Source organism: Acidovorax benzenivorans, from assembly GCF_028680575.1.
GTDB lineage: Bacteria > Pseudomonadota > Gammaproteobacteria > Burkholderiales > Burkholderiaceae_C > Acidovorax > Acidovorax benzenivorans.
Map to the genome: position 1 here is coordinate 57,672 of NZ_JAPCKI010000011.1, position 55,350 is coordinate 113,021.

Annotated in this window: 58 protein-coding genes and 4 pseudogenes (2 of these 62 running past the window's edge); 24 read left to right on the forward strand and 38 right to left on the reverse strand. The window is 62.3% G+C overall.

What is annotated here, in order from left to right:
• The 7 genes from OIN59_RS17485 to OIN59_RS17515 form a co-directional block, all read left to right on the forward strand.
• Positions 1 to 320, forward strand: the final stretch of a protein-coding gene (locus OIN59_RS17485) for an NAD(P)/FAD-dependent oxidoreductase (RefSeq protein ID WP_274112344.1). Its footprint begins 790 nt before the window's first position; only the last 320 of its 1,110 coding nucleotides appear in the window; its start codon lies beyond the left edge, outside the window; it ends in the stop codon at positions 318 to 320.
• Positions 313 to 624: a (2Fe-2S)-binding protein gene (locus OIN59_RS17490; RefSeq protein WP_274112345.1), complete on the forward strand. Its 312-nt coding sequence runs from the start codon at positions 313 to 315 to the stop codon at positions 622 to 624. The genes OIN59_RS17485 and OIN59_RS17490 overlap by 8 nt, the downstream gene beginning before the upstream one ends.
• Positions 621 to 2,051, forward strand: coding sequence for an FAD-dependent oxidoreductase (locus tag OIN59_RS17495; RefSeq protein WP_274112413.1), 1,431 nt, complete (start codon positions 621 to 623; stop codon positions 2,049 to 2,051). Before OIN59_RS17490 ends, OIN59_RS17495 begins: the two co-directional genes overlap by 4 nt.
• Positions 2,048 to 2,413 (forward strand): RidA family protein, encoded by a 366-nt coding sequence (locus OIN59_RS17500; RefSeq protein ID WP_274112346.1) that lies wholly within the window; start codon positions 2,048 to 2,050, stop codon positions 2,411 to 2,413. The genes OIN59_RS17495 and OIN59_RS17500 overlap by 4 nt, the downstream gene beginning before the upstream one ends.
• Positions 2,414 to 2,453: 40 nt before the next feature.
• Entirely contained in the window at positions 2,454 to 3,608 is a 1,155-nt protein-coding gene (locus tag OIN59_RS17505; protein ID WP_274112347.1) for an ABC transporter substrate-binding protein, read from the forward strand.
• 96 nt (positions 3,609 to 3,704) lie between these two features.
• Positions 3,705 to 4,730 (forward strand): ABC transporter substrate-binding protein, encoded by a 1,026-nt coding sequence (locus OIN59_RS17510; protein ID WP_274112348.1) that lies wholly within the window; start codon positions 3,705 to 3,707, stop codon positions 4,728 to 4,730.
• Positions 4,731 to 4,780: 50 nt separating this feature from the next.
• Complete coding sequence (locus OIN59_RS17515) at positions 4,781 to 5,929, forward strand: enolase C-terminal domain-like protein (protein WP_274112349.1); 1,149 nt, start codon at positions 4,781 to 4,783, stop codon at positions 5,927 to 5,929.
• 172 nt (positions 5,930 to 6,101) lie between these two features.
• Here OIN59_RS17515 and OIN59_RS17520 read toward each other — a convergent pair whose 3' ends face one another.
• From OIN59_RS17520 to OIN59_RS17535, 4 genes are all read right to left on the reverse strand, one after another.
• The gene (locus OIN59_RS17520; RefSeq protein ID WP_274112350.1) at positions 6,102 to 7,499 is read right to left on the reverse strand and encodes an L-serine ammonia-lyase; all 1,398 of its coding nucleotides are present in this window, start codon (positions 7,497 to 7,499) and stop codon (positions 6,102 to 6,104) included.
• Positions 7,500 to 7,566: 67 nt separating this feature from the next.
• Positions 7,567 to 9,141, reverse strand: a complete 1,575-nt coding sequence (locus OIN59_RS17525) for a methyl-accepting chemotaxis protein (RefSeq protein WP_274112351.1) — start codon at positions 9,139 to 9,141, stop codon at positions 7,567 to 7,569.
• 198 nt (positions 9,142 to 9,339) lie between these two features.
• Complete coding sequence (locus tag OIN59_RS17530) at positions 9,340 to 10,371, reverse strand: ABC transporter substrate-binding protein (protein ID WP_274112352.1); 1,032 nt, start codon at positions 10,369 to 10,371, stop codon at positions 9,340 to 9,342.
• A gap of 389 nt (positions 10,372 to 10,760) precedes the next feature.
• Positions 10,761 to 11,666: a LysR family transcriptional regulator gene (locus tag OIN59_RS17535; protein ID WP_274112353.1), complete on the reverse strand. Its 906-nt coding sequence runs from the start codon at positions 11,664 to 11,666 to the stop codon at positions 10,761 to 10,763.
• Between the two features lie 109 nt (positions 11,667 to 11,775).
• On the opposite strand from OIN59_RS17535, the gene OIN59_RS17540 reads away from it, so the two are divergent.
• From OIN59_RS17540 to OIN59_RS17560, 5 genes are all read left to right on the forward strand, one after another.
• The gene (locus OIN59_RS17540; protein WP_274112354.1) at positions 11,776 to 12,822 is read left to right on the forward strand and encodes a Bug family tripartite tricarboxylate transporter substrate binding protein; all 1,047 of its coding nucleotides are present in this window, start codon (positions 11,776 to 11,778) and stop codon (positions 12,820 to 12,822) included.
• Positions 12,823 to 13,048: 226 nt separating this feature from the next.
• Positions 13,049 to 14,143 carry an NAD(P)/FAD-dependent oxidoreductase gene (locus OIN59_RS17545; protein WP_274112414.1) on the forward strand — a complete coding sequence of 365 codons (1,095 nt, stop codon included), beginning with the start codon at positions 13,049 to 13,051 and terminating at the stop codon, positions 14,141 to 14,143.
• The gene (locus OIN59_RS17550; protein WP_274112355.1) at positions 14,127 to 14,465 is read left to right on the forward strand and encodes a (2Fe-2S)-binding protein; all 339 of its coding nucleotides are present in this window, start codon (positions 14,127 to 14,129) and stop codon (positions 14,463 to 14,465) included. Before OIN59_RS17545 ends, OIN59_RS17550 begins: the two co-directional genes overlap by 17 nt.
• The gene (locus tag OIN59_RS17555; RefSeq protein ID WP_274112356.1) at positions 14,462 to 15,886 is read left to right on the forward strand and encodes an FAD/NAD(P)-dependent oxidoreductase; all 1,425 of its coding nucleotides are present in this window, start codon (positions 14,462 to 14,464) and stop codon (positions 15,884 to 15,886) included. Before OIN59_RS17550 ends, OIN59_RS17555 begins: the two co-directional genes overlap by 4 nt.
• Before the next feature lie 26 nt (positions 15,887 to 15,912).
• Entirely contained in the window at positions 15,913 to 16,329 is a 417-nt protein-coding gene (locus OIN59_RS17560) for a RidA family protein (RefSeq protein WP_110958430.1), read from the forward strand.
• An 88-nt stretch (positions 16,330 to 16,417) separates the two neighbouring features.
• On the opposite strand, the gene OIN59_RS17565 is transcribed toward OIN59_RS17560, so the two are convergent.
• Positions 16,418 to 16,543 (reverse strand): hypothetical protein, encoded by a 126-nt coding sequence (locus tag OIN59_RS17565; RefSeq protein ID WP_274112357.1) that lies wholly within the window; start codon positions 16,541 to 16,543, stop codon positions 16,418 to 16,420.
• 19 nt (positions 16,544 to 16,562) lie between these two features.
• Between OIN59_RS17565 and OIN59_RS17570 the strand changes: the two genes are divergently transcribed.
• Entirely contained in the window at positions 16,563 to 16,847 is a 285-nt protein-coding gene (locus OIN59_RS17570; protein ID WP_274112358.1) for a hypothetical protein, read from the forward strand.
• Here OIN59_RS17570 and OIN59_RS17575 read toward each other — a convergent pair.
• The 20 genes from OIN59_RS17575 to OIN59_RS17670 form a co-directional block, all read right to left on the reverse strand.
• Complete coding sequence (locus tag OIN59_RS17575) at positions 16,844 to 17,080, reverse strand: DUF2274 domain-containing protein (protein ID WP_274112359.1); 237 nt, start codon at positions 17,078 to 17,080, stop codon at positions 16,844 to 16,846. The genes OIN59_RS17570 and OIN59_RS17575 overlap by 4 nt on opposite strands.
• A complete protein-coding gene (locus OIN59_RS17580) occupies positions 17,077 to 18,339 on the reverse strand; it encodes a TrbI/VirB10 family protein (protein ID WP_274112360.1) in 1,263 nt (420 codons plus the stop codon). The genes OIN59_RS17575 and OIN59_RS17580 overlap by 4 nt, the downstream gene beginning before the upstream one ends.
• Before the next feature lies 1 nt (position 18,340).
• Positions 18,341 to 19,351 carry a P-type conjugative transfer protein TrbG gene (gene trbG, locus OIN59_RS17585; RefSeq protein WP_274112361.1) on the reverse strand — a complete coding sequence of 337 codons (1,011 nt, stop codon included), beginning with the start codon at positions 19,349 to 19,351 and terminating at the stop codon, positions 18,341 to 18,343.
• Entirely contained in the window at positions 19,348 to 20,055 is a 708-nt protein-coding gene (trbF, locus tag OIN59_RS17590; protein ID WP_274112362.1) for a conjugal transfer protein TrbF, read from the reverse strand. The genes trbG and trbF overlap by 4 nt, the downstream gene beginning before the upstream one ends.
• Positions 20,056 to 20,066: 11 nt before the next feature.
• On the reverse strand, positions 20,067 to 21,437 hold the full coding sequence (gene trbL / locus OIN59_RS17595) for a P-type conjugative transfer protein TrbL (RefSeq protein WP_274112363.1): 1,371 nt from the start codon (positions 21,435 to 21,437) through the stop codon (positions 20,067 to 20,069).
• Positions 21,438 to 21,442: 5 nt separating this feature from the next.
• The gene (locus tag OIN59_RS17600; RefSeq protein WP_407655118.1) at positions 21,443 to 21,733 is read right to left on the reverse strand and encodes an EexN family lipoprotein; all 291 of its coding nucleotides are present in this window, start codon (positions 21,731 to 21,733) and stop codon (positions 21,443 to 21,445) included.
• Positions 21,734 to 21,746: 13 nt separating this feature from the next.
• The gene (trbJ, locus tag OIN59_RS17605; protein ID WP_456057493.1) at positions 21,747 to 22,478 is read right to left on the reverse strand and encodes a P-type conjugative transfer protein TrbJ; all 732 of its coding nucleotides are present in this window, start codon (positions 22,476 to 22,478) and stop codon (positions 21,747 to 21,749) included.
• 23 nt (positions 22,479 to 22,501) lie between these two features.
• Positions 22,502 to 24,928 carry a conjugal transfer protein TrbE gene (gene trbE, locus OIN59_RS17610; protein ID WP_274112365.1) on the reverse strand — a complete coding sequence of 809 codons (2,427 nt, stop codon included), beginning with the start codon at positions 24,926 to 24,928 and terminating at the stop codon, positions 22,502 to 22,504.
• A gap of 22 nt (positions 24,929 to 24,950) precedes the next feature.
• Positions 24,951 to 25,226 carry a VirB3 family type IV secretion system protein gene (locus OIN59_RS17615; RefSeq protein ID WP_274112366.1) on the reverse strand — a complete coding sequence of 92 codons (276 nt, stop codon included), beginning with the start codon at positions 25,224 to 25,226 and terminating at the stop codon, positions 24,951 to 24,953.
• Positions 25,223 to 25,555, reverse strand: a complete 333-nt coding sequence (locus OIN59_RS17620) for a TrbC/VirB2 family protein (protein WP_274112367.1) — start codon at positions 25,553 to 25,555, stop codon at positions 25,223 to 25,225. The genes OIN59_RS17615 and OIN59_RS17620 overlap by 4 nt, the downstream gene beginning before the upstream one ends.
• Entirely contained in the window at positions 25,552 to 26,616 is a 1,065-nt protein-coding gene (trbB, locus tag OIN59_RS17625) for a P-type conjugative transfer ATPase TrbB (RefSeq protein ID WP_274112368.1), read from the reverse strand. The genes OIN59_RS17620 and trbB overlap by 4 nt, the downstream gene beginning before the upstream one ends.
• The gene (locus tag OIN59_RS17630; RefSeq protein WP_274112369.1) at positions 26,600 to 27,070 is read right to left on the reverse strand and encodes a CopG family transcriptional regulator; all 471 of its coding nucleotides are present in this window, start codon (positions 27,068 to 27,070) and stop codon (positions 26,600 to 26,602) included. The genes trbB and OIN59_RS17630 overlap by 17 nt, the downstream gene beginning before the upstream one ends.
• Positions 27,067 to 29,067, reverse strand: a complete 2,001-nt coding sequence (locus OIN59_RS17635) for a conjugal transfer protein TraG (protein ID WP_274112370.1) — start codon at positions 29,065 to 29,067, stop codon at positions 27,067 to 27,069. Before OIN59_RS17635 ends, OIN59_RS17630 begins: the two co-directional genes overlap by 4 nt.
• 247 nt (positions 29,068 to 29,314) lie before the next feature.
• The gene (locus OIN59_RS17640; RefSeq protein WP_274112371.1) at positions 29,315 to 30,202 is read right to left on the reverse strand and encodes a LysR family transcriptional regulator; all 888 of its coding nucleotides are present in this window, start codon (positions 30,200 to 30,202) and stop codon (positions 29,315 to 29,317) included.
• Between the two features lie 214 nt (positions 30,203 to 30,416).
• Positions 30,417 to 30,761, reverse strand: a complete 345-nt coding sequence (locus OIN59_RS17645; RefSeq protein ID WP_274112372.1) for an EthD family reductase — start codon at positions 30,759 to 30,761, stop codon at positions 30,417 to 30,419.
• Between the two features lie 48 nt (positions 30,762 to 30,809).
• Positions 30,810 to 32,006, reverse strand: a complete 1,197-nt coding sequence (locus OIN59_RS17650) for an acetyl-CoA C-acetyltransferase (RefSeq protein ID WP_274112416.1) — start codon at positions 32,004 to 32,006, stop codon at positions 30,810 to 30,812.
• A 15-nt stretch (positions 32,007 to 32,021) separates the two neighbouring features.
• Positions 32,022 to 33,311 (reverse strand): acetyl-CoA hydrolase/transferase family protein, encoded by a 1,290-nt coding sequence (locus OIN59_RS17655; protein ID WP_274112417.1) that lies wholly within the window; start codon positions 33,309 to 33,311, stop codon positions 32,022 to 32,024.
• Between the two features lie 2 nt (positions 33,312 to 33,313).
• On the reverse strand, positions 33,314 to 34,192 hold the full coding sequence (locus OIN59_RS17660) for an HpcH/HpaI aldolase/citrate lyase family protein (RefSeq protein WP_274112373.1): 879 nt from the start codon (positions 34,190 to 34,192) through the stop codon (positions 33,314 to 33,316).
• Between the two features lie 10 nt (positions 34,193 to 34,202).
• Entirely contained in the window at positions 34,203 to 35,366 is a 1,164-nt protein-coding gene (locus OIN59_RS17665; protein WP_274112374.1) for an acyl-CoA dehydrogenase family protein, read from the reverse strand.
• A 50-nt stretch (positions 35,367 to 35,416) separates the two neighbouring features.
• Positions 35,417 to 36,511, reverse strand: a complete 1,095-nt coding sequence (locus tag OIN59_RS17670; RefSeq protein WP_274112375.1) for an FAS1-like dehydratase domain-containing protein — start codon at positions 36,509 to 36,511, stop codon at positions 35,417 to 35,419.
• Between the two features lie 9 nt (positions 36,512 to 36,520).
• Between OIN59_RS17670 and OIN59_RS17675 the strand changes: the two genes are divergently transcribed.
• The 8 genes from OIN59_RS17675 (at position 36,521) to OIN59_RS17710 (ending at position 43,261) form a co-directional block, all read left to right on the forward strand.
• The gene (locus OIN59_RS17675; RefSeq protein WP_274112376.1) at positions 36,521 to 37,210 is read left to right on the forward strand and encodes a 3-oxoacid CoA-transferase subunit A; all 690 of its coding nucleotides are present in this window, start codon (positions 36,521 to 36,523) and stop codon (positions 37,208 to 37,210) included.
• Entirely contained in the window at positions 37,207 to 37,899 is a 693-nt protein-coding gene (locus OIN59_RS17680; RefSeq protein WP_274112377.1) for a 3-oxoacid CoA-transferase subunit B, read from the forward strand. Before OIN59_RS17675 ends, OIN59_RS17680 begins: the two co-directional genes overlap by 4 nt.
• A gap of 54 nt (positions 37,900 to 37,953) precedes the next feature.
• On the forward strand, positions 37,954 to 38,931 hold the full coding sequence (locus OIN59_RS17685; protein ID WP_274112378.1) for a Bug family tripartite tricarboxylate transporter substrate binding protein: 978 nt from the start codon (positions 37,954 to 37,956) through the stop codon (positions 38,929 to 38,931).
• 66 nt (positions 38,932 to 38,997) lie between these two features.
• A complete protein-coding gene (locus OIN59_RS17690; RefSeq protein WP_274112379.1) occupies positions 38,998 to 39,861 on the forward strand; it encodes an alpha/beta fold hydrolase in 864 nt (287 codons plus the stop codon).
• 44 nt (positions 39,862 to 39,905) lie between these two features.
• Positions 39,906 to 40,184 carry a muconolactone Delta-isomerase gene (gene catC, locus OIN59_RS17695; protein WP_274112380.1) on the forward strand — a complete coding sequence of 93 codons (279 nt, stop codon included), beginning with the start codon at positions 39,906 to 39,908 and terminating at the stop codon, positions 40,182 to 40,184.
• A 42-nt stretch (positions 40,185 to 40,226) separates the two neighbouring features.
• Positions 40,227 to 41,114: an MBL fold metallo-hydrolase gene (locus OIN59_RS17700; RefSeq protein WP_274112381.1), complete on the forward strand. Its 888-nt coding sequence runs from the start codon at positions 40,227 to 40,229 to the stop codon at positions 41,112 to 41,114.
• An 11-nt stretch (positions 41,115 to 41,125) separates the two neighbouring features.
• Entirely contained in the window at positions 41,126 to 42,106 is a 981-nt protein-coding gene (locus OIN59_RS17705) for a Bug family tripartite tricarboxylate transporter substrate binding protein (RefSeq protein ID WP_274112382.1), read from the forward strand.
• Between the two features lie 45 nt (positions 42,107 to 42,151).
• Positions 42,152 to 43,261, forward strand: a complete 1,110-nt coding sequence (locus OIN59_RS17710; protein WP_274112383.1) for a muconate/chloromuconate family cycloisomerase — start codon at positions 42,152 to 42,154, stop codon at positions 43,259 to 43,261.
• Positions 43,262 to 43,294: 33 nt separating this feature from the next.
• Here OIN59_RS17710 and OIN59_RS17715 read toward each other — a convergent pair whose 3' ends face one another.
• From OIN59_RS17715 to OIN59_RS17725, 3 genes are all read right to left on the reverse strand, one after another.
• Positions 43,295 to 44,194, reverse strand: coding sequence for a LysR family transcriptional regulator (locus OIN59_RS17715; RefSeq protein ID WP_274112384.1), 900 nt, complete (start codon positions 44,192 to 44,194; stop codon positions 43,295 to 43,297).
• A 274-nt stretch (positions 44,195 to 44,468) separates the two neighbouring features.
• Positions 44,469 to 44,936, reverse strand: coding sequence for a nuclear transport factor 2 family protein (locus OIN59_RS17720; RefSeq protein WP_274112385.1), 468 nt, complete (start codon positions 44,934 to 44,936; stop codon positions 44,469 to 44,471).
• A gap of 3 nt (positions 44,937 to 44,939) precedes the next feature.
• Positions 44,940 to 45,914 carry a Bug family tripartite tricarboxylate transporter substrate binding protein gene (locus OIN59_RS17725; RefSeq protein WP_274112386.1) on the reverse strand — a complete coding sequence of 325 codons (975 nt, stop codon included), beginning with the start codon at positions 45,912 to 45,914 and terminating at the stop codon, positions 44,940 to 44,942.
• A gap of 295 nt (positions 45,915 to 46,209) precedes the next feature.
• Between OIN59_RS17725 and OIN59_RS17730 the strand changes: the two are divergent.
• Both OIN59_RS17730 and OIN59_RS17735 read left to right on the forward strand, forming a co-directional pair.
• Positions 46,210 to 46,544: pseudogene (locus OIN59_RS17730) on the forward strand (transposase); the annotation flags it as partial.
• Positions 46,545 to 46,886: 342 nt separating this feature from the next.
• Positions 46,887 to 47,603, forward strand: a pseudogene (locus OIN59_RS17735) (IS3 family transposase); the annotation flags it as partial.
• 67 nt (positions 47,604 to 47,670) lie between these two features.
• Here OIN59_RS17735 and OIN59_RS17740 read toward each other — a convergent pair.
• Positions 47,671 to 47,787, reverse strand: a pseudogene (locus OIN59_RS17740) (transposase); the annotation flags it as partial.
• A gap of 246 nt (positions 47,788 to 48,033) precedes the next feature.
• Here OIN59_RS17740 and OIN59_RS17745 point away from each other — a divergent pair.
• Positions 48,034 to 49,008: a Bug family tripartite tricarboxylate transporter substrate binding protein gene (locus OIN59_RS17745; RefSeq protein WP_274112387.1), complete on the forward strand. Its 975-nt coding sequence runs from the start codon at positions 48,034 to 48,036 to the stop codon at positions 49,006 to 49,008.
• Between the two features lie 265 nt (positions 49,009 to 49,273).
• Here the strand turns inward: OIN59_RS17745 and OIN59_RS25385 are convergent.
• The 9 genes and pseudogenes from OIN59_RS25385 to dmpE form a co-directional block, all read right to left on the reverse strand.
• A pseudogene (locus OIN59_RS25385) lies at positions 49,274 to 49,432 on the reverse strand (DUF3363 domain-containing protein); the annotation flags it as partial.
• A gap of 131 nt (positions 49,433 to 49,563) precedes the next feature.
• A complete protein-coding gene (locus OIN59_RS17750) occupies positions 49,564 to 50,073 on the reverse strand; it encodes a DUF3363 domain-containing protein (protein ID WP_274112388.1) in 510 nt (169 codons plus the stop codon).
• A 395-nt stretch (positions 50,074 to 50,468) separates the two neighbouring features.
• Complete coding sequence (locus OIN59_RS17755) at positions 50,469 to 50,660, reverse strand: 2-hydroxymuconate tautomerase (protein WP_013517254.1); 192 nt, start codon at positions 50,658 to 50,660, stop codon at positions 50,469 to 50,471.
• A gap of 24 nt (positions 50,661 to 50,684) precedes the next feature.
• Positions 50,685 to 51,668: a Bug family tripartite tricarboxylate transporter substrate binding protein gene (locus OIN59_RS17760; protein ID WP_274112389.1), complete on the reverse strand. Its 984-nt coding sequence runs from the start codon at positions 51,666 to 51,668 to the stop codon at positions 50,685 to 50,687.
• A gap of 42 nt (positions 51,669 to 51,710) precedes the next feature.
• Positions 51,711 to 52,499: a 2-oxo-3-hexenedioate decarboxylase gene (gene dmpH / locus OIN59_RS17765; protein WP_274112390.1), complete on the reverse strand. Its 789-nt coding sequence runs from the start codon at positions 52,497 to 52,499 to the stop codon at positions 51,711 to 51,713.
• A gap of 14 nt (positions 52,500 to 52,513) precedes the next feature.
• Positions 52,514 to 53,551: a 4-hydroxy-2-oxovalerate aldolase gene (gene dmpG, locus OIN59_RS17770; protein ID WP_274112391.1), complete on the reverse strand. Its 1,038-nt coding sequence runs from the start codon at positions 53,549 to 53,551 to the stop codon at positions 52,514 to 52,516.
• Positions 53,552 to 53,565: 14 nt separating this feature from the next.
• Positions 53,566 to 54,480: an acetaldehyde dehydrogenase (acetylating) gene (locus OIN59_RS17775; RefSeq protein WP_274112392.1), complete on the reverse strand. Its 915-nt coding sequence runs from the start codon at positions 54,478 to 54,480 to the stop codon at positions 53,566 to 53,568.
• 25 nt (positions 54,481 to 54,505) lie between these two features.
• Entirely contained in the window at positions 54,506 to 55,300 is a 795-nt protein-coding gene (locus OIN59_RS17780) for an SDR family NAD(P)-dependent oxidoreductase (RefSeq protein ID WP_274112393.1), read from the reverse strand.
• Positions 55,301 to 55,310: 10 nt separating this feature from the next.
• On the reverse strand, positions 55,311 to 55,350 hold the end of the coding sequence (gene dmpE, locus OIN59_RS17785; protein WP_274112418.1) for a 2-oxopent-4-enoate hydratase. 743 nt of this gene lie beyond the right edge of the window; only the last 40 of its 783 coding nucleotides appear in the window; the start codon falls outside the window, past its right edge; it ends in the stop codon at positions 55,311 to 55,313.

Consider the following 55,350-nt stretch of genomic DNA (forward strand, 5'->3'; position numbering starts at 1 on the left):
GCGACTCCAAGGAGGACGTGGGCCTGGACGACGGCACCACCCTTGAGCAGCTGGCGCGCATCGCCCAGCGCGCGCGCCGCATGTTCCCCCTGCTGGCCGACGCCAACATCGTGCGCGCCTGGGGTGCCCTGCGCGTGATGACGCCTGACGGCTACCCCATCTACCAGGCCTCGCGCACCTGCCCGGGCGCCTTCGTCGCCACCTGCCACAGCGGCGTGACCCTGGCGGCCATGCACGCGGGGCCGCTGGCGCAATGGATGCGCGGCGGCCAGCAGCCGCGCGAGATACACACCTTCAAATCGGAGCGCTTCGATGTTTAGAACCATGCTGCCCCATGGGCAGGACACTCGGCCCGAGGTCGAGATCTGGGTGCATGGCCAGCGCATGCTGGCCCGTGAGGGCGAGACGCTGGCCGCCGCGCTGCTCAAGGCCGGTGTCGTGCCGTTTCGCAGCACCCCCGTGTCGGGCGAACCGCGCGCACCGCTGTGCCTGATGGGCGTGTGCTTCGACTGTCTGGTCGAGGTCGACGGTGCACAGAACGTGCAGTCGTGCATGGTGGCCGTGCGCAGCGGCATGCAGGTGCAACTGCCCCAGGGCGCTCGGCGCGCAGGGGGTGCTGCATGAACCGCCCGACGCACGACCTCATCGTCATCGGCGCCGGCCCGGCCGGGATGTCGGCCGCGCTCACCGCCGCATCGTTGGGCATGAAGACCGTCCTGCTGGACGAGCAGCCGCACCCGGGTGGCCAGATCTACCGCAACATCACCCAGGTAGCCCCCCATGTGGCCGCACTGCTCGGCCCCGACTATCGTCATGGGCAACCGCTGGCGCAGCGGCTGGCCCGTTCTGGAGTGGAGATTCGCTCAGGCGCCATGGTATGGGACGTGGCGCGCGACCTCACCGTCACCGCACAAAAGGACGGACAGTCCTTCCAGGTGCAGGCACCGCAGGTGATCGCCGCCACGGGCGCGATGGAACGCGCAACCCCCATTCCGGGGTGGACACTGCCCGGCGTGCTCAATGCCGGCGCCGCACAGATCGCTCTCAAAAGCGCTGGCGCCGTGCCCGCGGGCCGCGTAGTGCTTGCAGGGGCCGGGCCGCTGCTGCTGCTAGTGGGCTGCCAACTGCTCGATGCTGGCGTCGCCATCGCCGGAATCGTCGAGACCGCGCCGACCGCCAACCGCTGGCGTGCGCTGCGCCACCTGCCGGCCGCGCTCGGTGCTGCCGCCTACCTGGCCAAGGGCGCGCGCATGCTCTGGAGGCTGCGCCAGGCCGGCGTGCCCATGTTCTCGGGCGCCACGGACCTGCGGGTCGAAGGGAACGGGCGTGCCCAGGCCCTGGCGTTCACCGCGGGCGGTGCCGTGCACACGCTGGATGCCGGCGTGGTGCTGCTGCACCACGGCGTGGTGCCCAACACGCAGATGGGTCGGCTGCTGCGCGTGCAACACGACTGGGACGCCGTGCAGCTGGCTTGGCGCCCACGGCTCGACGCCTTCGGCGAGACGACGCTGGCCGGCTTCCGCATCGCTGGGGACGGGGCCGGCATCGCCGGCGCCCTCGCGGCGGAGCCCGCCGGCGCTTTGGCCGCCCTGGGCGCAGCGCGGGCGCTCAACCGGTTGAACGACACGGAATTGCGGCAACGCGCCGCACCGATGCGCCGTGCGGTCGCCCGGCAGGAGCGCATACGCCCCTTCCTGGACAACCTGTACCGCCCGCCTGAATGGCTCGCCGCCCCTGGCGACGAGACCGTGATTTGCCGCTGCGAAGAGGTGACCGCCGGTCGCATCCGCGAGATGGCGCACCTGGGCTGCCAGGGCCCCAACCAGACCAAGTTCTTCAGCCGCTGCGGCATGGGGCCCTGCCAGGGCCGAACCTGCGGCCTGGCTGTGACGCAGATCCTTGCGCAGGAGCTGGGCCGGCCGCCCGGCGATGTCGGCGCGTACCACATCCGCGCGCCGCTCAAGCCTGTGTCGCTGGCATCGCTGGCCGCGCTGGCCGACGCCCCTGCAGCAACCACATCCACAGCAATCACCACCGAGGAATCCGCATGAGCACCACCATCGAACGTCACCACACTAACGCCCGCATGAGCAAGATCGTGCGCCACGGGGGGCTGGTCTACCTATGCGGCCAGACGGCCAACGCAGGCGCCAGCGCCCATGGCGAGATCGCCGCCCAGACCCACGAGACCCTGGCGCGCGTGGATGCTCTGCTCACCGAGGCCGGCAGCGACCGCGAGCACCTTCTGTCGGCCACTATCTACCTGCGCGACATCGGCGACTTCGCTGCCATGAACGCGGTATGGGAATCCTGGATCGCACCCGGCACGGCACCCGCACGCACCACGGTAGAGGCCAGGCTAGCGTCACCCAACCTGCTGTTCGAAATCACGATAGTCGCTGCGGCGAGCTGACTAGAACATCCGGTCCTACCAAATCCCGAGGCCAAAATTGATGAAATTCTTCTTTTGGAGCCTGGCGAAAGCGATCCTCTTCTTAGGCACTGCACTGGCAGTGACATCGTCCTTGAGCGCGGCGCAGATCGTGGTCGGACAGGTCGCACCCATGTCGGGCCCTGATGCCGAGCAAGGGCGAGCGTATACAGCCGGCATGCAACTTCTGTTTGACACCGTCAACCAAGCCGGCGGAGTGAACGGAAATTCCTTCAATTTGGTCACCCTTGATGATGCAGGCAGTCCTCAAAACACTGTACGGATGACTCGACAACTGATCGCAGAAAGTCCTCCGCTAGTGCTTGCTGGATACTTCGGCCGCCGCAATATCGCGGCACTAATGGAGGCCGGCTTACTCGAGAAGGAAAAACTAGTTCTGCTCGGTTACCGCGCAACAGAGATTAATGAGCCGTTCCCATCTTTTTACAGCGTACGTGCCAATTTGCGCGATGAGTTGGAGAAAATAGCTGTGCACCTTGACACGCTTGGTGTCACCCGAGTTGGCTTGCTCTACGAATACGAGCCTAGCGTGACACCGCCCGCAACACCGTTGAGGGAATGGCTGGGCCGAGGCAGAGTGACCATCGTTGCAAGGGCTTCGTATGAAGCTGGTACTACACGCGTTACGGAAGCAGTTGATGCGCTTCTCAGTGCTGCACCCCAAGCCATTATCTTAGTGACTAGTGGGAGTGCCGGCGCCCGCTTTATTGAGCAATTCCGCGCGGGCGGTGGCTCCTCGCTACTTTTCGTGCACTCGGGGGCGGACATGGAACGAACCTCACGACAGATCGCCCAGGACCGATTGTCCTTCGTCTCTACTGTGATGCGCGGCGTCGCCATCGCGCAAGTGGTACCCAACCCTCGCGAAATGGCGCTGCTATCAACTGAGTTCCGCGCGGCTATCAGCAAGACCGGAAAACCGGACATACAAGCCGATTACGTGACGATGGAGGGATTCATTGCAGCGAAAGTCATTGTTGAGGCTGTCCGACGTCAAGGAGCACGTCCGACCCGTGCGGGCATGGGGAGCGCGCTTGATAACCTAAACAACCTGAATTTGGGTGGGTATGTCATAGGGTTCAACAAAGGCAACAGGTCTGGATCCCATTTTGTGCACCTTTCAATAATTAGCGACACAGGAAAAATTCGTCAGTAAAATTGATAAATTTCACATTTTATTAATTTTCTGGAGGAGAATTTATAGAATTGACCCTACCCATTGGCATTACAACCCCGATTCTGGAGATTTAAAATGATTAAGCACGTAGGTATTTTAGGAATATTTTTGATTGCAGCATCCTCAGGCGCGAATGCAGCTGAAACGATGTACATCGCATCATGGGGTGGAGACGTTGAAAAAGTTTTTCGCGAGAAAATAATTCCTCCTTTTGAAGCGAAAAACAACATCAAGATTAATTATATCGCTGGCAACTCGAGCGATACACTTGCCAAGTTGATGGCTCAAAAAAGCAAGCAAGAAATCTCAGTTGCGTTCATGGACGAATTTGCAATGGTTTCCGCTGTGGGGGCAGGAGTCTGTGCAAAAGTCGATGAAGGAGAATATTCTAAAAATGTTTATCAGAATGCCCGTACTACTGGCGATAAATCGATTGGTCTAGGATTTTATGCTGCAGGATTGGTTTACAACACCGAAATCTTCAAAAAGAACGGATGGGATGCCCCCACTTCCTGGAAAGACCTTGAAGATAAAAAGTATCTAGGCAAGATTGTAATTCCTTCTATCGCAAGCTATGGACAATGGGTCCTGGTCATGGAAGCTAGAGCGAATGGAGGCAGCGAGAAATCAATTCAACCTGGCTTCGAAGCCATGAAGAGAATATCGCCAAACGTCATAGCGTGGGAATCAGGCCCCGCGAAAATTGCTCAAATGCTTCAAACCGGTGAGGCCGCACTTGCAGTTTGGGGAAATCAACGAGCAGCACCTCTGATCGATCAGGGAGTTCCTCTCAAATTTGTTTATCCGAAAGAGGGTGCCGTCTCGGCTGTAGCTGCAGTTTGCCCAGTGCAAGGAGGACCGCAACCAAAGGTTGCGCAAGCATTTATTCAGTATCTACTGAGTCCTGAAGTCCAAACGTTCTTAGCAACCACAAACGGTTGGGGCCCGGCAAACAAAGATGTCAAGCTCCCACCGGCAGTGGCCGCGAGAGTGATCTATGGACAAGAGCAGCATAATAAACTAATTGCCGTCGACTACAACGTTATTATACCAAATATGCCTGCTTGGACAAGCCGCTGGAATCGCGAAGTCGAACGCTAAAAAATTATTAGCAGGGACCTTAATGAGGTCCCATCTTTTAAATAGAAACCATGAAATATATCAATTCATTGTCAATTTCTTCCATTGCCAAGGCTGAAATTTTTATTGTTGAAGCCGATTTTGTTACTCCATACAAGCTGTCCTATGGAGTGACTTCAAAAACTCGAGCTGTAATGCTCAAGCTCACTGATGCAGAGGGTCTGGTAGGCTGGGGAGAGGCGAACCCCACACAGCCATTTACCCCGGAATCTCCAGAAGAAGCAGCAGAAGCGCTCAAGAAAATTATCATTCCGGAAATTCTAAAAATTCAACATCCGACAGCAGGGTTAGCAGACAAAATATTAGATGATTTAGTTCCAGGTCATTTGTGCGCAAAAGGCGCGGTAAGCACAGCATTGCTGGACCTACTTGGCAAGCGCTTGCAAGTCCCTGTTGCAACTCTCCTGGGTGGATGTGTACATAAATCTCTTCCCGTCTTGTGGCCACTGGGAAATGGCACAGCTGAAGATGACATTCAAGTTATCGATAATCAAGCGGCAAAGGGCTTTACCAGTTTCATGTTGAAGATGGGCGCAGCACCTATAAAAGACGAGTTAAAAAGAGTCGAAGCATTAGAAAAAAAATATGGGAATAGCATTAGATTTATTGCCGATGCCAACCAGGGTTGGAGCATAGAACAGTCGCAGGAGTTTCTTAGAGGTGCGCGCGGGTCCAAACTAGTGTTTGTGGAGCAGCCAGTCGAAAAATACGACATCGAAGGTATGGCAACTTTGTCGAGGTCGACAGCTCTGCCGCTTTCCGCAGATGAGTCACTGCAAGGCTTAGGCGAGGCAGCTCAGATCGCTTCACGTGGGGCGGCTAAGATTTTTAGCATAAAGAGTAGTAAGAATGGAGGACCTCTCCGTGCTCAAAGCGTTGCAATGGTTGCAAAAGCATTTGGCATACGCTGCTACATGAATTCAATGCTTGAATTTGGAATAACCCAAGCTGCGTCCTTACAGCATGCCGTAACGATCAACAATTTGGTAGATTTTGGCCATGCATTCATGTCCACGCTCCGCCTCGCAGAAGATCCGACAAATTTTTCAACTTTTATACGTGAAGGCATCATATACTTTCCTGATGAGGTTGGAATTGGCTTGCAGGTAGATGAAGATCATGTCCGTCGCATGGCAATTGCAAGCTCGCTGGTGCGATAAAGCCAGCTAGATATAATATGAAATATTAGTTACCATTCACCTTGCATGACATAGGCACAACCGCACGAACAAGCCGCGCAAGCGATGCCTATGTCCTTTGGGAGCAACGCGAATGCAGTGGACCTGTAAATTTTCGTTGTTGAACCGCAAAAGGCAATCGCTGTCGCTGGCCTCAACACTCCACGATGTTCACTGCTAAGCCACCACGTGAAGTCTCCTTGTACTTCGTCAGCATGTCTGCCCCAGTCTCGCGCATGGTCTTGATCACCTGGTCCAGGCTTACGTGGTGCGCACCGTCCCCATGCAGGGCCATGCGGGCGGCGTTGATGGCCTTGACCGACGCGATGGCATTGCGTTCGATGCAGGGGATCTGCACCAGCCCGCCCACCGGGTCACAGGTCAGACCGAGGTGATGCTCCATGCCGATCTCGGCCGCGTTCTCGACCTGCTGCGGCGTGCCGCCCAGCACGGCGCACAGGCCGGCCGAGGCCATCGAGCATGCGACGCCGACCTCGCCCTGGCAGCCCACCTCGGCACCGGAGATGGAGGCGTTTTCCTTGTACAGTAGGCCGATGGCACCGGCTGTTAGCAGGAAGTCGACTACGCCCGCATCGCTGGCCCCGGGCACAAAGCGGCGGTAATAGTGCAACACCGCGGGGACGATGCCCGCAGCGCCATTGGTGGGCGCCGTCACCACGCGCCCGCCGGAAGCGTTTTCCTCGTTCACTGCCAGTGCGAAGAGGTTCACCCAGTCCATCACGGCCAGCGGGTCGGATACGGACCCGTGCCCAGGACCCGCCTGCACCAGTTTGCGCTGCAGCACAGCCGCGCGCCGGCGCACCTTGAAGCCGCCCGGCAGCGTGCCCTCCGTGGCGCAGCCGCGCACGACGCAGCCCTGCATCACAGACCAGATGTTCAGCAGGCCGTCGTCGATCTCGGCATCGCTGCGCCAGTGGTGCTCGTTGCGCCGCATGATGGTGGCAATGTCGCAGCCCTCGCGCAGGGTCAACGCGAGCAACTCATCGCCGCTGTGGAACGGCAGCGGCAGGATCGCGGCGTCCGGCACGATCGCGGCCTGCAGGGCCCCGTCCTGGGCCATCTGCTCGCCCACCACGAAGCCCCCGCCCACGGAGTAGTAGGTGCGCTCGGCCAGTTCAGCCCCCAGCGGACCATAAGCCGTGAAGCGCATGCCGTTTGCGTGGAACGGTAGGCTCTTGAGCGCGTAGAAAAGCACGTCCGACGCCTCGCTGAAAGCGATGACATGCGCACCGGGCAGTACGATAGCCTGCCGCTCGCGGATGCCTTGCAGGATGCCCGGTATCGCATCCGGTTCCACGGTGTCGGGTGCGTGGCCCGCCAGGCCAAGCAGCACGGCGGTGCCTGTGCCATGCCCCTTGCCCGTGGCACCCAGCGAACCATACAGTTCGCAGCGGATTCGTGAAGTGGCCTGCAGCACGCCGATATCGGACAGGCGCTGCACGAACATGCCGGCGGCCCGCATGGGGCCCACGGTGTGCGAGCTTGACGGGCCGATGCCGATCTTGAAGAGATCGAAAACACTTACTGCCAAGGGATTCTCCAGTTCATTCGGGAACACGGCCGCTGTGCGGGCCGCGGGCGCATCCTGCCCAGGCAGCTCAGGCGGCCAGGCGGAAGGTGCTGACCAAGGCCGTCAGGCGCAGGGACTGCTCGCGCAGCGATTCGGCGGCGGCAGCCGACTGCTCCACCAGCGCGGCGTTCTGCTGCGTCATGTGGTCCAGTTCGCCGGCCGCGTTGTTGATGTGGCCCAGGCCCGCGCTCTGCGAAGCCACCGCGGTGCGGATCTCTCCGATGGTGAGCGCCACGCGCTGGGCGCGCTGCACCACGTCGCCCATGGCCGTTCCGGCCGACGCCGCGCGGCTGGCGCCGTCGGACACCTGCCGGGCGCTCGCCCCGATCAGCACCCCAATCTCCTTGGCGGCGCTGGCGCTGCGCGTTGCCAGGCCACCGACTTCGCTAGCAACCACCTGGAAGCCCCGGCCGTATTCGCCGGCGCGCGCAGCCTCCACCGCCGCGTTGAGCGCCAGCAGCTTGGTTTGGAACGCGATGGCGTTGATGACGCCGGTGATCTCCGCCACGCGCACGCTGCTGATGCGGATCTCATGCATCGCCGAGCTCACCAGCCCCACCAGGCGGCCGCCCTCCTCCGCCATGCGCGCGGCATCGGTTGCCATTACGCTGGCCTCATGGGCGTAGTCTGCAGACTGCTGCATCTCCGCCGTCAGCTCCACCAGGGAGTTGGAGGTCTCCTGCAGATTGCTGGCGGCGTTCTCGGTGCGCACGGACAGGTCTTGGTTGCCGCTGGCCACCTCGGTGCTGGCTGTTTGGATAGAGTCGGCGCAGTGGCGGATCTCCGCCACCAGCGCGCTCAGATGCCGCTGCATGGCCATTACGGCCTGCAGCAAGCGGCCTACCTCGTCGTGCCGCTGCACGACAATCACGGTGCCCAGGTCGCCTGCGGCGATGCGCTCGGCCATCTCGATGGCCTGGTCGATGGGCTGCTTGACGCTGCGCGCGATGCCGGTGGCCAGCGCCGTCCCCACCAGTAACGCGGCCGCCACCAGCGAGCTGACCACCACGACTGCGCGGCGCTTGGCCGTCCTGGCCTGGGCCACGGCCTCGGCGTTCAGCGCCGTCTTCTGCGCGATCAGCGCCTGCACGTTCTTGCGCCAGGCCTGCTCCACTGGGCTCGCACGCAGCGCAAGCGTTTTGGTGGCATCGACTACTCCGCCTTCGCGGGCCTGCTCCACTGCCTTCCTGAGCAAGGGCTGGGTCTTGCGGGAGCCCTCGGCCATGTTGCGCCAGAGTTCGCTCTCCGATCCCTCTTCTACCCCCAGTGCCTCGAAGGCGGTGACTGCCGATGCATAGCGGCCCTGTGCTGCCTGCATGCCCAAGACCTCGGCGTCCATGGTCTCGGCATCGGTAAGAGAAGCCACGGAGAACAGGGCGACTGACCGCGCCCGCACCGCCATGTCGTTGATCGCATCAAGCATCTCCTGCGCACGCAGGATCTTGGCATCGCTGACCTCGACGATGTGGCCCATGCGCCGTGACAGGGCCTCGAACTCGGCCATGCACCATCCGGCGATCAGGACCATGAAGGCCAGCAGAAGACCGTGGCTGAACAGCAGTCGCCGGCCGATGTTCAGACGGGAAAAAGCCTTGGTGAGCATGACAGGAGCCCCGTGGAAGAATTGCAGGAAGGAACGGCGCAGGCATGCGCCGCATCCGCTGCACAAGGGCGTGAGATGCGCGGCCAGGCGCCAATGGGGACAGGTCAGGTCAACCGGCGCGGCCGGTCAGCGGCCTGCCTGCATGGAGGGAGGCGGTTCACCCGCGTGCAGGCAAACCATGCTCCATGCAGGCGCGGTTTAGCGCTCCACTGCGCGGTTCCAGCGGCTCGTCCACTCGGCACGCTTGGCATTGATGATGTCGTAGTTGGGCGAAATCAGCGCGCTGACCTTCTCGGGCCCGTACACCACGCGCTTGACCACATCGGGTGCCAGCTTGGTGGTTTTGTTGACCGGTCCCCAACCCTGCGAGCCCGCCAGGACCGCCTGCGAGTCTGCAGACGCCACGTGCTGCAGGAACTGCTGGCCCAGTTTGGCCTGGGGCGCGCCCTCGACCACGCAGGCCGCGGTCATGATCACCACCGCGCCTTCCTTGGGGTAGACGAACTCCACCGGCGCCCCCTGGTCGGTGACGGCCTGCACGCGGCCATTGCCCCACACCACCAGCGCCCCTTCGCCGGTCTGCAGCATCTGCGCCATCTTGCCGGGCGAGGGCTCCCAGGCCAGTACGTTGGGTGCGACCTTCTTCGCCATCACGTCGAAGCCAGGGTCCATCTTGTCTTCGCCGCCGCCGTTGAGCCGCGACATCATTACCAGCGTGAGCAGGCCGTAGCCGTTGGTAATGGGCGGGATCACCACCTTCTGCTTGTACTTGGGGTCGGCCAGGTCCTGCCATGAAGTGGGCGCCTTCCAACCGTTCTTGGCGAAAACCTCTTTGTTGTAGGCCAGGCCCGCTGCGATGAAGCCGATGCCGATGGAGCGGTCCCCGACCATGCGGGCGTTCGGGTAAAGCTCCTTGATCGCGCCGCCGTCCTCTACCTTGGCGCACAGGCCCTGTCCCACGGCCTGGTACATGGGGCCGTCGTCGATCAGCGCCACCGAGATCTCCTGCTTGCCCTTTTGCGCCTGCAGCTTGGCCAGGATGTCCGTGGAGTTGCCGGGCACATACACCACCTTGGCGCCGGTCTTCGCCTCGAACGGGGGAATGATCTTTTCCTTGAACAGCTGTTCGGTAGAACCGCCGTACCCGCCCACATAGATCGTTTCCGCAGCCTGAGCATTCACATGGGCCGAAATTGCCAGGGCACTTATCACATATAGGCATTTGCGCATCGGTAGATCCTTATCCGAAAGTCATAGGGAAGTGTGTAGCCCGAAGACATGGCTTGGTGCCAAAGCCCCTTGCATGTGAAAAATTCTAGTCACAAGGTTGTGCTAGGAATATGTAAATATTCATGGCAACTCATGCTGGTTTGTTATATGAGGTGTGACTAAGCAACCCTACTGTAGAAGGTAATCAGACGAGAGACTTGCCGGGGCGGCTATGCGCATCAGGGAGGAAGTTCTGAGGGTGCTCAGGTTCCGCCAAAGCAAACACCTGCGGTGTCCAAGAAAGCAGTCCACCTCGTGTGTCTGACTCAGTAAACCGTAGATTCGTGCTGGCAATTGGGCGATGAAGCGTCTTCGGTCGACACCCAATTCCCCAGAGCCCTCACAAACTGCTAGCGCTTACGGGTCAGCCGGATCTCTTCCTTGAGCTCCTTGGCGAAAGCCTCGGCCAGCAGCATGCGCGCGCCTGGGAAGGGAAAAATCACTGCCGAGCGCGAACTCATCTCCTCTCGCACGGGCCGCACCACCACGTTCGGCCCGGCAAAGGACTCCGCTGCCCAGTGCGACACCAGGGTGATACCGGCACCCGCCGCTGCAAAGCCGCAGGCGATGAGCGAATGCGGGGTTTCCATCACCACATGGGGCACCACATCGGCTTTGGAGAAGGCGTCGTCGATCTGGTAGCGCAGGAAGCTGTGCTGCGACAGCAGCACCATACGCTCGCCCGCAAGGTCCTTCACCGAGATCTGCCTTTTTGCCGCGAGCCGGTGGCCCGCCGGGATCACGGCCACCGAACGAGCAGGGTCCAGCGGCTCGATGGAGATGGACGGGCGCGCCATGGGCAGCTCGATCAGGCCGACGTCGAACTGGCGCGTGGCTACCAGGTCGGCCACCTGGCGCGAGGGCAGGCTCTGCACGAACACCGAGACATTGGGCCGCGTTGACAGAAAGCGCGCCGTTGCGCGCGGGAGCAGCGATTGCGACAGCGAAGGCAGCGTGGCGATGCGCAGCTCCCCCGCACGCTGGAATCGGATGTCCTGCGCCACCTGGGCCAGCCGGTCCAGGCTGCCGTAGATGGGTTCGGCCTCACGGTAGAAGGCCTGGCCTTCTGGCGTGGGCACCAGCTTGCGCCCGCGCCGTTCGAACAGCTTATAGCCAATACGTGATTCAAGCAGGCTGATGGCGCGACTCACCACCGGCTGCGTCACGTTCATGTGGCGAGCTGCCGCTACTACCGTCCCGGTGCGCATCACGGAATAGAACGACTCGACCTGGCGCAGATTCAGCGTGGGCTTCATGCATAGCATTTGAGCATAAAGTGAAGCGATCTATCGAATTGTCGTTTGCAGTACCGGGGCATACGATTCGCTCCATACCGCCGCAACGCCTCTACAAAGGATGCCTTCCATGCCCACGACTCTCCATATGCCTTCCACGCACACACCGATGTGCAGCACCGTGACCGCCCCATCGCGCCTGCGCCGTGGGCTGGCCTTGGCCGGTTTGGCTCTGTGCGCCATCGGTAGTGCTGCAGGCTCCGCCCCTGCGCACGCCCAGGCCTGGCCCAGCAAGCCCATCCGGCTGGTGGTGGGCTTTCCGCCAGGAGGGTCGTCGGACGCCACGGCCCGCATGCTGGCCACTGCGCTGAGCGCCAAGCTCGGCCAGCAGGTTTTCGTGGAAAACAAGGCGGGCGCCAACAGCATCATCGCCACACAGTTCGTGCGCAGCCAGCCGGCCGACGGCTACACCCTACTGTCGGTGTCGTCCTCGTTCGCCATCAACCCGGCGCTGCAAAAGCTCAACTACGACATCTACAAAGACTTCACTCCCGTGGCGTTGCTGGGCATCATTCCTCTGTGGATGGTCACGCCCAACGACGTGCCAGTGAAGTCCGTCAAGGACCTGGTGGCCCTGGCCAAAGCACAGCCCGGCAAGCTGCCCTACGCCAGCTACGGCTCGGGCAGCGCGGGGCACCTGGCATCGGAGCTGCTGCTGTCCATGACCGCCACCAACATGATCCATGTGCCCTACAAAGGCACCGGCCCCGGGCTGGTGGACGTGATGGGCGGCCAGGTGACGATGATGATGCCGACCGTGGCCTCCTCCGTCACCCTGGTCAAGGAAGGCAAGCTGCGCGCCATCGCAGTAACCAGTGCCAAACGCGTCTCGGCCGTGCCGGACGTGCCCACCATCGCCGAGTCGGGCGTGCCCGGCTTCGAGCTGGTGGCGTGGGAAACGATCCAGGTAGCGGCCGGCACGCCACCCGAGGTCGTGAACCGCCTGAACGCCACCATCCGCGAGATCATCGCCACGCAGGACTTCCGCGACAAGCTGGTCAAGATCGGCATCGAGCCTGAGCTGAAGATGGCCCCCGCCGACGTGGCGAAGTTCGTGCGCAGCGAAGCCGAAAAGTTCGACAAGGTGGTGCGCGAACGCAATATCAAGGCCGAGTGAGTCCAGCGCCCTCAGTCAAGAGCGAGCACGCTGCGGCCTGGGATTCCCGGGCCGTGCGCCATTGCCGTCCCCACCTGCTTCAGAAGAACCACCCCATGACACATCTCAACGCCCCCGAGCGGGCGCCAGGGGCAGCTGCGTCCGCCCCAGGGCAGCCCCATCCTTCGGCAGGAGGCCCACAGTGAACAACAACCCCTCGAACAACGCCCCCCGCGACATCGACACCATGGTGGTGGGCGGTGGTGTGGTGGGCATGTCCATCGCCTACGGCATGGCGCGCGCCGGCGACCGGGTCTGCGTGCTCGACGGCGAAGACGACGCACTGCGTGCCTCGCGCGGCAACTTCGGCCTGGTCTGGGTCCAGAACAAGGGCCTGGGCCGCACACCCTATGCGCAATGGACCATGCAGTCGGCCCGCACATGGCAGGCGCTGGCCACCGAACTGCAAGAGCTGACCGGCACGGACGTGGAACTGCAGCAGCCCGGTGGACTGAGCATGAGCTTCGACGAAAAGACGCTGCAGGCATCAAGCGCCAAGCTCGACGCACTGGGCCGGGAACTGGGCATCACCTACCCTTACGAGGTCCTTGACGCCGACCGGCTGCGCCAGATCACCCCAGGAATCGGCCCCGATGTGGTAGGTGCCATCTACTGCCCGCTGGACGGTCACGTGAGCCCGCTGCGCACCTTGCGTGCGCTGGTGCATGCCTACCAGTTGCGTGGCGGGCAGCGCGTTGCAGGTGCCACGGTCGATCGCATCGAATACCGCGGCGGCGAATTCCAGGTTCATGCCGGCGACCGCAGTTGGACGGCCGGCCGTGTGGTGCTGGCCGCCGGCTTGGCCAACCGCGAACTGGCGCCACTGGTAGGACTGAATGCGCCGGTGCGCCCGGTGCGCGGCCAGTTAATGGTGACTGAACGCATGCAGCCATTCCTACACCACCCCTGCCACTTCGTGCGCCAGACGGGCGAAGGCACGGTGCAGATTGGCGATTCGAAGGAAGAGGTGGGCTTGGATGACGGCACCACCATTCCCGAGATGGCGCGCATCGCCGCGCGCGCAGTGCGGTGCTTTCCCATTCTGGCGAGCGCCAACATCGTGCGCACCTGGGGTGCGCTGCGCGTGATGACTCCTGACGGCTACCCCATCTACCAGGAATCGGCACAGTGCCCCGGCGCCTACGTCGTCACCTGCCACAGCGGCATCACGCTCGCCCCCGCCCATGCCGGTCCCCTTGTGGACTGGATGCGCACTGGCACCGAACCGGCGGAGCTCCGGGGTTTCAAAGCGGAGCGTTTCGACCATGTTCAAGCCCATTGATGCCTTGCCGGCGGCCGAGCAGCCGGCCACCCTGTTCATCGAGGTGGAGGGCCGCACCGTGGCGGCCCGCGCCGGCCAGACCCTGGCCACGGCCCTGCTGGGTGCGGGCGTGGTGCCGTTTCGGCGCACCGCCGTTTCGAGCGCTCCACGGGCGCCGCTATGCCTGATGGGCGTGTGCTTCGACTGCCTGGTGGAAGTAGATGGCGCGCAGAACGTGCAGTCGTGCATGGTCGAGGTGCGCCAGGGCATGCAGGTGCGCTTACCCACTGGGGCACGCCGCGTGGATACCACGGTATCGGATACAGCGGGAGGTGCAGCATGAGCACGGTCCCCCAACCGGTGCACACGCACGACCTGGCCATCATCGGCGCAGGGCCTGCCGGCATGTCCGCCGCCATCACCGCCCAGGCCCTGGGCCTGTCCACCGTGGTGCTCGACGAGCAGCCTCGCGCAGGCGGCCAGATCTATCGCAACGTGACGGTGGCACCGCCCACCGTGGCCCGCCTGCTCGGGCCCGACTATCAGCATGGCGCCAGCCTGGCGCAGCGCTTTGCTGCCTGCGGTGCAGAGGTGCATCACGGTGCGCTGGTGTGGGACGTGGCGCAGGACCTCACGGTGATGGCCCAGCAGTCGGGCCGTTCGTTCGCGGTGCGCGCGACCCAGCTGCTGGTGGCAAGCGGTGCCATGGAGCGCCCCTCGCCCATGCCGGGCTGGACGCTGCCGGGCGTGCTCAACGCCGGGGCTGCGCAGATCGCGATGAAGACCTCGGCTCAGGTGCCCAACGGCCGCGTCGTGCTGGTGGGCGGTGGCCCGCTGCTGCTGCTGGTTGCCTGCCAGCTGCTGCAGGCCGGTGCGCAGGTCGCGGCCATCGTGGACACGTCGCCTGCGGCCAACCGCCGCCGCGCCCTGCCCCACCTGGCCGGCGCCCTGGGCGCGCCCGCGCTGCTGGCCAAGGGCCTGCGCATGCTGTGGCGCTTGCGCCGTGCGGGCGTGCCTATGTACGCCAACGCAAGCCAGGTTCGACTTGAAGGCAGCGACAAGGTTGAGGCCGTGACCTTCACTGCGAAAAAATTGGCCCATCGACTGCCTGCCGATGTGGTCCTGCTGCACCACGGCGTGGTGCCCAACACGCAGGTCAGCCGCCTGCTCCGCGTGGAGCATCGCTGGAGCGACGTGCAACTGGCCTGGCACCCGCAAGTCGACGGGTGGGGCCAAACCTCGCTGCCAGGCGTGCGCCTGGCCGGTGACGGTGCGGCGATCACCGGCGCTCTGGCGGCCGAATGCAGCGGCGCCATTGCTGCCATCGGAGCGGCCTTGGCGCTGGGCCGAATCGACGCGGCCCGAGCCGACCGGTTGGCTATTCCCTGGCGTGCGCGGCTTGCAGGGCAGACGCGCATCCGCCCCTTCCTCGACGCTCTGTACCGCCCGCCGGAGTGGCTAACCCACTGCGCGGACGAGACCATTGTCTGCCGCTGCGAGGAGGTGACGGCCGGCCAGGTGCGCGCCATGGTGGGCCTGGGCTGCGAAGGCCCCAATCAGACCAAGTTCTACAGCCGCTGCGGCATGGGCCCCTGCCAGGGGCGTATGTGCGGCATCACTGTCACGCAGGTGATGGCCCAGGCACTGCAGCGCACGCCCGCCGAGGTGGGCGCCTATCGCATCCGTGCGCCGCTGAAGCCCATCGCTTTGGGCTCGCTGGCCGCCCTGGCCGAGGCACCCGACGCCACCACACCCAAACCTTGACCGATCCATCCTCAGAAAACCAAGACATGACCGACTTCACCACCATCCAGCGCACCCACAGCAACGCCCGCCTCAGCAAGATCGTGCGCCACGCCGGCCTGGTCTACCTGTGCGGCCAGACCGCCAAGGGCAGCGCCAGCGCCGACGCCGGCATTGCCGAGCAGACGGCCGAGGTACTGGCCCGCGTTGATGCCCTGCTGGCCGAGGCAGGCAGCAACCGCAGCCGCATCCTCACCGCCACCATCTACCTGCGCGACATCGCCGCCGACTTCGCAGGCATGAACGCCGTGTGGGAGGCATGGCTGGCCGACAAGCAAGCCGTTACGCCAGCGCGCACCACGGTGCAGGCCGCCTTGGCCACGACCGGACTTCGCGTGGAGATGTCAGTGGTGGCAGCAGAGAATCAGCAGCGTGCCGACCTGTTGATTCCACACGCAACGTGAGTCCTTCTCAACAAGCATGGGACCCATGCCACGCTCTCCTGCAACCACTGCCAGCAACCGATCGAAGTCCCTTCGTTCATACAGGAAGTCAACCACCCGCCCACTCCCCCAGGCGCTTGACGACGCAGTGGCGCTTGTAGCTGTACACCAGCGTGCGGCTGTAAAGCTGGGTCGTCCCCAGACCCACGGCGTTGTAAGCGGAAGGAGAGAACACCAGGCAATCCTTGTCGCGCATGAAGCCGCTCACCGCCTGCTCATCGGCGGTGGTAACTGACCCGAGCTGGACTGTTGCGTGCGTGGTACAGGCCTGGGGCCAGCTTCTTCAGCTTTCCGGTAGCCACCAAGTCGCGCAGATGCCAATCCACCGCCGTACACAGGCGTGCGAGATCCTCCCGGCGGTAAACGCGCCCGGCTTGAAGCTCGCTCGCAAGGTGCGCAGCAGCGCCTCGCAAAGTGGTAGCAGGAGGGTCAACGGCGGCAAGCACGGCAAATTTTTCATTGAAATCTCATGCACTTAGCGCTTTTCGGTAGCTTGCCTCCTCGCGCTCCTGAACCCCCTATCCTGCGCCATGAACGCCTCCAGCATGTACGGAACCAATGCCATGGCATCCACCGCCCCACCGTAGGTCTGCCCATGGAGTACCGCATACCGCTCCAACTCCGTCTTGAGACTGGCCGTGCAGGTGAAGGTCAGCTTGACGGTTTCAGTCTTGGGTAACGGTCCTAGCCGCAATTTCCTCGTACTGCTCATCTTGCCCCTCTCCGGCTTCCGTCATAGAACAGCGGTTGGTACGGCCGCAACACCAAATCCTTGCTCACCATCACCCGCACCGGGAACCCCGGCCGGATCGTCAGCGTCGGCTGAATGCTCATGTTCCGCTTGGTGATCTCCTGCCCCACCTGGTTCACCGCATCCTGCGCCCCTTCCCGGGCCGCGATCACGATGCGGTTGCCATCGGTACGACTATCGGGCGCAGCCAACTCTGCTCCCACTCCCAGCAAGGTCGACAGCGCCGCCCCGGCCAGGATCCGGTCCCAGTGCCAATCCACCCCATCCTCCAGCCCCGCATACCCCGCAGGATCAATTCCCGGCAGCCGGTCCAGCGCCACCGACGAGGTGTCCGGCAGGATCAGCCGCGTCCACACCAGCAACACCCGCCGCTGCCCGAACGCCACTTGGCTGTCATACCGCCCCATCAGCCGTGACCCCTGCGGGATCAGCAAGTGCTTGCCCGTGGCCGTGTCATAGACCGCCTCGGTCACATTGGCAATCACCTGCCCCGGCAGATCCGAATTGATCCCCGTGACCAACGCCGCCGGGATAACCGTCCCGGCCATCACCTGGTAAGGCGAAACTGGCATCTGCAAGCTGCCAGGATTGCGCGTGCCGCCCTCCCCTGCCTTTGCCAAAAACGCCTCCTTCGCATCCTGCCGGTTCTGCACTGCGGTCGGGTCCGCCGGCGCCGCCTGTGGCGACGCCCCGGCCAGCGGATCAAACCCCTGGTTCCCCGAGCCCACCGCCTGGCTGTCCGCTACAGCCTCCGCCATCACCGGCTTAGCGCCCCCACCATGCCCACTGCTCCGGAAGAACACCGACGACTTCGCAGCCTCCTCGGCCTGATCTGGGTCCACACCCGGCGCCCGCATCTCCATCGGCTGCTGCGACTTCACGATGGCCGGCCCAAGATCCCCGGGTAGCGGCGGCCCCAGCACCGGCGGCGCCAGCTTGCCCAGCCCCGCATAGTCCTTGGGCAATCGCTCCAAGTCTTCGGTGCGCGCAATACGGTCCACGTTAAAAAGCACCGTGCCCGCCCCCCGGTCCCGCCGATTCGGGCTCAAGGACCAGAGCGTGGCTCCCAGCACCGCAGCACTGAGTCCGCCCACCAGCACCACCAGCGTGCGGCGATTGAGCCGCGTCACCGGCCGCGGCGAAGCCCGCAACGCCATGGCCTCGGGATCGGCCTTGGGCGCTGACGTTTGCGGTGCCTCCGGCGTGTCGGTCGTACCCATCTCAGTTCCTCCGCGCCGAACTCACGCCATCCGTGCGCTCGATCCGCACTACCTGTGCCTTGTCCCCACCCAGACGCAGCTCGGCCGCACCAAACAGCCGATCCACCACGTAATAAGGCGCCCGGTACCGATAGTTCACCAATTGCCCATCCCCCAGCGGCCCGATCACAAACAAGGGCGGCAATTCGCCCTGCGCAATGCCCCCAGGGAACTGGATATAGACCTTCTCCCCATCGTCGAAGGCGCGCAGCGGCTTCCAGGACGGGGAATCGCCACTGACCGCGTAGCGGAAGCGGATCTGCTCCAGCGTCATGCCCGTTTCCACCGGCGCACCAGCCTGCGCCTCGCGGGCCTGCTTCTGCAGCGCCAGCATGCGGTCCTTGGGGTAGTCCCAGGACACCGATGCCATCCAGGCCTGCGGCGTCGAAGACAGTTCCAGAAGATAGGTCCGGCGGTTCGTCGTGATGACGAGATTCGTCTTCAGCCCCACCCGCGTGGGCTTCACGAGGACGTTCACGCGCAGGTCCGCGCCCGAACCGCTGGCCGTGTCGCCCACGATCCAGCGCACCGTGTCCCCGGCCGAGACCGTCACCAGTTCCTCGCCGGGCTGCAGCGCGATGACCGTGACACGCCCCGGGCTCGCATAGACCTGGTACAGCGCCCCGTCGGCATAGGGCCAGACCTGGATCGCATTGACATAGCCCTCGCGCGAAGGAGCAATGCGCGCCTCCTCATTGGCCTTGGACACCCTGGCCTTCTCGTCAGCAAGCTCGGGAGCCAGCTTCCCATCGGCCTCGCGCCCCACAGGCTTCAACTGCCCCGGCAATGCCAGCGGGTGCGGCACCGCTACCGCCTCCACCGGCTTGGGCGCCTCCGGCAACAACTGAGCTGCCCTTTCCTTTCTGGGCTCGTCGAGCGAGATCTCCGGCGGCTTGCGCGGCGACGCGCAGCCAGTAGCCAGAATGGCCAGCAGGACCATCGGCAGTACGGAAACACGGCTTTGTGCATTCATGACTTCTTCACTCCTTCGGAGGTTTCTAGTTCACGGGTCCACGACAGTCCGTTGACGTAGATACCCAGGGGGTTCTTGCGCAGCTGCTCTTCGGTGCGCGGGGTCTGCAGCACGATGGAAATCACGGCCGTCCAGCGGTCCAGTCCTGCGGCCTCGCCATTCACGTAGCGCCGCTCGGTCCAGCGCACCTGGAACGAGGTGTCGCTGGCCCGCACGACGCTGTTGACCTGCACGGCCACCGACTGCTGCCCGATCCGAGAAAATGGATCATTGGTGCGCGCGTAGTCGTTGAGGACCGCTGCCCCCTTTTCCGTGGTGTAGTCATAGGCTTCCAGCCAGCTTTGCCGCACCACGATTGGGTCGATGGACAGCGAACGCACGCCGCTGATGAACCGCGCCAGGTGAAACGCAATCTGCGCATCCGCCGGCTGGTACGGCGTGGCCGCCTCGCCCACGGCCCGCACCTGCCCCGCCTGGTCTACCTCGATCACATAGGGCGTCACGATGGACTGGGCCGAGCGCCAGACCAAGCCGCCGGCCATGAGCAAGGCCAGCGACAGCGAACCAAAGGCCATCAGCCGCCAGTTCTTGGCCTGCACGCGCGCACTGCCGATGCGCTCGTCCCAGACCTGCCCTGCAGCCTGGTAGGGGGTGATGGGCTCGGGCGTCTCCGAATACCGCACCCGGGGTCGTTTGAATCGCATGGAGGTTCTCCTCAAGAGTTCGAGTCATCGCGCAAGCTCGGACCGGAGCCACTGCCCCCGTGGTCCCCCGAGCGCAGCGCATGCGCCGCCGTGGTGGCTGCGTGTGTGGCCTGCTGCCGGCGCCGCATGCGCTGGGCCCAGGCGGGTTCGGTGGTGGGTGGGGAGGTACTGGCCTCGAATGCGGTGTCAGCAGCAGTGGAAGTTGGTTCCGCAGCCTCGCGGACAAAGCCTGCGACGCTGTCCTTGACGGCCTTCGCACTGGAGGCAACGCGCTGGCCCATGGCAGAGGCTCCAGCCTTTGCGACGCTCCTCACGCCAGCGCCAGCAGCCCGGACGCCAGTGCCGCCCGAAGCCGCGACGCCCGCCTGGTAGCCCGACTTCGCACCGCTGGCCAGAGCACTGGCAGAGCGCGCAGCCGAAGCACCGCCACCAATGGCCGCCTTGGTGGCGCCGGGTGCCATGCGTGCCCCTGCAGCCATGGCCGAGCCTGCGCCTGCCGCTGCGGCGCCGCCGGCGACAGCCAGACCGGTGGCCCCAATGGCCGTGCCCACTGCCGCCCCAGCTCCGAGCTGTGGCGCCCCCGAGACCAGCCCGGTCGCAATTCCCGGCCCAAAGATCCCCAGGCCCAGCATGGCCAGCGCCGCCAGCATGATGACCAGCGCATGGTCGATGGAGGGCTCCGCCCCTGCCGGCGTCCTGAACTCCGCAAACAGCCCCGAGCCAATCCCCACGATGACCGCCAGCACCAGCACCTTGACGCCCGACGAGATCACATTGCCCAGTACCTTCTCCGCCAGGAAGCTGGTCTTGTTCCACAGGGCAAACGGCACCAGTACAAAGCCCGCGAGCGTGGTCAGCTTGAACTCGATCAGCGTCACAAAGAGCTGCACCGCCAGCAAGAAAAAGCTCACGATCAGCACCAGCCAGGCCAGGAACAGCACAGTGATCACATCGAGGTTCGCAAACACCTCCGGAAACCCCGTGAGCTCGCTGATCTGCGCCATGATCGGCCGGCCCGCATCGATGCCCACCTTGGCCAGTTGCCCCGGCCGCAGGAACTGCGCCTGGGTCATGCCGGAGCCCGACGCCGTCAACCCCAACCCTGCAAACGACTGAAACACGATCCCCGCCAGCCGGTTGAAGTTGCCGATGATGAAAGCAAACGCCCCCACATAGAGCACCTTCTTGATCAGCCGCGCGATCACATCGTCGCCCTGCCCCGAGGCATGGCTCATCGCCCAGAACAGCCCGGCCAGTGTCACGTCGATCACGATCAGCGTGGCGCTCAGGAACCGCACCTCGCCACCGAGCAGACCGAACCCAGAATCGATGTAGCGGGAGAACACATCGAGAAAGCGGTCGATGACCGCCACGTCGTTCATGGCGCTCAGTCCTTGGAGGTGTCGCTGGAAGCCGCACTCGCGGGCGGGGATCCGGGTGGCGGCGCAGCCGGTATGTGCGCTGTCCCGCCACCCATGAAGCGCTGGCGCGTGGCCTCGGCCACCGCGTTGCACTGCGCGTCGCCCACCTTGGCATGGTCGGCCTTGCACTGGGCGCGCAGTTCCCGGAGCCGTTCGGGGTTGGCCACCAGCGATTCGACGGTCTCGGTGGCAGGAGTTTTGTCGCAGCCAGCCACCAGCAGCGCGACGCACATGATCAGAAGGGGCTTTGACTTCATGGGTGCCTCCTTCTCATTGACCATAAAAGCTGACCGGCGCCGCCGTGTACGGCGTTCCCTCCCCCTGAAACCGCCGACGCACCTCGCGCGCCCGTTCCTGCACAGCCACCTGGCGTGCCTGCTCCAGCGCCACCGCCCGGTCCTGGGTGATCTGCAGCTGCTGGGTCTGCATGGCCTGGCGCGACTGCAGAGCCAGCAGCTGATTCGTCGCCTGCATGGCCTGCAGCGCGCCCACGGCAGACTGGCTGCGGTTGACCAGGTCCGTGAGCGTGCGCTCGTCACTGGCAAAGTTCTGCACCGCCTGCGACTGCACCTGGGTCGCGGTGCGCAGCGCCTCCAGCGAGTTCTGCCAGCGCTGGCGCGCATCCAGAGCCATCTGGTTACCCGAGATCGAGGCGGTGTACGCCTGCGGGTACAGCCGCCGGAACTCGCCTTCCATCTGCTGCACGTTGAACGCCAGCCCCTGGGCCTGGCGTATCAGTTGGTTGGTCGCCGCCAGCGCCGCCCGCAACTCGCCCAGCGCACTCGAATCCAGCTTGGCCAGGTTCAGTGCATCGTTCTGCAGCTGGCGGATCTGGTTGTTGATCTGCTCCAGCGTCCGGGCCGCCGTCAGGATGTTCTGGGAGAAGTTCGAGGGATCGAACACAATGCGGCCCCCAAACATCTGGGCCTGCGCGGGCACGGTCGCACCAAGGGCCAGTGCCGCCACGGCCGCCAGCGCCACACGCCGCAGTTGAAACGTCATCTTGCTGTTCATGAAAACCTCCTTCAGTGGGTTGAGATCGCAGGAAGCGGTGGAAACGAAGGGATGAGGTCCGCAGCCCAGTCCAGGCCGCGATGGCGCAGCCAGGCGGCTGCAAAGTCCTGGGCTGCAGCCGAAGCCACCGCATCGATGTCGCGCTGGTGCTCCTGCGAGGACGCCCCCGCAAACGCCAGTGCCACCGGCCCCAGCCCCAAGTCAAACACCCGGTTGCCCAGCCGGGATTGGTAGTAGTAGTCGCGCTTGGGCGAGGCCTGCGCGACGATGTCGATCTGCCGCCCGTTGAGTCCAAAGCCCTCGTAGATCACCCGAATCTGCGGCTCGGTCGCCTGTGGGTTGGGCAGGAAGATGCGGCTTGCGCAGCTCTCCACGATGGCGGGTGCAATGCTGGAGCCCTGGATGTCTGCCAGCGACTGCGTCGCGAAGATCACCGACACGTTCTTCTTGCGCAGCGTCTTTAGCCACTGGCGGATGCGCGCGGCAAACACCGGGTCGTCCAAGAAGAGCCAGGCCTCGTCGAGGATCAGCAGCGTCGGCGCGCCATCAAAGCGCTCGTCAAAGCGCGCGAACAGATAGGACAGCACGGCCAGTGTCGCGGCCTTGCTGTGCATGAGCTCTTCCATCTCGAAGCACTGGACCGAGGAAGATCCCAGCCGGTCTACGTCCGCATCGAGCAGCTTGCCGTGGGCACCGCCCAGCACATAGGGCTGCAGGGCTTGGCGCAGCGCGTTCGATTGCAGCAGCACAGACAGGCCCGTCAACGTGCGCTGCTCCACCGGTGCGCTGGCCAGGCTGTTGAGCGCAGACCAGACTGCATCCTTCTCGGCGGGGCCGACGGATATTCCTTCGTGGATCAACCGACCCTCGACCCACTCCGAAGCCCAGGCGCGATAGCCTTCCTGGTCGATGCGTGCCAACGGCTGGAACGCGATCTCTCCGTCCAGGCCCAGGTCATAGTGCTCACCGCCGAGCCCAAGGACGGTGGCCCGCATCGAACGCCCCATGTCAAAGGCCAGGATGCGCGAGTTCGGGTAACGCCGGAACTGCAGCACCAGGGTAGCCAGCAGCACCGACTTGCCCATGCCCGTGGGGCCGACCACCAGCGTGTGGCCCACGTCGCCAATGTGGGTGACCAGCCGGAATGGCGTAGCGCCATCTGTGCGCGTGACGATCAGGGGCGGCCCGCCCAGGTGCTTGTTGCGCTCCTGGCCGGCCCAGACCGCCGACACCGGCATCATGTGCGCCAGGTTCAGGGTGGAGACGATGGGCTGGCGCACATTGGCATAGGCATTCCCCGGGATCGAGGAAAGCCAGGCCTCGACCGCGTTCAGGGTCTCTGGGATGGTGACAAAGCCCCGGCCCTGGATGGTCCGCTCCACCGCCCGCAGCTTCTCGTCGGCAGCCGTTGCATCGGCATCGAGCACAGTCACCGTCGCAGTGACATAGCCAAACGCCACCTGGTCGCTGCCCAGGGCCTGCAGCGCCACATCGGCATCTGCCGCCTTGTTGGACGCATCCGAATCCACCAGCGGACTCTCCTGCTGGAAGATGGTCTCGCGCAGCAGCGCCACGATGCTCTTGCGTTTGGCGAACCACTGGCGGCGCAGGCGCGTGAGCTCCTTCTCTGCTTCGGACTTGTCCAGGCATAGGAAGCGCGTGCTCCAGCGGTAGGCAAAGCCCAGCCGGTTCAGATCGTCCAGCACGCCTGGCCAGGTGGAGGTCGGAAAGCCCCGCACCGACAGCGTGCGCAGATGCATTGAACCGAGCATGGGCGCCAGCCCACCCATCAGCGGCTCGTCGGCCAGCAGCGCATCCAGGTGCATCGGCACCTCGGGCACCGCCACCGCATGCCGGCGCGTCGACACACAGTAGTGCAAGTAAGTCAGGGTCAACGCGTCGTCCAGCCAGCCGATCTCCGGCATCACGCCATCCAGCAGATCCAGGAAGCGCACCGACTCGGACACAAAGGCCTCCAGGCGCTCGCGCCAGTCCACGCCTTCGGTCTTGCCGTTCTCGTAGAGCAGCTTGGCGGCACGTGCCCTGCCCTCCTCGGGTGGCAGGTAGACCAGCGTGAGGTGGTAGCGGCTCTCGAAATGGCTCGCGTCCTCTTCGAAAGCAGAACGCCGCTCCTCATCGACCAGCCAGGACAGCGGTTCGGGGAACTTGGACTGGGGATAGTCGGCCGCCTCTCGGCGTTCGGCCTCCACGAACAGTGCCCAGCCTGAACCCAGACGTCGCAACGCATTGTTCAGGCGGGCCGATGTGGCAATCAGCTCGCCCTGGGTTGCACTGTCCAGGTCCGGCCCTCTAAACCGCGCTGTTCGCTGGAACGCGCCGTCCTTGTTGAGCACGACACCGGGCGCGACCAGCCCGGCCCAGGGCAGCCAGTCGGAGAGCAGCGCGGGCCGCCGGCGGTATTCGGCAAGGTTCAGCATGGGGTGTTCTCCATCACTGGCATCACACGTCCAGCAGCACACGGTGCTTGATGTGGCGCGCGAATACCTGCATGAACTGCGCATCCATGCGCGCGCCCCAGACCGCCAGCGAATGACCGGCGATCCAGAGCACCAGGCCCGGGATCCACAGCTGCAGTCCCAAGCCCACGGCGGCGGACAGCGTGCCGTTGGTGATCGCCACTGTGCGCGGTGCGCCGCCCATCAGGATGGGTTCGGTCAGGGACCGGTGCAGCGGCACTTCAAAACCGGGCACTGCCCCAGTGATGGAAGTGCTCATGCCAGCACCGCCCCGCCAGCGAACGAGAAGAACGACAGGAAGAAGCTGGATGCCGCGAACGCGATAGACAGGCCAAACACGATCTGCACCAGCTTGCGGAAACCGCCCGACGTATCGCCAAACGCCAGCGTCAGCCCCGTGGCGATGATGATGATCACCGCAACGATGCGCGCCACCGGCCCTTGGATGGATTCGAGGATGGACTGCAGCGGCGCCTCCCAAGGCATGTTGGAACCAGCCGCGTGCGCCGGCACGGCAATGGCCAGCAGCACAGCCGCCACAGCGGCAGCCTGCCAAAGAGGCTTTACGGAAACACGGGAATGCGTCATGACGGTTCTCCAGGGGTTGAGGAAGGTGAATGGGAGGAAGAAGACGAAGCGAAGGAGGAAACCCAAGGCAGCGGCCCCAGCGTGGTGTCCAGCTGGTAGCCCTGGCTGTCGTGCCCGGTGACGCGAGCGATCTCACGCACGCGCCTCGCACGTCCTCGCCCGGCGATGAAAACGATCACGTTCACCGCTTCGGCAATGAGCGCGCGTGGCACGGTGACGGAGACTTCCTGCACCAGTTGCTCCAGGCGCGTGAGTGCGCCCAGCGCAGAGCCCGCATGCACGGTGGCGATGCCACCCGGGTGGCCAGTGCCCCAGGCCTTGAGCAAGTCCAGCGCTTCTGCGCCGCGCACCTCGCCGACAACGATGCGGTCCGGGCGCAGGCGCAGGGTGGCGCGCACCAGGTCGGCCATGGTGGTCACGCCCGGTTCACTGCGCATGCCAACGTGGTCATCCGAGCGGCACTGCAGTTCCACGGTGTCTTCGAGGATCAGCACCCGGTCCCGTGTCTGGGCGATCTCGTCCAGGAGCGCATTGGCCAGCGTGGTCTTGCCGGTGCTGGTGCCGCCCGCCATCACGATGTTCAGGCGCTCGCGCACGGCGGAGCGCAGGAAGGCAGCCTGAGCCTCGGTCATCACGCCATCGGCGACGTAGTCGGCCAGAGTCAGGATGCGCAGTGCGCGCTTGCGGATCGCGAACGACGGCGCCCTCACAACGGGCGGCAAGACCCCCAGGAAGCGCTCCCCGGTCTCTGGCAGCTCAGCCGACAGGATGGGCAGGCCGGAATGCACTTCGGCGCGCACATGCGCGGCCACCAGCCGGATGATGCGTTCAGCCACCGGAGCCGGCAAAGAGGCACCCGTGGGTTCGCGCCCCGACCCCAGCCGGTCCACCCACAGCGAGCCGTCCGGGTTCAGCATGACTTCGACCACTTCGGGGTCTTCGAGCGCGGCTGCGATCTCCGGCCCCAACGCCGTGCGCAACATGCGGATACGGCGCTCCAGCGACACGGCGGCATTGCCCGTCCCCTCGTGCCCCGGATCCTGGTCAGGCTTGCGCGCCATCGGCACTCCCGGGTTCAGGTTCTGGACCAGGGTTAGGGCTGCTGTCTGCCGGCTCGATCTCCTCGTGCACCTCCCGCACCAGGCTGCGGCCGCGCTGCAGGTGGCGGGCCAGCTGCTCGATGAACTGGGCATAACGCGCCCGGCCCTGGGCACGTGCAGCATCCTGATGCCCCTCGGGCACGGGAATCGACACCGTGAGGTAGTAGCGCACGTAAAGTGCCACGGTCTCGATCAGGATGGACTGGTCTCGCTCCAGGCGATCAAACTGACGGGAGAGTCTGTCCAGCCGCCTGGCCAGGGCCGCTTCACGCTGGTCGCCGCCATCGGGCGACAGGAAGGAAGACAGCGCAGCGGCAATCACCGAAGACTTCGACACGCCGCGGTGCGCAGCCAAGTCCTCCAGCCGCTTGGCATGCTCCGGCTCGATGAAGATGTTCAGGCGCGAGCGGCTCATAGCGCAATCCCGTCATCTGGATCCAGCGCTGCCAACCGCGCGGTGCGCATGAGCTGGCGGTCCACGTCCTGGGGCCGCAGCGGGACATCGTCCTCGTCGTCCAGAACCAGCAGATCGCCGGTGCCCGGTTCGTCCACATCGACCGGCGCAATCTCCAGTTCCGGCTTGAGCTGGTGCCCTCCCTCGTCGGCAAACCCGCCCTCCCCGTCGACACTCGACGCGCCAGGCGCCACCAGCGGCGTCAACCCGCTCCAGTCATCAGCCCGGACTGCGGGCCGATCTGCATATGCGCCCGCGACCAGCACCGGCGCCTTCAACACACGTCCCGTGAAATTGCGATCCAGGTAATAGCGCAGCTTCCTGGCCTTGATGGGAGGATGGCCAGAGACCATCACCACCTCGTCTTCGGGTGGCAGTTGCATCACTTCGCCGGGCGTCAGCAGGGGTCGCGCCGTCTCCTGGCGCGACACCATCAGGTGGCCCAGCCAGGGCGCGAGCCTGTGGCCGGCGTAGTTGCGCTGAGCGCGCAGCTCGGTCGCGGTCCCCAGCGCCTCCGAGATCCGCTTGGCTGTGCGCTCGTCGTTGGTTGCGAAAGCGATGCGCACATGGCAGTTGTCGAGGATGGAGTGGTTGGGTCCGTAGGCTTTGTCGATCTGGTTTAGGGACTGTGCGATCAGGAAAGCGCGCAGGCCATAGCCGGCCATGAAGGCCAGGGCGGACTCGAAGAAGTCCAGCCGGCCCAGGGCCGGGAACTCGTCGAGCATCAGGAGCAGCTTGTGGCGGCGCTCGATGCCGTCCGAGCCGTCCAGCGATTCGGTCAGGCGCCGGCCGACCTGGTTGAGAATCAGGCGGATCAGCGGCTTGGTGCGGCTGATGTCGGAAGGCGGCACCACCAAGTACAGCGAGACCGGATGTTCGGCCGAGATCAGGTCTGCGATGCGCCAGTCGCAGCGCGAGGTGACCTCGGCCACCGTGGGGTCCCGGTACAGGCCCAGGAAACTCATGGCAGTGGACAGCACGCCCGAGCGTTCGTTCTCGCTCTTGTTGAGGACTTCGCGGGCGGCTGAAGCCACCACCGGATGCACGCTCTCCGACAAATGGCGCGTGGTCATCATGCGGTGCAGCGTGACCTCGAAGGGACAGGCTGGATCGGACAGGAAGTTGGCGACGCCTCGCAAAGTTTTGTCTTCGCCTGCGTAGAGCACGTGCAGGATCGCGCCTACCAGCAGTGCATGGCTGGTCTTCTCCCAGTGGTTGCGGCGCTCCAGCGCACCCTCAGGATCCACCAGGATGTCCGCGATGTTCTGCACGTCGCGGACTTCATGGTCGCCGCGGCGGACTTCGAGCAAAGGGTTGTACGCGGCCGACCTGGCGTCGGTGGGGTTGAAAAGCAGGCAGTGCGAGAAGCGCGCACGCCAGCCAGCCGTGAGCGTCCAGTTCTCGCCCTTGATGTCGTGGATCACGGCGGAACCTGGCCAAGAGAGCAGTGTGGGAACCACCAGCCCGACGCCTTTACCCGAACGCGTGGGCGCGAAGGCCATCACGTGTTCCGGGCCTTCGTGGCGAAGGTAGGGACCCTCCCTGCCGGGGTCCTTGCCAAGGAACACCCCCGCTGGATCTGTCAGTCCTGCCTTGGTGATCTCCTCCTGCTCAGCCCAGCGGGCAGAGCCATAGGTTGTGACCTGCTTGGCCATGCGGGCGCGCCAGACCGCCATAGCGATGGCTGCGCTGGTGGCGAGCATGCCGCTGGAGGCTGCGATGAGTCCGCCGCGCTCGAACACCTGGGGGGCGTAAGCGTCGAAGAAGTACCACCACTCGAAGACTTTCCAGGGCTCGTAGACGTGCACGCCGGAAACTTCGAACCACGCAGGGCCCAGTCGAGGTTGGTAGCCCAGTGCATGCGCCGTCCACTGAGTTGCCACCCACACGCCGCCCAAGGCAACGCCGAACACCACGGTGATCTGTCCGAACAGGATGCCAGTGGCTGATGCCGGCACGGGCCCCTCCTTTGCGAGTACGTTGATTCAGTGCTCTCGTGCCTTCGTGGCACACAGGCATGAGTCTGGAATCAAGCCGCCGCGCGGCACACCCATCGGGGCGTGCTGCGGCGTACGCTGGCTTCGGCTTGAAATCCGAAGGCAAGGCCTTCAGGTCATCACGCGCGGGAGTCTTGCAGCAGAGGGCTGCTATGTCCAAAGCCTATGGGGCGAGGCAACAAAAATGCCTCAGCGAGGAAAGTAACCTTTAATACAAAGTTGTGGCGTGCGTCAGAAAACGTTGCAATGTCTCTGACGGCCCATCGGGGTGTTGCTTGTGCAACACGTAGGTTGTGATGTGAAGCTGTTCAGCGAGTGGGCGCACCACGATGTCTTCTCTCTGAAGTGCGCGGATGTAGGCCGCATCGGCAATACCAACTCCCTGTCCTGCTGCCACTTGCATGATGTATCCTGCGAGCGTCCGAGACTCACCGGCGATCGTTGCTGAAACCCCGTAGTGCTTCAGTATCGCCTCCATTTGCTGATAGAGCCCGGGGTTGTGCGCCTCATTACACCCGATAGTGGGAAATGAAAGGAGATCGCCTAGCGACAACTCCTTGTGATCCGACAACTCATGATCAGCCGGAAGGATCGCCATTAGGTTACTAGTCCATGCGGGTTGCTGGGCTATGGCGCCGCTGTCTGCTAGACCAAATGAGAAGGCAAGGTCGATCCCCTCATTGTTTATAGCTGCACGCATCTCGGTTGCGTGCATGTCTGAAATTTCCAACGAGATATCGGGGGCAATTCTCCGCCAACTTGCGAGGCATTTGGCCAGTATTGGTTGGACTGCAGACTCATCAACGCCGATACGCAGCGGTTCTCGATGACGAACATCAACAGCTCTAACCGCGCGCTTGGTTCGCTCCAAGCGCACAAGGAGCTTGCGCGAATGATCGAGCAGCTTGACCCCGGCTGGCGTGAGTCGAAGGTTTCGCGGCATTCTAAGAAAAAGTGTTACCCCCCATCTCTGTTCCAAGTCCCGAATGGTGCGTGATAGTGGCGTCTGGTCGATGTGGATGCGTTCTGCCGCACGGCGGAAGTTCAGTTCCTCTGCTACCGCAATGAAATAGCGCAGATGACGTAGCTCAATCATTTTCAGTTCACCGAGCTACTCTTGAAAAGCACGCTCCGAAGCAACCAAAAGAGCAATACCAACTGCCGCCATGCGCACATACTGGCGGAAAAAATCCATGGCGTTACTCCAGGTTTTTTGTTTTGACAATTTAACTTAGTCAACCATATTCACTTCGCTCTCTAGTCCACTCGAGCACCCTGAAAGCGGCAGAGCAAAATTTCCTGGTTTCCGACTACATCGTCGAGACATGAGGGACAGGTATCTCATCGACTAGATAAGTCTTTATTTCTCCAATGAAGGTGGCTCCGTCGGCTAGGAGTCTTTGCATCTCAGCGGAGTGGTGGGCTTTCGTGAGCGCCTCCGCATCGTCAAACCACAATTCGGCGATGCCATCGGCCTCGAAGTTCATGGACGGAATGTCGTCCCGGAACTGTTCAGACAGGATGTGAGACTGCACATACCGGCGCAGCCCGGGTACATTGAACGCTAGAGGGCCATGCGTTTTTTCCCAATGCTCCACAAACGCCTCATGGCTCAGATGCTCCTTGCGCTTAAGCATTGCAATCATTTTGATCATGAAAATACCTTTTCTATGTATGGAACTAGCGGGGGACTGTTGGTCAGATCAGGCGCGCTCGAACACGGCTGCCATGCCCTGACCTCCGCCGATGCACATGGTTTCCAGTCCAAACCGCGCCCGACGCCGCTTTAACTCATGCAGCATACTGGTCAAGATGCGCACGCCAGTGGCGCCCACTGGATGGCCAAGAGAGATGCCTGAGCCGTTGACATTCAGACGGTCGTCGTCGCTCCAGCCCCAGGCCTTTTGCACCGCCAATACTTGGCACGCAAACGCCTCATTGACCTCCACCAAATCCATTTCATCCAGCGTGAGCCCGAGGCGCGCCAGCAGCTTGGCGGTCGCAGGAACCGGCCCGATGCCCATCGTGGCCGGATCACATCCCGCCGCAGCCCAGCCCACCAACCAGCCCAGAGGCTCCAACCCCAGCGCCTCCAGGTGCTCTTCTGCCACGACCAAACAGGCCGCAGCAGCGTCATTCTGTTGACTCGCATTGCCCGCCGTGACCACCCCGTTGGGGGTCAGAGGCTTGAGTCTTTCGAGCGAAGAAAGGCTCACATCGGACCGAACACCCTCATCGCGATCGAACAACACGGACGGCCCCTTTTTTTGCGTCACGGCTACGGGCACCACTTCTTCCGAAAACACGCCATCTCTCCATGCTGAAACAGCGCGTTGGTGGCTACGCACCGCGAACGCATCGGAAGCCTCCCTCGAAATTCCGTATTCACGCGCCAGATTCTCGGCTGTTTCAATCATTCCGGAAATGCGGCCAAACCGTTCAATGGGTTGAGACCGCTCACGGCCACGCTCTAGGCGGTCATGCATCTGCACCGAGCCAGATCGAGCACCCCAGCGCATGTGAGTGGCGTAGTACTCGACATTGCTCATGCTTTCCACGCCGCCGGCCAGCACAACGTCCGCCGCACCGCTTTGCACCATCATCGCGGCGGTCACTACGGCCTGCAATCCTCCCCCACAGCGTCGGTCGAGTTGCATGCCCGGCACCTCGATTGGAAGGCCGGCGTGCAGCGCCGTCCAGCGACCGATGCAAGGCGCTTCGCTGTTGGCGTAGGACTGAGCAAAAACAACGTCGTCGATACGGACTGGATCGATTCGGCTGCGTTCGACCACTGCACGGGCCACGGTGGCGGCCAGATCTTCTGCGGGAACGTCCCGCAGAAGGCCACCGAAGCGGCCCACGGGTGTACGAAGCGGAGAAACAATGGCGACGCGGCGCAAGCGCATGAGATGACCTTACTTAGGTTGACGAAGAAGAAGCCCCTGACCATCCGGTCCCATGTAGCGGAGTGTTTCATGGGCCTCACGCGCAAGGCGTTCGCGATGTTCGGGGGCTGCAATGTCCAGCATGCGACGCACGCGCTCAGCGAGGCTCCTTCCGCGCAAATCGGCTATTCCATGCTCCGTAATGACGAAGCCTGCATCGCAACGCGCGGTGCTGACTGGTCCACTCAGACGCGCAACGATGCGGCTGTGCGGTCCGGCGCATGCCGGGAGCGCAACGATGGGTAAGCCTCCGTGGCTGCGACGGGCTGCCTGAAGAAAGGCTCCTGCGCCACCAACGGCTCCTACATAGGAGCCGCTTGCGACTTCTGCATTTATCTGTCCCGTCAAATCGACCTCAATGGCGGAGTTGATCGCGACCAGGTTCTTGATGGCGCTCAGGACCGCCGGGTCGTGCGTGTACTCTGTCTTGCACAGTCGCAATGACGGGTTGCGATCGACGTACCGGTGAAGCTGCTCGCTGCCGATCAGCAGCCCCGCTACGCCCACCCCCGTGTCAATGGATTTGCGCGCGTTGGTCAGCGCACCGGATTGCGCAAGCGCGGCGACGCCATCGGTCGCAGCACCGCTGTGCAAACCAAGGTCGCGCCTGTCCATCAATGCGCCGAGCACCGCGTCAGGAACAGCACCGAGCCCGATCTGAAGCGTGGCGCCATCACCGATCAACGAGGCCGCGAACGCGCCAATGGCCCGCTCGCGCGCGCCTAGCGCGGGTGCACTGCGGCCCACCGCATAGGAAGCATGGACAAGCAGATCGAAGTCTTCGCGCGCAAGCGAGCACGCCCCGTTGGTCAAGGGCACCTGATCATTGATTTCACCTATCACCACGCGAGCAGAGGCCAGCGCGGCCGGCAGGTATTCCATGGCCAGCCCGAAGGAGTGGCGCCCGGATGCGTCGGCTGGTGACACTTGCAACATCAGCACGTCCACACGCAACGCCCCGTCGCGCACTAGCTGTGGCAGTTCCAGGTAGTGACAGGGAACGATATCGAGAACCCCGGCATCGGTGAGGCTGCGGTTGGTGCCGCTTCCGCAGTACGCCACGAAGTCCATCGCGTCCACATGCTCGGGCTGAATTAGGCCCGACTGGCCGATGCCGAGAAACACCCGGATCCTGGCGAATGCTTGGCGTTGTGCCACCAGTGCGGCCACCAAACTCTGAGGCTCGGCGCCAGCCTGTCCCCACAAGACGGTGTCACCAGGCCGTATGTAACGGGCGAGGTCCAGATCGGCATGAGGCACACTCACGATGAAACCCCTATGTGCGGCTGCATCGCCCGCACCGCTGCCTCAGCCAAGGTGCGGCGGGCCTGGAGCACAATCGGCACATCGATCATCGCGCCGTCAAGGGCGATCGCACCGGTACCTTGGGCTTGCGCCGCCTCGACAATCCGCCTTGCGCTAACGAGCTCCTCGTCCGAGGGGCGAAACGCCCGATCGACAATATCGACCTGGCAAGGGTGGATGCAAAGCTTCCCCCCCCAACCCCGTGCCCTGGCTTTCGAAGCAGCCGACGACAAGGCTTGCAGGTCAGTAATTTGGCGAGTCACGCCGTCAATCGGTGCTGGCAACCCCAGGACTCGGGAGTGGAGCACCATCAGGGCGCTATAGACATCCAGCGCAGCCTCTTCTGTCACGCCGAGATCGAGCATCAGGTCCACCGAACCGAATACCAGCCGCACAACACCGGGTACGCGAGCCACCTCTTCAATCGCGTGCACGCCCACGGCGGTCTCGATCAATGGAAGGAGAGGTTTCGATGGCAGAACGCGATGCACCCAGGCGATGTCTAGGGTGGACTGCGCTTTTGGCAGCATCAAGCCATCCACTACAGGCGCGTCGGCCAGCGCCAACTCGGCATCAAGATCCTGGGCATCGAAGCCGTTTATGCGGACCACCAACGACGGCCTCTCACCGTGAAATGGTTGGGCCAGCCACTCGGCCAGGCAAGAGCGCGCAAACGCCTTCCTTGCGGGCGACACCGCATCTTCGAGATCCAGGATCACGGCATCGGCGCCACTGGCGCATGCCTTTAAAAAACGTTCTGGGCGATCCGCTGGCACGAACAGCAACGTTCGTGCGCTTGCAAGGCGTGCTGTTCGGTGTGCGAGAAGGTGGTCCATCACGCGCACTTCAGAATGAGCGTGGCAAGCCGAGAACATGCTCCGCCACGTAAGCCAACACCAAGTTGGTGGAGATCGGCGCGACCTGATACAGCCGCGTCTCACGGAACTTCCGTTCCACGTCGTATTCGGATGCAAAGCCAAAGCCCCCGTGGAACTGCAGGCAGGCGTTCGCGGCTTCCCACGACGCATCTGCCGCGAGCAGCTTGGCCATATTGGACTGCGCACCGCAGGCCTCATTCGCATCGAAGCGGCGACATGCCTCGAAGCGCATAAGGTTGGCTGCTTCGGTGTTCACATGGGCTCGCGCGATCGGAAACTGAACGCCCTGATTCTGGCCAATGGGACGGCCGAACACAATGCGCTCCTTCGCGTATTGCGTCACCTTGTCGATGAACCAGTAGCTGTCCCCGATGCACTCCGCTGCAATCAAGGTCCGCTCAGCGTTGAGTCCGTCCAGGATGTACTTGAAGCCCTGCCCTTCATCTCCGATGAGGTTGTCTTCTGGAATCTCCAGGTTCTCGAAGAAGAGCTCATTGGTTTCGTGATTCACCATGTTCGGGATGGGACGCACTGTCATCCCGCTCTTCTCGGCTTGACGCAAATCCACCATGAAAATGGACATGCCTTCGGACTTCCTCTTCACTTCCACCAGCGGCGTTGTCCGTGCCAGCAGGATCATCGCGTCGGAGTGCTGGACACGGGAGATCCACACCTTTTGGCCGTTAACGACGTAGCGATCGCCCTTCTTGACAGCCGTTGTCTTGATCTTGGTCGTATCAGTGCCTGTGGTGGGTTCGGTGACTCCCATGGATTGCAGCCGCCATTCCCCAGATGCGATCCTGGGCAGATAGGACTTCTTTTGCTGCTCGGAACCATGGCGTAGCAATGTGCCCATGTTGTACATCTGGCCGTGGCATGCTCCTGAATTGCCGCCACTGCGATTTATCTCCTCCATGATTACCGAGGCTTCGGTGAGACCGAGACCTGAACCACCGTACTCCGACGGAATCATCGCTGCAAGCCAGCCCGCCTCGGTGAGCGCATTGACAAATGCTTCCGGGTATCCGCGCTCTTCGTCCACGCGTCTGAAATATTCCTGAGAAAAGTGACTGCACAGATCGCGGACTGCTTCGCGCAACTCTTCATGGGGGTCTCTTGTTGATTGGTTCAATTCTGTATCTCTCTAGAGGCTAGGTTAAAGGTGGACTGGACCGGATCGCTTCACGCCCAGTGGATGTCGGCGCGCATGGCCGCCGCGCCGCGATGGTCTTCGGTCCACAGGACGGCGTGATCCTCCTGCACAGGCGTGCCACAGAGGGCGAACAAGTTGCCATCAAACAGCGGCGCGCGCGCGCTGAATGAAAAATGGCTCGGTGTTTTGTCGGGGGCTCGCCTGGCTGCGAGGTCCAGCAGCAAGGTTGCCTGCAGCGGTCCGTGCACGACCAGACCGAGGTAGCCTTCGACGTCGCATGCAAAGGGGCGGTCGTAGTGGATGCGGTGTGCGTTGAACGTCAACGCGGAGTACCTGAAGAGCAAGGCCGGACTCGGCTCCACCGTCCTGCGCCAAGCCGGTTCGGTGCGTAGTGGCTGCGCGGCCGGGCGAGCGTCTGCTCTGGTGCCAGGGGCCGCAGCATGACGGTAGACGATGTCCTGCTCTTCTATGAGGAGCAGGCCCTCAGGGCCGTGGATTTCATGCGCCACGGTCACGAAGACCATTTGACCGGATTGGCCCTCCTTGGGGCGAACCGCAAGAATGCGCGACGTGCGACGCAGCGCATCGCCGACCCTGATCGGCGCACGCCAATGCAGCCTTCCCCCCGCCCACATGCGTCGAGGAAGTGGTACAGGCGGCAGGAAAGCACCGCGCTGCGGGTGCCCATCTGCACCGATCAGGGACTGCGGCGCGCAAGGCGCAAAAAACGCCCAGTGCCAGCCCGCGGGCAATGGATCGCCATCTGCCGGAGGTGCTCCTTCCTTATCCAAGGTGGCGTGAAGCATGGCCGCAGTCGCCGCGCTGGCGGCATCGAAAGTGGTCTCTTCGCGCCCTTCCCATGCGGCATACGCCCGCAGGGCTTCGAGGGATGTCGATGCGGATAGCGGGAGGTGGCCCGTGGTGGCCGTGGCTGTTTGGTGCATGTGCTCATCATGTGACTTCAGAGGCGACTCTGGAATTCGTCTTTCCGAACCGGTGACTTCCAGGTTACCGAACGCTCGCTGTTCGCGCTTGAGGCGAACACGGTGTTTTGAAAAGCGAAATTGCGGCCTTTGGCGGATGGCGACATTCTTCGGCCCAACAGCGCGAAGAGCGCACAGCAAGGAGCAAACATGATCGACAAGTTATGGCCCGAAGCAGAGACCGCGTTGAGAGACGTTCCCGATGGGGCGGTCATCGGTATCGGTGGCTTCGGTAATTCGGGCGTACCGGATGAACTAGTGAATGCCCTGATCGCCAGGTCACCGCGCAATCTCACGCTTGTCAGCAACAATGCCGGCGGTGGCGAAGTCGGTGTTGCCGCACTTCTAAAGGCTGGCCTCATTGCCCGGCTGGTGTGCTCCTTCCCAAGAGCCGCCGACTCCTACGTGTTTGATGAGCTGTACCGCAGCCGGAAGCTAGAGCTGGAACTGGTGCCGCAAGGCACATTGGCGGAGCGTCTGCGTGCGGCGGGTGCGGGCGTTGGCGGCTTCTACACCCCGACTGGCTACGGAACTCCCCTGGCCGAGGGCAAGGAAAGCCGCGTGCTGAATGGTCGGGGGCAGGTATTGGAGATGCCGCTGCATTTGGACTACGCCCTTGTGAAGGCTGAGCGTGCGGACCGTTGGGGAAACCTGACCTACCGGAAACTCGCCCGCAACTTTGGCCCAGTGATGGCCACGGCCGCGCGTTGCACCGTCGCTTCTGTCAGCGGTGTTGTTCCTCTGGGCGAGCTGGATCCCGAATGGGTGGTGACGCCTGGTGTTTACGTGCATCGGCTGGTGCAGCGGCAATCAGTTGCTGCGCAAAGGATCGCAGCATGACGCCCGAGGCTCGTGACCGACTGGCAGCGCGGGTCGCTCGAGACATTCCCGAAGGGGCCTACGTCAACCTGGGCATTGGCCTGCCCACGCTGGTTGCCAACCACATCCCCTTCGATCGGGAAGTCATCTTGCACAGCGAGAATGGAGTGCTTGGCCGCTGGAAGCGTCCGGAGGAAAGTGAAAGAGACGGTGACGTCATCAATGCCGGAAAAGAACACATCAAGCTGCTGGCCGGCGCTTCGTTTTTTCATCACGCAGATTCCTTTGCGATGATGCGCGGCGGCCATCTGGACTACTGCGTGCTTGGCGCTTTCCAGGTGTCCGAGTGCGGCGATCTCGCCAACTGGCACACCGGTGATCCTGAAGCCATCCCCGCTGTAGGGGGTGCCATGGATCTGGCAGCCGGGGCGAGAAAAGTTTATGTACTCATGCAGCACGTTGGAAAAGGCAATGTGCACAAGATCCTGAAACACTGCACTTACCCCCTCACGGGCATTGCGTGCGTCACACGTATCTACACCGATCTGGCCGTCATCGATGTTCGACCTGATGGCTTGACGGTCATCGAGATGTCGCCAGACGTCACCCATGAGCAGTTGCGAGAAGCCACGGGGGCTCCATTGACGTTCGATATCCCGACCGCAGCCGTCGACGATTCGGGCATTCCATCGCTCACCGGCTTTCCATAGCTCATTTTCTTCTGAAAGCCGCTCTCGCATTCCACTTACACACAAGGAGACAAAATGTTGAATCGATTTCGTGCCAAGCTGGGTTTTTTACTTGCTTCATTCCTGCTGGTGCCAGCTCAGGCCACTGAATACCCCACAAAACCTGTCACGGTGGTCGTCGGCTACTCAGCAGGAGGTCCATTGGACTCATTCATGCGCGCATTGGCACCGCGCTTGTCCGAGGCATTGAAACAACCGGTCGTCATTGACAACCGGCCGGGTGCGAACGAATCCATCGCTGCCCAAACGGTGGCAAAAGCGCCTGCTGACGGGCATACCCTATTGATGTCAACCGAAAGCCCGCTAACCCAAAACCAGTTCCTCTACAAAAAGTTAGCCTACGTAGCAGAGAGAGATTTTGCGCCCATCACGCAATTGGTTCATGTACCAATGGCTTTGGTTGTCCCCGCATCATTTCCAGCCAACACGCTGCCCGAACTACTCGCGCTAGCGCGCTCCAGAAAATCGAACCCTATCAACTACGGATCCACCGGAATGGGCGGGGTAACCCACCTGCCCATGGCCATGTTCGCCAAGAACAATGGCCTTGAGTACGTGCACGTTCCTTACAAAGGTGCCTCACCTTTGATCCCAGACTTACTAAGCAGCAATGTAGACGCGGCCTTTCTCGCTGTTTCGGCAGTGGCTCCCTACGTCATCGACCGAAGGCTCAAGGCATTGGTCGTGTCCGCTCCTGCGCGTGCAACAGCACTTCCACAGATCCCGACCTTCTACGAACTGGGCATTGAGGATGTCCAGGCAAGTTTCATCATGGCCTTAAGCGCCCCTGCCGGAACATCTCAGTTAATCATCGACAAGATCGCGGGATTGGCCCAAAAAATTGTTGCTGATAAAGAGTTCCGAGCCAAGTACATGGAGCCGTTTGCTTATGTTCCTGTTTCTTCAACTCCCGCCGAGTTCTCCGCCTACCTGGCAAAAGATCGCCGTGTCCAGGCAGAACGCATCCGTGTGTCCGGCGCGAGTCTCGACTAATGCTCCCCAATGAGGCAAGCACATGAGAACACTATCGCTACACGAGCTCCTTCGAAAGGCCTTGCCATGGTGAGCTGGATTGAAATCAATGGCACGTGCATCCGCTATGCCCGGCGACCGGGAGCGGGGCGACGCATGGTGCTGGTGCACGAGATGGGCGGAAGCCTTGAAAGCTGGGACAGCGTCGTCGCGTTACTGCCACCCGATGCCGATATCCTTTACTACGACGCGCGAGGCGCTGGCCTGTCCGAAAAGATGCACGACGGCTGCACGATCGACACGCATGTGGATGACTTGCACGCATTGCGCGCAGCAGTGGGGTTTGAGGGGCCAGCCGTGCTGATGGGCATTGCGGTTGGCGCCGCCATATGCATTCGCTACGCGGCGCGTTTCCCCGACTGTGTCAGCCACTTGTTGGCCCTCGCGCCAGCCTGCGGGGTTGCGCCGGAGCAACGGGAAGCAACGCGACAAAGGGCGCGCAAAATCGCTGCCGAGGGAATGCGCGGCGATGCGGCGGCCGTGTTCGAGCGAGCATTCCCGGCTGCTCTGCGCACAGACCCTGCGGCGTTTGCAACCTACCGATGCCGCTGGTTTTCCACCGATCCACGCAGCCTGGGTGCTCTCTACGCCATGCTGGCGGATCTGGATCTGACGCCGGATCTGCCACTCATGCCGAGGCGCTCGGTTTTCGTGGCCGGAACGCACGACGCCCTGCGACCTCCAGCAGAGATAGACCGGCTTGCGTCTTTCGCTCCACAGATCGAGGCCCTGCACGTGCCTTCCGGCCATTTCATGGCCATTCACAGCCCTCGATTGCTCGCCGAACTACTTACCCGGTACGCGGCAGAGGACACCACCGCAGCGTCGATATATGCTGGTTTCCGCGCCAATCCAGAACACCACATCGGCGATGTTGGTCACGCTGCATAGGCCGCGGTTACCAGACCCTCTCGAAAACCACAGGAGACCCGGACATGTTGTATTGCGTACGAATGGAAGTAAACCTTCCTCGAGATCTAGACCCAGAGCAGCTTCAGCAGCTGAAAGACCGCGAGAAAGCGCGCGCTTTGGAGCTACAACACCAAGGCAAGTTCCTCCACTTGTGGCGAGTCGTTGGCCGCTACGCCAATATCAGCATTTTCGATTGCTCCAGCAACGACGAACTACACGAACTCCTTAGCTCACTGCCTATGTTTCCCTACTTCGACATCGAAGTAACACCTTTGGCACAGCACCCTTCCTCTATTAAGTAGCCGCCCCTCGGTGAGCTGCCACATCCGACTGGAGACCATCCCATGATGGAAACGCGAATGATCGGGGATGTTCGCATCACCCGCATACAGGAATACTCCGGGCCCACCCACGCGCCCTCCTTTTTGTTACCAGATCTGCCTCAGAAAGTCCTGGAAGCCAGCGGCGACTGGATGGCGCCGCGACACTGGATCCCCCACATGAACAAGCTAGTCCTGACCGTTCAGTTGTGGGTGGTCCATGCGGGGTCAAGCATCATCGTCGTCGATACCGGCGTGGGCAACGGAAAGCCACGAGAAGGCATGGCGCGGATGCACCGGCTCAACAACCTGGTTCTGGAATGGCTCGAAGCAGCAGGCGCTCCCGCCGACAAGGTCACACATGTCGCCCTGACCCACCTGCACATGGACCATGTAGGCTGGAACACGCGCTGGCTCGACGATCGCTGGACCCCGACCTTTCCGAACGCTCGCTACTACCTACCCCAGGACGATTTCCTCTTCTGCGAATCGGGTCGCAACAAGGAAGAAGGCATGGATGTTTTTGGCGCATCGTTCTTCGACAGCGTCATGCCAGTGGTGGATGCGGGCCTTTCCGTGATGATGAAACCCGGCATTGAGATCGCAGATTGTCTGACGGTGGAGGCGGCGGAAGGCCACAGTCCGGGACAGGTGGCGTTCCGGATCCGGTCGCGGGGCGAAGAGGCGGTTTTCTGTGGCGACATCTTCCACAACCCGATCCAGATCGCGCAGCCGCACATCAATTCCGGTTACTGCATCTGGCCAGAACAGGCTCGCACCACGCGCATGGCGTTCCTGGAACGTGCCGCCGAACGCGAGGCCCTGATCCTTCCAGTCCATTTTGGCGATCCTTACGCTGGCTTCATCCGGCGCGAAGGCAACGGCTACCGCTTTGAACCCGTCAAATGGTAAGGAGCACCAGAATGCCTTGCTCCCTGCTTGTTCGCCTGGCGATACTGATCTCAAGCGCGTTGTACGTGATGGCGTACGCGCAGGTGTCCGGCGCCGAATACCCGAAAAAACCCGTCCGAGTCATCGTTCCCTATTCGCCCGGTGGGCCGACCGATGTGCTGGCACGCGTGTTCCTCAAAGAACTGTCGGAAAGCCTTGGCGCCCCCATCGTCGTCGAGAACAAGCCGGGAGCGAGTGGCCTCATCGGCTCTGATGCTGTCGCCAAGGCCGCGCCGGACGGCTACACATTGTTGGTTAACCCCTCCATTCACGTCATCAACCCCAGCGTCTATAAAAAAATGCCATACGACGCGTTGCGGGACTTCGCCCCTGTGTCGCAGATCGCCGATGTGCCACTGGTGCTGGTCGTCAAGAACGAGTTGCCCGTGCGCTCCGTCCAGGATCTGATTGCCTATCTCAAGGCAAGCAAAGGGCCGACGAGCTTCGCCTCCTCCGGCACCGCCGCCGCACCTCACTTGGCGGGCGAGTTGTTCAAAATCCGGACTGGAACACAGCTGCTGCACATACCGTACAAAGGCAGTGCTCCAGCACTAACAGACCTACTGGGCGGGCAAGTGGACATGATGATCGACTCGTTGCCCTCTTCCATGCCGTTTATCCAGTCGGGAAGGCTCCGGGCGCTTGCTGTTACCACGCCCAGGCGCATTGCAGCCTTGCCCGATGTTCCAACCATGGCCGAAGCTGGTGTTTCTGATTTCCACGTCAGCACTTGGTACGGTTTGTGGGCACCGGCCCGCACTCCTCGCGCCATCGTCGAAAAACTCGCGAAACACATTGGCGGTGCGCTGGCCACGTCCTCCGTGCAGGTGCGCCTGGCAAGCCTTGGTGCCTTGCCTGTGGGGTCCACACCCGTCGCGTTCACAAGCTTCATTTCCGCCGAAAGCGGGCGGTGGAAACACGTCGTGGAAGCGGCCGGGATACAGCCGGAATGACGAGGTCCGTTCCCAGTATTGACCAGCAAGAGGGAAACCAGGCTCATGAAAATTGAATCCATCCAAGCCATCATCGTGGACCTTCCCATTGCCAGGCCGCACAAGCTTGCGATGGCAACGTTGAACCGGCATTCGCTGCTTGTGGTCCGTATGGAAACGGATCTTGGCATCGAAGGGCTGGGTGAACTCTCGGTGATTCCTCATTACAGCGAAGAATCCATCACGGCAGCCAAGGCCGTGATTGATGACGTGCTGGCCCCCGGATTGATCGGTCAGGACCCACGCCGGATCGAGAACGCTCTGCTGAAGATGGACAGGCTGATCAAAGGCAACTACTACTCCAAGGCTGCGCTGGAAATGGCCTGCGTGGACATCACGGCCAAGGCTTTGGGCGTTCCGGCTTCGGCCTTGTTTGGTGGACGGACGCAGGAACGCCTGCAGATGCTGTGGGTGCTCGCCAATGGCCAGGTCGACCTGGATGTGGCAGAGGCCTTGCAGAAGCTAAACCAGCGCACGCATCGGCTGTTTCTCGTGAAAGTGGGCAGCGGTGACGTGCGCGAAAACGTCGCGCGTGCCATTGCCGTCAAGGCCGCTCTCGGCGAGGATGCGGCCGTGCGGGTCGATGCCAATCAAGCGTGGGATGAAGCCACGGCCGGTTGGGCCATTGGCGAATTGCAGGCGGGTGGCATTGAAGTCGTTGAGCAACCCGTGCACCGCGCCAATGTCGCAGCCATGCAGCGCCTGACCGCTACCTACACGCTTCCGATCATGGCGGACGAAGCGGTGGTGACCATCGAGGATGCGCTTGCGTTCTCCAGCTCTCATGCCTGCGATGCATTGTCCCTCAAGGTTAGCAAGCACGGTGGCATGACGCGGACCAAGGAGGTCTCCCACATCGCCAGCGCAGCAGGCATCACGTTGTTTGGCGGGACCATGCTGGAAGGCCGGATCGGAACCTCGGCCTGCGCGCAGTTGTTTTCCACCCTGCCATCGCTGCCTTGGGGATGCCAGTTGTTCGGCCCACAACTGCTCTCGGACGATGTGGCTCGCGTCGATCTGCGGTACGAAGACTATGCGCTGGTGCCCCCCTCGGACCCAGGGCTGGGGGCCGAACTCGATTTGGAGAAACTCGCGTTCTATCGCCGTTCAGCGTAAGTGGTCGGTCTCGCCTCCACGGCGAGACCTGCGCTACGCGGATTGCTGGTATCTCAGAAGGACACTGGTCGCGAACTCGCGTGCAAACAACGGGAGCGAAGCAAACTCCTTGGCGCACAGGTAGTAGTCACGGCCGGCCCATGGTTCCGCCAAAGTGCATATCCCGATCGTACCCAGGGTATTCAGGCGCGTAACAACCATCTCGGGGACGATACCAAGCCCCACACCGGATTCAACCAATCGGACAATCGCATCAAAGCCTGCGACCTGCACCCGGACCTTGATCGAGCCGTGCACCTTCAACGCATGCTGTCGCAAGAACTCCTGCGTTGCGCTGCCGTCCAGCAAAGCGACGAATTCGTAGCCAAGCAGCTCCTTGAACCGCACTGACTCCTGTTTGAGAACGGCATGGCCAGCCGGGGCAATGACGACTAGGCGGGACGTCGCGAAGCGCTGAAGCTCCAGGTTGTCCGCAGGGACGCTTCCGGAAATGATGCCGAGGTCTGCAGCCCCCTCGCGCACAGCCCGAACGGCTTCATCGCTCAGCCGTTCGCGCAAATCGATCTGCACGTTCGGATGAAGGCCGAGATACTCCTTGAGCACCGGCGGAAGAAATTCGGTGATCGCCGTGGTGTTGGCATGCACCTTCAAATGTCCCTTCACCCCGGCGCCAAATGCCTGCAACTCGCTGCTCAGCAACTCCAGGTTGCCGAGTACCTTGTGCGCATAAAGCAAGTACGCCTTGCCCGCCTCGGTCAGCGAAACCCCTTGCGTAGTGCGCTGCAGAAGCTTGACCTTCAGGCTCTCTTCCAGATTTTTGATGCGCTGACTGGTCGCTGGCACAGAAAGGAATGATCGGGCCGCGCCACGCGTCAGATTGGACTCTTCGGCAATATTGGTGAAGATTCGGAAATCTGTTAGGTCGTAATTCATGGCGAATGCTCCGGGAGATCAAGCAAGCCGCCGCGCCTCCCGCCATCGTCGGGGGAGCACGTCTGTACTCGGAATTCCATTCTATTTCACGCGCTTTCTTCGCAACCCTGGTTTTCCGGAGCCGCGACCCTGGCGAGTGAAGCGACGGCACGTGCGGTGTCGCCACGGCCAGGACGATGCTGCTACGCCGCCGCATCGATGGGGAAATGTCCGATGGGCTCCTATCGAAGGCGATGGCTTCGATGTGGGTATCCGACCCATGTCTCCCGTGGGCTTAATAAATTGCCGGGTTCGACACCGTAAGTGGTGGAGAGCCCGTAAAGCCCTCGCTCAGCGGGCTGTAGAAGTAGAAGGTGATTTTCCGTGACACGAACTTCCACTCGCCGTCCACCTTGACCATGACGTCGTCGTAATGACCCGCCGATACATAGGACTGGCCCTGTGTTGTCGAGATGTATTCCATCGAGATACGGCCGACAGCCCTATCGCCATCGATCGCAACGGTCCCATTGGTACAGAAGTGCCAGAAGCGCTCTGCAATCTTCGGTACCTCCAGACTAAAGAAGCGCATGAGCGCCTCTCGGCCCTGTACCTTGGAGAGGCCTTCGAACACGCCATCTGGTGTGAACAGTGCAATGAATGCAGGCCAGTCCATATCGTCGAGGAAGTGGCAGTAACGGGCGCGGAGCTGGCCGATGGCCAGTTCATCTTCAATACGCACGATTCGAGCTTCGAAGTTCATGTTTCAGTCCAAGGTGGCGCCAGACACTTTCACGCGTTCCTCTTGCACCACCCGATCGGCGACAAGGTAGGCGGAAAACTCCGTCGGAGAAGAGCCCACTTCGGTGAACGCAAAGGGGTCCATAAACCGCTCGCGGAACGACTTGTCCTGCATGACTCTCTTTGATACGGATGCGAGCTTCTCTGCAATCGGCTGGGGCGTGCCTTTGGGTGCGACCATGCCGATGATAAAGTTGGCCCTGATATCGCGAATGCCCAGCTCCTTGAAAGTGGGCACGTTGGGCAAGCTCGCAGCACGCTTGTCCGCGTAAACCGCAAGTGCCTTCAGCTTCTTCTCGTTGATGTGCTGCTGCAGGAAGGACACCGCCAATATCGTGGCATCGACATGCCCGACCATCAAGTCCGGCAGAATGGGCGCGGCCCCTTTGTAAGGTACGTGAGACCATTTAAAGTCTTCGTTCTTGGCCAGCATGGCCATGGGAAGGTGCGTCACCCCGCCTACGCCACCCGAAGCGTAGGCGATCGGATTCTCCTGACGCTTCCTCGCCACTTCCAAGAACTCCTTCAGTGTGTTAGCAGGAAAGCCCGGGCTGACCGCAAGCGTCATCGGAACGCTCACAAGTTGGCTGACAGGCATCAAATCGATCACTGGGTTGTAACCCAGCTTTTTGTAAAGAAACTGATTCTGAGTCAGTGGTGCTTCGGTAGACACAAAAATCGTGTAACCATCCGGCTGCGCCCGAGCGACGTGCTGCGACGCGATGATCTCGTTCGCACCCGGTTTGTTGTCGATGATGAAACTCTGCTTCAGCTCCTCTGTCAGTCTCTGCCCCAAGGCACGCGCAAAGGCGTCGACAGGTCCCCCAGCGGGATAGCCAACCACGAGCGTGACGGGTTTAATGGGATAGGTCTGGGCAAACGCGCTACCCGCAATAACGGCCGCGATGATTCCGCCACCGGTGAGAAGCCCCTTGATCATCATTTGTCTCCGTATCTTTATTGCGACCACCATCTAGTGGACTTGAGAATCCTATGCAAGTGGCCTGCGGAGGTCCATTCAGATTGCCGGAACACGTCGTTTCGATCGGCAAGGACGGCTAAGGTAGAACTCAAGTATCCAAAGCATTTGAATCGCTGCGGATTGGAACTAACCTTAGATGTTGGAAAAATGGACTGAGCCCGGTCTAGTAGCCAAACCCCTGCTTCAAGGGAAGGTCTGCAAAACCTCCCCCACATGAGTAGCAGCCAGTGCCAGGCATTAAAGACAATCCCACATGGATCAATTCACCCTGGGCCCAGACCCGCTGCCCAAGAAGACCCCCAAGGAGGTCTTCCTTGACGAGATGAACCAGGTCGTTCCCTGAGCGACTCTGGTGGCCCTCATTGCCCCATTTGCCCGCGGTGCGCACTAGACCATTGGCGGTCGTCCACCGTTTCCCATCGAGACCATGCTGTGTATCCAACGCCTGCAGCTGCAGTGAAACCTGGGCGATCCGGCCATGGAAGAAGAGCTGAACGAGCGATCTCTGTATCGCCGCTTTCAGGCCTGGACGGCGCAGCACGCATGCCCGACGAGACCACCATCCTGCGTTTCCGCCATTTGCTAGAGAAGCAGTGAAGCCCCAGCTGGCACCCCAGGCGCTGGCTGCCATCAATACCGGCTTGACCCAGCAGGACCTGACTGTTGATTTCCATGCAATCCTGCCCCACCGGGGATGCGGACAAAAACTTGGACTCCCAGGAGGTAGTTCCTGTATTCCAACGAAGACCGAATCCGGGCAGTGAGTTCTATGTCAAGCTGGACAAGCGAGTCAGACTCACAATCCGTCAGCTAGGTTACCCCACCAAGAATTCCTTGAAGGGCTGGTTCCGTAAATACGAGCAACGTCTTGATTTGCAAGCCGGCTACGCAGGTCGAGAACCCAAATTCTCACCGACTCAGAAAGCTGTGGCGATCTTTGAGTCGAACCACCGCTGCTACGGCTATCGCAGGCTGCAGGCCTCTCTCTCCAGGCAGGATATGACCATCTCCAAAAAGGTCGTGCAGCGGTTGATGAAGAAAGAGAGCCTAGTGGTTGCAAAGCCCAAGCAGCGGCAGAATGCGCCCTTCCTTTGGCGAGATCAGCCCAGCACCGGAGAACATCATCAACCGTGACTTCCAGGCTGCAGCGTCGAACGAGAAATGACCGACGGACACCACAGAGTTCCAGATACCGGCGGGCAAGGTCTATTTGCCGCCCATCATCGATTGCTTCGGTGGGATAGCGGTGAGCTGAACCATTGGCGCGGGCCCGGACGCTGAGCGGGTCAACACCATGCTGGGCGCTGCCATAGAGACGGTGCCGAAAACAAAAGAACGACCAGTGGTCCACTCCAACCGCGGAGGACACTACCGCAGGCCAGGGTGACTATCGAGAATGGGTGAGGCAAACCTACCCGCGCGATGTCCCGCAAGGCCTACCCGCTTGACAACGTGGCGTGCGAGGGCTTTTTCAGTCGGCTGAAGAATGAGCCGCTTTATCCTCAGGACAGGAAAGGCATGACCATCGAGCAGTTCATTGGGGTGGTCGACTGGTACATCTGCGGGTACAACGAGAAGCGGATCAAGATCTCCCTTGACCCTCTCAGTCCCATCGAATACCGGGTGAGCCTTGGCTTTGCGGCATAAAACCGGTACAAGTTTTTATCCGCACCTCATCTGGGGGGTTAGTGGGTCACTTCCGCGTAGAAATCTACAAGGTAGGCGCTGAGACGCCCAAACGACCTGCAACATCGGGCACGGTATACCCGCGCTCAACAACCTGTTTGACTGTTTCATCCTTGAATTCCAGCGTAAACCTCGGAGTGCTCATCGGACTCCCTTCTATGCTCCATAGGATAAGCGGGGTTCGCCTACCGGACCAGGGGCAGTTAATATCATTAGTTAATTTTCAACGCAACCGGCCGCAGCCCAATCATATTTGTCTATACCAAAGACCGCGTTCCAAATATCCACATTCCTGCAGCTCTGCGATATGGGCACACTTCCCTCAATCCGTGCAATGTTCTTTCCAACAATCCAAGTTGGATAGCATGAGCCGTACAGTCGGGAGACAGAGATGAAAAGACTATTGTTATTGAGACTATTGACGATTTTATCGGTGACCATCTGCTTTACGGTTAAGGCGCAGCTGCACACTTACCCTTCAAAGGCAATAAAAATTATTGTGCCTTTTGCTCCAGGAACAGCCACTGACACGTTGGCGCGTCTAGCAGGACAGCATCTTTCGGCAGCCCTCAAACAGCCAGTGATCGTGGAAAATAAGGCCGGAGCCAATGGGCTTATTGGTGCCGAATCTGTCGCTAAATCAGCGCCTGACGGCTATACGCTGCTGTTCACAACCAACACGACCCAAGCAGCCAACCCAGGCCTCATGAAAAGTCTTCCATACAACCCAGCCATCGATTTTTCACCCATATCTATGATAGGGAAAGGGTCTTTTGTTTTGGCGGCACTGCCGAGTGCTCCATTTGGCACCTTGCCCCAATTAATCGCATACGCAAAAGCACACCCAGGGGAAGTCAGTTACGCCACCGCTAACAGTTCGGGCATTGTCGCCGGCGCCATGCTGGGATCGAGCGCAGATCTAAAGTGGGTGCATGTACCTTACAAAAGCGGGCCCGGCGCGATTGCAGACACGCTAAGTGGGCAAGTAAGTACGATTTTCGTAGATTTGCAGTCTGCTCTTCCATATCTAAGGTCAGGGAAGCTAAAGGGAATTGCGCAAACATCGGCAAAAGCCCACCCTAACTTGCCTGAAATTCCCGTGCTATCGAGCGCGCCAAACATGTCCGGTTTCGATTTAAGCTACTGGATGGCTGCTTATGTGCCAGCAGGCACTCCCTCTAGCGTTGTTTCGGTACTGAATCGCGAAATAGTCAAATTCGCACAGCGAAGAGAGGTGGTAGATCGGTTCGCAGTTTTAGGATTCTCAGTTCTCAGCAGCTCGCCAGCAGAGCTCGGACAGTTCACAGCCAGTGAGACTCTGAAATGGAAGTCCATGATCGATGCGGCGGGCCTTGTTCCCGAATAGCCCAAACGCCGTTGCAGATGGTGGGCGCTTTGATTTTGGTATTTAGAGGTGCCAGTTTGCTTTTGCTAGACATAGGGTTTCCAGAAATTTAATAGCACTGCTGCATTTGACAACAATAGTGTCAGGAAAATTCGGCACTACAGCCTGTCAGATAACAGCAGGAACCCTCAACGCGCCTCGTGTGTACGCCGACCTGCTAAGTCACCGACGATCCACATACAACTGCAGATCGCTGCTGGTCCATAAGCCGCCCGATCGTCGACCTTCAGAGCTCTGCGGTGAGACCCCGCCCGTTGTCTAGCATCCCGAAACGCCCGTTGACCAGCAATACGTTACGCCGGTAGACGCCGGACACGCGCTCGCCATCCGCCACCCGCCGAGCCGACAGGCCTGTATCGCCGGTAATGCTGCATGGTGCCGCATCAAGGTCCCGCTGACACTAGCACCTCGTGCGAGCCGCCCCGCCAATCAATGGGCACACTAACCAGGTCGCGCCGATCACCTGCGCTTGCTGCGAGATGGGTAGGTGTGACTAGCGCGACTCGCTGCCACAAATCAAACTTTAGGCGTCGTACTAGCGCGTGTGCTCGCGCAGGCTAACCGGTGCGGCGAGGCTCTCCCAGGCAGCGCCAGTGGGCTGCGACGGTCGTCTGCGCGATCGTCGCAAACGGATCGCGCGCGTGGCAAAAGAATGTGAAGGTCGACGATGGTCTTGTCCGCGGCCCACTCCTTGGTCGCGCCACGCGCCTCGACCACTGCGCAGGCGGGAAACTGTTCGAGTTCGGTGCCGGCCATCGGCGCTGTGCAGGGCACGCTGCGATGAATGCCATCGAGCAGCGGGCCGCCTCGCTCCTGGAATTCGTCGGCCCGGCCCTTGTCACTCACCGGCTGAACTGCCGCACCCAGCGTCTCGGCCGCCATATCGCGCTGCTGCGCTGTCCGCACTATGTCGCCACGCTCGCCCATTGCGCGCAGCGTGCATCGATGTCCGGCCACCACCGCCCCCGGGGTAGTTCGCTCAGGATTCGAACAAGACCATTTCGAAGAGCTGCTGCAGCCGCCCATAAGTAGCGCACGCGGCTCGCACTCAGCATCGCAGGTCGCTAGTTCTACCAGGTGGCCGCGCGGCTGATAGGGCTGTAACAGCAGGCCGCAGTTTAGATCGGTCTAGAGCTCTTGATCCGTTTCACGCGTCAGGCTCGCACTGCCCTCCCGCTCGGTATCAAGGGCCAGCCATTCGGTCGCCAACGCGCTCGCGAGCAGTCGCACACCGTTGTCAGCCGGGAAGAAAAGGCACGACTAGTTTGATCGAGCGGGAGGGCCTGGCGCCCTGCACTCAGTACATGCACGATGTGGGCAATGAGAGGCCTGTTCAACTAGGGTATCTGGCCTCCACTCAGGCTCGTCGTTGGAATACTCAAAGGGCGCCAGCGTCACAAGCGCTTTTGACCACGAAGCAGTCAGCGCCCCAGCTCCTTGGCGCTCACCCCCGCAATGCCCCAGTTTTCCTTGGGCACGTCGTGGATCCAGACGCGCACGTTGGCCGGCGGCGCGCCCACGGCATCGACGAGGGCCTGCGTCACCTTCTCGATAACGGCCTTCTTCTGCTCCTCGGTGCGGCCCTCGATCATGTAGATCTGTGCAAATGGCATGGTGCTTGGTCCTGTCAGAAAGGGTCAGTCCGCCCTGATGCCCAACTTGCGGATCAGCTCGCCCCAGCGGCGATTCTCCGCGCGGATGAAATCAGCGAACTCCTGCGGCGACGTGACCCGCAGGTTGCCTGAGATGTTGTCGAACGCCTGCTGCGCCTCAGGCGACTTGGCCCCGGCCTCCCAGGCGTCGTGCAGTCTGGCCACGATGGCCTGGGGTGTGCCCGCGGGGGCCACTAGGCCGAACCAGGTCTCCACGCTGAAGCCGGGGTAGCCGGACTCAGCGATCGTCGGTACCTCGGGCAACGCCTTGGCGCGCTGCGGCGAGGTGACGGCAATGGCCTTGAGTTTGCCCGCCTTGATGTGCTGCAAGGTGGTGGCCAGCGAGCTTTCCATGCTCATAGTGATGGTGCCGGCCAGCAGGTCGGGCACGATCTGGCTGGAGCCCTTGTACGGCACGTTGGTGAGCTGAATACCCGCCACCGACTGCAGCAGTTCGGTCGCCAGGTGGTTGCTGGTGCCGATGCCCGAGGTGGCGTAGTTGAGCTTGCCGGGATGGGCCTTGGCGTAGGCCACCATGCCCTTGAGGTCGTTAAACGGCACGCTGGGGTGCACGACCAGCGCGCAGGGAGTTGTGCCGACCAGCGAGATCGGCGCAAAGTCCTTCTCGATATTGAAGGGCACGCTGGCGTACAGGTGCGGCGCAATGGCCAAGCTGCTGATGGCCGTGAGGCCGATGGTGTAGCCGTCGGGCGCGGCCTTGGCCACTGCGTCGGTGCCGATGTTGCCGCCCGCACCCGCCTTGTTCTCGACCACCAACTGCTGGCCTAGCTTGTCGCCCATGGCCTTGGCAGCCGTGCGCCCCATCACATCGGTGGGCCCACCTGGCGGGAAGGGCACGATCATGCGCACCGGCTTGGCGGGGTAGCTGGCCTGCGCCCAGGCGCCTGCCGGCAGGGCTGCGCCCAGTGCGGTCAGGGCGCTTGCCGTGATGAAGTCTCGTCGTTGCATGGTTTGCCTCCTGTTGTCGTTCTGTGTGAAAGGCCCGGCGGCTCAGGCAAAGCGCAGCGACACGCTGCCCATGCCCTGCACGCGCAGGCATACGCTGTCGCCCGCCGCCACGGCCACAGCCTCGGTGGCGCCGCCCGACAGGATCACGCTGCCGGCGGGAATCTCCTGCCCGCGCCGGCCCAGATGATTGGCCAGCATGGCAATGGCTGCGGCGGGGTGGCCCAGCACGGCCGCGCCGGCGCCCAGGGCCACGGGCTGGCCGTTCTTCTCCAGCACCAGGCCCACGGTGCGCAGGTCCACATCCTCGGGTCGCATGGCACGGCCGCCGACCACAAAGCGCGACGCAGAAGTGTTGTCTGCCACCACGCTCTTGAGGTCGAACTTGAAGTCGCGGTAGCGGCTGTCGATCACCTCGATGCCAGGCATCACGAAGTCGGTAGCGGCGAGCACAGCGCCGATGTGGCAGCCCGGCCCTTTGAGCGCGCGCTTGAGCACGAAGGCGATCTCGGGCTCCACCTTGGGGTGAATCAGTTCGGACGTCTTGACTGCCGCGCCCTCGGCAACGGTGTAGTCGTCCACCAGGAAGCCGAACACCGGGTCAGTCACGCCCATCTGGCGCATCTTGGCGTGCGAGGTGAGGCCCGCCTTCAGGCCCACCAAGCGTGCGCCGCGCGCCAGCTTGCGCGCCAGGATGGCGTCCTGGATGGCGTAGGCATCGTCCCAGTCCATCTCTGGGTGGTCGTCGGTGATCTTGGGGGTGTCCTTGGCTTGCAGCTGGCAGTTCTCCAGGTGCTCGGCCAGTTGTGCAATGGTGCTTTGTGCGAGTGCCATGGGTGCGGCTCCATTCAGGCGCTGATCTGCAGGCCGCGTGCGCGGGCCATGGTCAGTGCGGTGTCTTCGATCATGTCTTCCTGGCCGCCCACCATGCCGCGGCGGCCCAGTTCGACGAGCAGGTCGCGTGCGGGCACGCCGTATTTCTTTTCGGCGCGCTTGGCAAACAGCAAGAAGCTGCCATACACACCGGCGTAGCCCAGCGTCAGCGCATCGCGGTCGATGCGGATGGGGAAGTCCATCAGCGGCACCACTAGGTCGTCGGCCACGTCCTGGATCTTCCAGACGTCCACGCCCGTCTGGATGCCCATGCGGTCGCACACGGCCACCAGCACTTCCAGGGGGGTGTTGCCTGCGCCCGCGCCCAGGCCAGCGGCGGCCGCGTCGATGCGGTTGGCACCTGCCTCGATGGCGGCGATGGAGTTGGCCACACCCATGGCCAGGTTGTGGTGGCCGTGAAAGCCCAGCTCGGTCTCTGGCTTGAGGGCGGCGCGCACGGCGGCCACGCGCTCCTTGACCTGGTCGGGCAGCAGGTAACCGGCCGAGTCAGTCACGTAGATGCAGTTGGCGCCGTAGCCTTCCATCAGCTTGGCCTGCTTGACCAGGCCGACGGCGTCGTTCATGTGCGCCATCATCAAGAAGCCCACGGTGTCCATGTCCAGCTTGCGCGCCATGGTGATGTGCTGCTCGCTCACATCGGCCTCTGTGCAGTGCGTGGCCACGCGGATGGTGTGCACGCCCAGGCCGTGCGCCATCTTCAGGTGATCCACGGTGCCGATGCCGGGGATCAGCAGGGCCGAGACCTTGGCCTGCTTCATCAGGGGGATGACGGTGCCCAGGTACTCTTCGTCGCTGTGCGCCGGAAAGCCGTAGTTGACCGATGCGCCGCCCAGGCCGTCGCCGTGGGTCACCTCGATCAGCGGCACGCCCGCCTGATCCAGGCCCTGGGCCACGCTCTTCATCTGCTCCAGCGTCATCAGGTGGCGCTTGGGGTGCATGCCGTCGCGCAGCGTCATGTCATGCAGGGTGATTTTTTTGCCGTTGAGTGTCATGGCGTGCTGCTCCTTCAGGCGGCGACGTGTTGGAGTTGGAGATTGCCCGCGAGGATTTCCTCGGCAAACATCTCGGCGGTGCGTGCGGCGGCGGCGGTCATGATGTCCAGGTTGCCGGCGTACTTGGGCAGGTAATCACCCAGGCCTTCGACTTCCAGAAAGACCGAGACGCGGTTACCGTCGAACACCGGGCCGTTCACCAGCTTGTAGCCCGGCACGTACTTCTGCACCTCGGCGATCATGGTGTGGATGGACCGGGTGATGGCCTCGCGGTCGGGCTCGCCCTCGGTCAGGCAGTGCACGGTGTCGCGCATGATGAGCGGTGGCTCGGCCGGGTTGATGACGATGATGGCCTTGCCCTTCTTGGCTCCGCCCACGCGCTCGATGGCGCCCGCTGTGGTGCGGGTGAACTCGTCGATGTTCTTGCGCGTGCCCGGGCCCGCCGACTTGCTGGAGACGGTGGCGACGATTTCGCCATACGCCACCGGCTGCACCCGGCTCACCGCAGCCACCATGGGGATGGTGGCCTGGCCACCGCAGGTGACCATGTTGACGTTCATCTCGCGCTTGCCGATGTGTTCCTTCAGGTTCACGGGCGGCACGCAGAACGGGCCAATGGCCGCGGGCGTGAGGTCGATCATCATCGCGCCCTCGGCATTGACCTTGCGCGAGTTCTCAGCGTGTACATAGGCGCTGGTGGCGTCGAACACGATCTGCACGCCATCGGCCTTCATGTGCGGCACCAGGCCGTCCACGCCTTCGGCGGTGGTCTTGATGCCCATCTCACGGGCACGCTTGAGGCCGTCGGACTCGGGGTCGATGCCCACCATCCACACCGGCTCCAGCACGGGGCTGCGCTGCAGCTTGGCCAGCAGGTCAGTGCCGATGTTGCCGGGCCCGATCAGGGCGCACTTGATTTTTCGTTTCATGGGAAATCTCTCTCAAAAAAAGGATTCAACACATCGAAGACAGGATTCCGCCCTCCACCCGCAGCGCTGCGCCATGGGTGGCGGACGAGCGGGGGCTGCAGACGTAAGCGACCAGGGCTGCCACTTCGGGCGGCTCAATGAACCGTTGCAGCAGCGAGGTGGGGCGTGACTGCGCGAAGAAGCGGCGCTCTGCCTCGGCCAGGCCCACACCCTGTTCGACGGCAAGCTTGGCGAAGAAGTCCGCCACCCCTTCGGTACGGGTGGGGCCGGGCAGCACGGCATTCACCGTCACGCCGGTGCCCGCGCAGCTTTGCGCCAGGCCCCGGGAGAGGGACAGCTGCGCCGCCTTGGTCATGCCGTAGTGCAGCATCTCGGTGGGTGGGTTCACGCCGGACTCGCTGTTGATGAACACCACCCGGCCCCAGCCTGCAGCCTGCATCGCAGGCAGCAGGGCACGGGTCAGGCGCACGCCGCTCAGAACATTGGCCTCGAAGAACCGCTGCCACTGCGCGTCGTCAATGGCTTGAAACGGCTGCGGGTCGAAGATGCCGAAGTTGTTGACCAGGATGTCAACGCCCGCACTGGCCTGCGCCAGGTGCTCGCAGCCAATCCGCGTGGCGACATCGGCTGCGTGGCCTAGCACATCGGCCCGCGGCACCAGGGCGTGCAGGCGCTGCACCGCCTGTGCCACGCGCTCGGCCGTGCGGCCATTGAGCACCACCGCTACGCCCTCGCGCGCCAGTTCGGTGGCGATGGCAAAGCCGATGCCGGCCGTCGACCCCGTCACCAGGGCCCGCTTGCCCGCCAGTTGCAGGTCCATGCGGCGCTCCTCAGACGAAACGCACCGAGCAGCCGCCGATGCCACCGATC

Bases quoted from the DNA above. Each gene is read 5' to 3' on its own strand.
- catC (WP_274112380.1), top strand. From the start codon at position 39,906: ATGTTGTATTGCGTACGAATGGAAGTAAACCTTCCTCGAGATCTAGAC.
- OIN59_RS17660 (WP_274112373.1), bottom strand. From the start codon at position 34,192: ATGGACCACCTTCTCGCACACCGAACAGCACGCCTTGCAAGCGCACGA.
- OIN59_RS17540 (WP_274112354.1), top strand. From the start codon at position 11,776: ATGCCCACGACTCTCCATATGCCTTCCACGCACACACCGATGTGCAGC.
- OIN59_RS17725 (WP_274112386.1), bottom strand. From the start codon at position 45,914: ATGATCAAGGGGCTTCTCACCGGTGGCGGAATCATCGCGGCCGTTATT.
- OIN59_RS17675 (WP_274112376.1), top strand. From the start codon at position 36,521: ATGATCGACAAGTTATGGCCCGAAGCAGAGACCGCGTTGAGAGACGTT.
- OIN59_RS17525 (WP_274112351.1), bottom strand. From the start codon at position 9,141: ATGCTCACCAAGGCTTTTTCCCGTCTGAACATCGGCCGGCGACTGCTG.
- OIN59_RS17760 (WP_274112389.1), bottom strand. From the start codon at position 51,668: ATGCAACGACGAGACTTCATCACGGCAAGCGCCCTGACCGCACTGGGC.
- OIN59_RS17645 (WP_274112372.1), bottom strand. From the start codon at position 30,761: ATGATCAAAATGATTGCAATGCTTAAGCGCAAGGAGCATCTGAGCCAT.
- OIN59_RS17535 (WP_274112353.1), bottom strand. From the start codon at position 11,666: ATGAAGCCCACGCTGAATCTGCGCCAGGTCGAGTCGTTCTATTCCGTG.
- OIN59_RS17500 (WP_274112346.1), top strand. From the start codon at position 2,048: ATGAGCACCACCATCGAACGTCACCACACTAACGCCCGCATGAGCAAG.
- OIN59_RS17515 (WP_274112349.1), top strand. From the start codon at position 4,781: ATGAAATATATCAATTCATTGTCAATTTCTTCCATTGCCAAGGCTGAA.
- OIN59_RS17640 (WP_274112371.1), bottom strand. From the start codon at position 30,202: ATGATTGAGCTACGTCATCTGCGCTATTTCATTGCGGTAGCAGAGGAA.
- OIN59_RS17775 (WP_274112392.1), bottom strand. From the start codon at position 54,480: ATGAAACGAAAAATCAAGTGCGCCCTGATCGGGCCCGGCAACATCGGC.
- OIN59_RS17550 (WP_274112355.1), top strand. From the start codon at position 14,127: ATGTTCAAGCCCATTGATGCCTTGCCGGCGGCCGAGCAGCCGGCCACC.
- OIN59_RS17780 (WP_274112393.1), bottom strand. From the start codon at position 55,300: ATGGACCTGCAACTGGCGGGCAAGCGGGCCCTGGTGACGGGGTCGACG.
- OIN59_RS17720 (WP_274112385.1), bottom strand. From the start codon at position 44,936: ATGAACTTCGAAGCTCGAATCGTGCGTATTGAAGATGAACTGGCCATC.
- trbB (WP_274112368.1), bottom strand. From the start codon at position 26,616: ATGGCGCGCAAGCCTGACCAGGATCCGGGGCACGAGGGGACGGGCAAT.
- OIN59_RS17490 (WP_274112345.1), top strand. From the start codon at position 313: ATGTTTAGAACCATGCTGCCCCATGGGCAGGACACTCGGCCCGAGGTC.
- OIN59_RS17755 (WP_013517254.1), bottom strand. From the start codon at position 50,660: ATGCCATTTGCACAGATCTACATGATCGAGGGCCGCACCGAGGAGCAG.
- OIN59_RS17630 (WP_274112369.1), bottom strand. From the start codon at position 27,070: ATGAGCCGCTCGCGCCTGAACATCTTCATCGAGCCGGAGCATGCCAAG.
- OIN59_RS17495 (WP_274112413.1), top strand. From the start codon at position 621: ATGAACCGCCCGACGCACGACCTCATCGTCATCGGCGCCGGCCCGGCC.
- OIN59_RS17600 (WP_407655118.1), bottom strand. From the start codon at position 21,733: ATGAAGTCAAAGCCCCTTCTGATCATGTGCGTCGCGCTGCTGGTGGCT.
- trbG (WP_274112361.1), bottom strand. From the start codon at position 19,351: ATGAATGCACAAAGCCGTGTTTCCGTACTGCCGATGGTCCTGCTGGCC.
- OIN59_RS17710 (WP_274112383.1), top strand. From the start codon at position 42,152: ATGAAAATTGAATCCATCCAAGCCATCATCGTGGACCTTCCCATTGCC.
- OIN59_RS17715 (WP_274112384.1), bottom strand. From the start codon at position 44,194: ATGAATTACGACCTAACAGATTTCCGAATCTTCACCAATATTGCCGAA.
- dmpG (WP_274112391.1), bottom strand. From the start codon at position 53,551: ATGACACTCAACGGCAAAAAAATCACCCTGCATGACATGACGCTGCGC.
- OIN59_RS17745 (WP_274112387.1), top strand. From the start codon at position 48,034: ATGAAAAGACTATTGTTATTGAGACTATTGACGATTTTATCGGTGACC.
- OIN59_RS17555 (WP_274112356.1), top strand. From the start codon at position 14,462: ATGAGCACGGTCCCCCAACCGGTGCACACGCACGACCTGGCCATCATC.
- OIN59_RS17685 (WP_274112378.1), top strand. From the start codon at position 37,954: ATGTTGAATCGATTTCGTGCCAAGCTGGGTTTTTTACTTGCTTCATTC.
- trbE (WP_274112365.1), bottom strand. From the start codon at position 24,928: ATGCTGAACCTTGCCGAATACCGCCGGCGGCCCGCGCTGCTCTCCGAC.
- OIN59_RS17530 (WP_274112352.1), bottom strand. From the start codon at position 10,371: ATGCGCAAATGCCTATATGTGATAAGTGCCCTGGCAATTTCGGCCCAT.
- OIN59_RS17545 (WP_274112414.1), top strand. From the start codon at position 13,049: ATGGTGGTGGGCGGTGGTGTGGTGGGCATGTCCATCGCCTACGGCATG.
- OIN59_RS17575 (WP_274112359.1), bottom strand. From the start codon at position 17,080: ATGAGCAGTACGAGGAAATTGCGGCTAGGACCGTTACCCAAGACTGAA.
- dmpH (WP_274112390.1), bottom strand. From the start codon at position 52,499: ATGGCACTCGCACAAAGCACCATTGCACAACTGGCCGAGCACCTGGAG.
- OIN59_RS17680 (WP_274112377.1), top strand. From the start codon at position 37,207: ATGACGCCCGAGGCTCGTGACCGACTGGCAGCGCGGGTCGCTCGAGAC.
- OIN59_RS17570 (WP_274112358.1), top strand. From the start codon at position 16,563: ATGAAGCCGCTCACCGCCTGCTCATCGGCGGTGGTAACTGACCCGAGC.
- OIN59_RS17560 (WP_110958430.1), top strand. From the start codon at position 15,913: ATGACCGACTTCACCACCATCCAGCGCACCCACAGCAACGCCCGCCTC.
- trbL (WP_274112363.1), bottom strand. From the start codon at position 21,437: ATGAACGACGTGGCGGTCATCGACCGCTTTCTCGATGTGTTCTCCCGC.
- OIN59_RS17620 (WP_274112367.1), bottom strand. From the start codon at position 25,555: ATGACGCATTCCCGTGTTTCCGTAAAGCCTCTTTGGCAGGCTGCCGCT.
- trbF (WP_274112362.1), bottom strand. From the start codon at position 20,055: ATGCGATTCAAACGACCCCGGGTGCGGTATTCGGAGACGCCCGAGCCC.
- OIN59_RS17750 (WP_274112388.1), bottom strand. From the start codon at position 50,073: ATGGGCGGCTGCAGCAGCTCTTCGAAATGGTCTTGTTCGAATCCTGAG.
- OIN59_RS17580 (WP_274112360.1), bottom strand. From the start codon at position 18,339: ATGGGTACGACCGACACGCCGGAGGCACCGCAAACGTCAGCGCCCAAG.
- OIN59_RS17700 (WP_274112381.1), top strand. From the start codon at position 40,227: ATGATGGAAACGCGAATGATCGGGGATGTTCGCATCACCCGCATACAG.
- OIN59_RS17705 (WP_274112382.1), top strand. From the start codon at position 41,126: ATGCCTTGCTCCCTGCTTGTTCGCCTGGCGATACTGATCTCAAGCGCG.
- OIN59_RS17510 (WP_274112348.1), top strand. From the start codon at position 3,705: ATGATTAAGCACGTAGGTATTTTAGGAATATTTTTGATTGCAGCATCC.
- OIN59_RS17615 (WP_274112366.1), bottom strand. From the start codon at position 25,226: ATGAGCACTTCCATCACTGGGGCAGTGCCCGGTTTTGAAGTGCCGCTG.
- OIN59_RS17505 (WP_274112347.1), top strand. From the start codon at position 2,454: ATGAAATTCTTCTTTTGGAGCCTGGCGAAAGCGATCCTCTTCTTAGGC.
- OIN59_RS17690 (WP_274112379.1), top strand. From the start codon at position 38,998: ATGGTGAGCTGGATTGAAATCAATGGCACGTGCATCCGCTATGCCCGG.
- trbJ (WP_456057493.1), bottom strand. From the start codon at position 22,478: ATGACGTTTCAACTGCGGCGTGTGGCGCTGGCGGCCGTGGCGGCACTG.